50 protein-coding genes, 1 tRNA gene and 1 pseudogene (1 of these 52 cut by a window edge) are annotated in these 57,671 nt (G+C 46.8%); 43 read left to right on the plus strand and 9 right to left on the minus strand.

Annotation, left to right across the window (positions count from 1 at the left end):
- Together HMPREF9473_RS10670 and HMPREF9473_RS10675 are read right to left on the minus strand one after the other, a co-directional pair.
- Positions 1 to 2,847 (minus strand): hypothetical protein (locus HMPREF9473_RS10670; protein ID WP_006780117.1); only part of this gene is annotated, 2,847 nt, incomplete at its 3' end.
- 44 nt (positions 2,848 to 2,891) lie between these two features.
- Positions 2,892 to 3,128: a hypothetical protein gene (locus HMPREF9473_RS10675; protein WP_006780118.1), complete on the minus strand. Its 237-nt coding sequence runs from the start codon at positions 3,126 to 3,128 to the stop codon at positions 2,892 to 2,894.
- A gap of 248 nt (positions 3,129 to 3,376) precedes the next feature.
- Here HMPREF9473_RS10675 and HMPREF9473_RS10680 point away from each other — a divergent pair, with 248 nt between their 5' ends.
- From HMPREF9473_RS10680 to HMPREF9473_RS10695, 4 genes are all read left to right on the plus strand, one after another.
- On the plus strand, positions 3,377 to 5,083 hold the full coding sequence (locus HMPREF9473_RS10680) for a hypothetical protein (protein ID WP_006780119.1): 1,707 nt from the start codon (positions 3,377 to 3,379) through the stop codon (positions 5,081 to 5,083).
- Positions 5,084 to 5,148: 65 nt separating this feature from the next.
- Positions 5,149 to 6,231, plus strand: coding sequence for a bacteriophage abortive infection AbiH family protein (locus HMPREF9473_RS10685; protein ID WP_006780120.1), 1,083 nt, complete (start codon positions 5,149 to 5,151; stop codon positions 6,229 to 6,231).
- A 111-nt stretch (positions 6,232 to 6,342) separates the two neighbouring features.
- Positions 6,343 to 6,687 (plus strand): GIY-YIG nuclease family protein, encoded by a 345-nt coding sequence (locus HMPREF9473_RS10690; protein ID WP_006780121.1) that lies wholly within the window; start codon positions 6,343 to 6,345, stop codon positions 6,685 to 6,687.
- A 23-nt stretch (positions 6,688 to 6,710) separates the two neighbouring features.
- The gene (locus HMPREF9473_RS10695) at positions 6,711 to 7,310 is read left to right on the plus strand and encodes a helix-turn-helix domain-containing protein (protein WP_006780122.1); all 600 of its coding nucleotides are present in this window, start codon (positions 6,711 to 6,713) and stop codon (positions 7,308 to 7,310) included.
- Positions 7,311 to 7,423: 113 nt separating this feature from the next.
- On the opposite strand, the gene HMPREF9473_RS10700 is transcribed toward HMPREF9473_RS10695, so the two are convergent.
- Positions 7,424 to 8,170: a DUF305 domain-containing protein gene (locus HMPREF9473_RS10700; protein WP_006780123.1), complete on the minus strand. Its 747-nt coding sequence runs from the start codon at positions 8,168 to 8,170 to the stop codon at positions 7,424 to 7,426.
- A gap of 223 nt (positions 8,171 to 8,393) precedes the next feature.
- A tRNA-Pro gene (locus HMPREF9473_RS10705) sits at positions 8,394 to 8,467 on the minus strand.
- A gap of 100 nt (positions 8,468 to 8,567) precedes the next feature.
- Between HMPREF9473_RS10705 and HMPREF9473_RS10710 the strand changes: the two genes are divergently transcribed.
- The 5 genes from HMPREF9473_RS10710 (at position 8,568) to HMPREF9473_RS10730 (ending at position 15,462) form a co-directional block, all read left to right on the plus strand.
- Positions 8,568 to 9,362, plus strand: a complete 795-nt coding sequence (locus HMPREF9473_RS10710) for a Cof-type HAD-IIB family hydrolase (RefSeq protein WP_006780124.1) — start codon at positions 8,568 to 8,570, stop codon at positions 9,360 to 9,362.
- Between the two features lie 23 nt (positions 9,363 to 9,385).
- Entirely contained in the window at positions 9,386 to 10,795 is a 1,410-nt protein-coding gene (lpdA, locus tag HMPREF9473_RS10715) for a dihydrolipoyl dehydrogenase (protein WP_006780125.1), read from the plus strand.
- 58 nt (positions 10,796 to 10,853) lie between these two features.
- A complete protein-coding gene (locus tag HMPREF9473_RS10720) occupies positions 10,854 to 12,653 on the plus strand; it encodes an aminopeptidase P family protein (protein WP_006780126.1) in 1,800 nt (599 codons plus the stop codon).
- Between the two features lie 140 nt (positions 12,654 to 12,793).
- Positions 12,794 to 14,842 (plus strand): thioredoxin domain-containing protein, encoded by a 2,049-nt coding sequence (locus tag HMPREF9473_RS10725; RefSeq protein WP_006780127.1) that lies wholly within the window; start codon positions 12,794 to 12,796, stop codon positions 14,840 to 14,842.
- Positions 14,839 to 15,462, plus strand: coding sequence for an HDIG domain-containing metalloprotein (locus tag HMPREF9473_RS10730; protein ID WP_006780128.1), 624 nt, complete (start codon positions 14,839 to 14,841; stop codon positions 15,460 to 15,462). The genes HMPREF9473_RS10725 and HMPREF9473_RS10730 overlap by 4 nt, the downstream gene beginning before the upstream one ends.
- A 100-nt stretch (positions 15,463 to 15,562) precedes the next feature.
- On the opposite strand, the gene HMPREF9473_RS10735 is transcribed toward HMPREF9473_RS10730, so the two are convergent.
- Complete coding sequence (locus tag HMPREF9473_RS10735) at positions 15,563 to 16,132, minus strand: prolyl-tRNA synthetase associated domain-containing protein (RefSeq protein WP_006780129.1); 570 nt, start codon at positions 16,130 to 16,132, stop codon at positions 15,563 to 15,565.
- Between the two features lie 191 nt (positions 16,133 to 16,323).
- Here HMPREF9473_RS10735 and rlmD point away from each other — a divergent pair, with 191 nt between their 5' ends.
- The 19 genes and pseudogenes from rlmD to HMPREF9473_RS28525 all read left to right on the plus strand — a co-directional run bounded on the left by rlmD (position 16,324) and on the right by HMPREF9473_RS28525 (position 40,215).
- Positions 16,324 to 17,838, plus strand: a complete 1,515-nt coding sequence (gene rlmD, locus HMPREF9473_RS10740; RefSeq protein ID WP_006780130.1) for a 23S rRNA (uracil(1939)-C(5))-methyltransferase RlmD — start codon at positions 16,324 to 16,326, stop codon at positions 17,836 to 17,838.
- Positions 17,839 to 17,942: 104 nt separating this feature from the next.
- Complete coding sequence (locus tag HMPREF9473_RS10745) at positions 17,943 to 18,722, plus strand: hypothetical protein (protein ID WP_006780131.1); 780 nt, start codon at positions 17,943 to 17,945, stop codon at positions 18,720 to 18,722.
- A 322-nt stretch (positions 18,723 to 19,044) separates the two neighbouring features.
- Positions 19,045 to 19,833, plus strand: coding sequence for a hypothetical protein (locus HMPREF9473_RS10750; RefSeq protein WP_006780132.1), 789 nt, complete (start codon positions 19,045 to 19,047; stop codon positions 19,831 to 19,833).
- Between the two features lie 28 nt (positions 19,834 to 19,861).
- The gene (locus HMPREF9473_RS10755; protein ID WP_006780133.1) at positions 19,862 to 20,935 is read left to right on the plus strand and encodes a hypothetical protein; all 1,074 of its coding nucleotides are present in this window, start codon (positions 19,862 to 19,864) and stop codon (positions 20,933 to 20,935) included.
- 738 nt (positions 20,936 to 21,673) lie between these two features.
- Positions 21,674 to 21,973 carry a type II toxin-antitoxin system RelB/DinJ family antitoxin gene (locus tag HMPREF9473_RS10760; protein WP_006780134.1) on the plus strand — a complete coding sequence of 100 codons (300 nt, stop codon included), beginning with the start codon at positions 21,674 to 21,676 and terminating at the stop codon, positions 21,971 to 21,973.
- Positions 21,963 to 22,277: a type II toxin-antitoxin system RelE/ParE family toxin gene (locus HMPREF9473_RS10765; RefSeq protein ID WP_006780135.1), complete on the plus strand. Its 315-nt coding sequence runs from the start codon at positions 21,963 to 21,965 to the stop codon at positions 22,275 to 22,277. The genes HMPREF9473_RS10760 and HMPREF9473_RS10765 overlap by 11 nt, the downstream gene beginning before the upstream one ends.
- Positions 22,278 to 22,715: 438 nt before the next feature.
- A pseudogene (locus HMPREF9473_RS28735) lies at positions 22,716 to 22,815 on the plus strand (DUF3795 domain-containing protein); the annotation flags it as partial.
- Between the two features lie 160 nt (positions 22,816 to 22,975).
- Positions 22,976 to 23,635 carry a uridine kinase family protein gene (locus HMPREF9473_RS10770; RefSeq protein ID WP_006780136.1) on the plus strand — a complete coding sequence of 220 codons (660 nt, stop codon included), beginning with the start codon at positions 22,976 to 22,978 and terminating at the stop codon, positions 23,633 to 23,635.
- A 39-nt stretch (positions 23,636 to 23,674) separates the two neighbouring features.
- A complete protein-coding gene (locus tag HMPREF9473_RS10775) occupies positions 23,675 to 24,403 on the plus strand; it encodes a hypothetical protein (RefSeq protein ID WP_006780137.1) in 729 nt (242 codons plus the stop codon).
- 114 nt (positions 24,404 to 24,517) lie between these two features.
- Positions 24,518 to 25,783, plus strand: coding sequence for a carboxypeptidase-like regulatory domain-containing protein (locus HMPREF9473_RS10780; RefSeq protein ID WP_006780138.1), 1,266 nt, complete (start codon positions 24,518 to 24,520; stop codon positions 25,781 to 25,783).
- A 180-nt stretch (positions 25,784 to 25,963) separates the two neighbouring features.
- The gene (locus tag HMPREF9473_RS10785; RefSeq protein ID WP_006780139.1) at positions 25,964 to 27,229 is read left to right on the plus strand and encodes a DUF5677 domain-containing protein; all 1,266 of its coding nucleotides are present in this window, start codon (positions 25,964 to 25,966) and stop codon (positions 27,227 to 27,229) included.
- Between the two features lie 58 nt (positions 27,230 to 27,287).
- Positions 27,288 to 27,869 carry an HNH endonuclease gene (locus HMPREF9473_RS10790; RefSeq protein WP_006780140.1) on the plus strand — a complete coding sequence of 194 codons (582 nt, stop codon included), beginning with the start codon at positions 27,288 to 27,290 and terminating at the stop codon, positions 27,867 to 27,869.
- 22 nt (positions 27,870 to 27,891) lie between these two features.
- Positions 27,892 to 31,356, plus strand: a complete 3,465-nt coding sequence (locus tag HMPREF9473_RS10795) for an ATP-binding protein (protein WP_006780141.1) — start codon at positions 27,892 to 27,894, stop codon at positions 31,354 to 31,356.
- Positions 31,349 to 31,861: a hypothetical protein gene (locus HMPREF9473_RS10800; protein ID WP_006780142.1), complete on the plus strand. Its 513-nt coding sequence runs from the start codon at positions 31,349 to 31,351 to the stop codon at positions 31,859 to 31,861. The genes HMPREF9473_RS10795 and HMPREF9473_RS10800 overlap by 8 nt, the downstream gene beginning before the upstream one ends.
- Positions 31,862 to 31,990: 129 nt before the next feature.
- Positions 31,991 to 34,192 (plus strand): HelD family protein, encoded by a 2,202-nt coding sequence (locus HMPREF9473_RS10805; protein ID WP_006780143.1) that lies wholly within the window; start codon positions 31,991 to 31,993, stop codon positions 34,190 to 34,192.
- Positions 34,119 to 35,051, plus strand: coding sequence for a DUF4968 domain-containing protein (locus HMPREF9473_RS26175; RefSeq protein ID WP_050810025.1), 933 nt, complete (start codon positions 34,119 to 34,121; stop codon positions 35,049 to 35,051). The genes HMPREF9473_RS10805 and HMPREF9473_RS26175 overlap by 74 nt, the downstream gene beginning before the upstream one ends.
- A gap of 46 nt (positions 35,052 to 35,097) precedes the next feature.
- Complete coding sequence (locus HMPREF9473_RS10810) at positions 35,098 to 35,610, plus strand: DinB family protein (RefSeq protein ID WP_006780144.1); 513 nt, start codon at positions 35,098 to 35,100, stop codon at positions 35,608 to 35,610.
- 64 nt (positions 35,611 to 35,674) lie between these two features.
- A complete protein-coding gene (locus HMPREF9473_RS28145; RefSeq protein ID WP_006780145.1) occupies positions 35,675 to 36,067 on the plus strand; it encodes a hypothetical protein in 393 nt (130 codons plus the stop codon).
- 2,354 nt (positions 36,068 to 38,421) lie between these two features.
- Positions 38,422 to 40,215: a DEAD/DEAH box helicase gene (locus HMPREF9473_RS28525; RefSeq protein WP_347509122.1), complete on the plus strand. Its 1,794-nt coding sequence runs from the start codon at positions 38,422 to 38,424 to the stop codon at positions 40,213 to 40,215.
- Positions 40,216 to 40,232: 17 nt separating this feature from the next.
- Here HMPREF9473_RS28525 and HMPREF9473_RS10825 read toward each other — a convergent pair whose 3' ends face one another.
- Complete coding sequence (locus HMPREF9473_RS10825; protein WP_006780147.1) at positions 40,233 to 41,636, minus strand: condensation domain-containing protein; 1,404 nt, start codon at positions 41,634 to 41,636, stop codon at positions 40,233 to 40,235.
- A 146-nt stretch (positions 41,637 to 41,782) separates the two neighbouring features.
- Between HMPREF9473_RS10825 and HMPREF9473_RS10830 the strand changes: the two genes are divergently transcribed.
- Complete coding sequence (locus HMPREF9473_RS10830) at positions 41,783 to 43,042, plus strand: bacteriophage abortive infection AbiH family protein (protein WP_006780148.1); 1,260 nt, start codon at positions 41,783 to 41,785, stop codon at positions 43,040 to 43,042.
- On the opposite strand, the gene HMPREF9473_RS10835 is transcribed toward HMPREF9473_RS10830, so the two are convergent.
- Entirely contained in the window at positions 43,029 to 43,559 is a 531-nt protein-coding gene (locus tag HMPREF9473_RS10835; RefSeq protein ID WP_006780149.1) for a TetR/AcrR family transcriptional regulator, read from the minus strand. The two genes, HMPREF9473_RS10830 and HMPREF9473_RS10835, sit on opposite strands and share 14 nt — an antisense overlap.
- A 111-nt stretch (positions 43,560 to 43,670) precedes the next feature.
- Between HMPREF9473_RS10835 and HMPREF9473_RS10840 the strand changes: the two genes are divergently transcribed.
- The 10 genes from HMPREF9473_RS10840 to HMPREF9473_RS10885 all read left to right on the plus strand — a co-directional run bounded on the left by HMPREF9473_RS10840 (position 43,671) and on the right by HMPREF9473_RS10885 (position 53,029).
- On the plus strand, positions 43,671 to 44,423 hold the full coding sequence (locus HMPREF9473_RS10840) for an EFR1 family ferrodoxin (protein ID WP_006780150.1): 753 nt from the start codon (positions 43,671 to 43,673) through the stop codon (positions 44,421 to 44,423).
- A 230-nt stretch (positions 44,424 to 44,653) separates the two neighbouring features.
- A complete protein-coding gene (locus HMPREF9473_RS10845) occupies positions 44,654 to 45,628 on the plus strand; it encodes an ORF6N domain-containing protein (RefSeq protein ID WP_006780151.1) in 975 nt (324 codons plus the stop codon).
- 93 nt (positions 45,629 to 45,721) lie between these two features.
- Entirely contained in the window at positions 45,722 to 46,330 is a 609-nt protein-coding gene (locus HMPREF9473_RS10850) for a sce7726 family protein (protein ID WP_006780152.1), read from the plus strand.
- A gap of 69 nt (positions 46,331 to 46,399) precedes the next feature.
- Positions 46,400 to 47,854 (plus strand): DEAD/DEAH box helicase, encoded by a 1,455-nt coding sequence (locus HMPREF9473_RS10855; protein ID WP_006780153.1) that lies wholly within the window; start codon positions 46,400 to 46,402, stop codon positions 47,852 to 47,854.
- A gap of 173 nt (positions 47,855 to 48,027) precedes the next feature.
- The gene (locus HMPREF9473_RS10860) at positions 48,028 to 48,792 is read left to right on the plus strand and encodes an alpha/beta fold hydrolase (protein ID WP_006780154.1); all 765 of its coding nucleotides are present in this window, start codon (positions 48,028 to 48,030) and stop codon (positions 48,790 to 48,792) included.
- Between the two features lie 157 nt (positions 48,793 to 48,949).
- Entirely contained in the window at positions 48,950 to 49,372 is a 423-nt protein-coding gene (locus tag HMPREF9473_RS10865; RefSeq protein WP_006780155.1) for a DUF3788 domain-containing protein, read from the plus strand.
- A 47-nt stretch (positions 49,373 to 49,419) separates the two neighbouring features.
- Positions 49,420 to 49,899, plus strand: a complete 480-nt coding sequence (locus HMPREF9473_RS10870) for a GyrI-like domain-containing protein (RefSeq protein ID WP_006780156.1) — start codon at positions 49,420 to 49,422, stop codon at positions 49,897 to 49,899.
- Positions 49,900 to 50,182: 283 nt separating this feature from the next.
- Positions 50,183 to 51,016 carry a class I SAM-dependent methyltransferase gene (locus HMPREF9473_RS10875; RefSeq protein WP_006780157.1) on the plus strand — a complete coding sequence of 278 codons (834 nt, stop codon included), beginning with the start codon at positions 50,183 to 50,185 and terminating at the stop codon, positions 51,014 to 51,016.
- A 110-nt stretch (positions 51,017 to 51,126) separates the two neighbouring features.
- Complete coding sequence (locus HMPREF9473_RS10880; protein ID WP_006780158.1) at positions 51,127 to 52,239, plus strand: tetratricopeptide repeat-containing glycosyltransferase family 2 protein; 1,113 nt, start codon at positions 51,127 to 51,129, stop codon at positions 52,237 to 52,239.
- Positions 52,240 to 52,276: 37 nt separating this feature from the next.
- Positions 52,277 to 53,029 carry a collagen-like protein gene (locus HMPREF9473_RS10885; RefSeq protein ID WP_006780159.1) on the plus strand — a complete coding sequence of 251 codons (753 nt, stop codon included), beginning with the start codon at positions 52,277 to 52,279 and terminating at the stop codon, positions 53,027 to 53,029.
- A 72-nt stretch (positions 53,030 to 53,101) separates the two neighbouring features.
- Here HMPREF9473_RS10885 and HMPREF9473_RS10890 read toward each other — a convergent pair whose 3' ends face one another.
- Positions 53,102 to 53,656, minus strand: coding sequence for a TetR/AcrR family transcriptional regulator (locus HMPREF9473_RS10890; RefSeq protein ID WP_006780160.1), 555 nt, complete (start codon positions 53,654 to 53,656; stop codon positions 53,102 to 53,104).
- An 85-nt stretch (positions 53,657 to 53,741) separates the two neighbouring features.
- Between HMPREF9473_RS10890 and HMPREF9473_RS10895 the strand changes: the two genes are divergently transcribed.
- The 3 genes from HMPREF9473_RS10895 (at position 53,742) to HMPREF9473_RS10905 (ending at position 56,788) form a co-directional block, all read left to right on the plus strand.
- The gene (locus HMPREF9473_RS10895) at positions 53,742 to 54,617 is read left to right on the plus strand and encodes a pentapeptide repeat-containing protein (protein WP_080568817.1); all 876 of its coding nucleotides are present in this window, start codon (positions 53,742 to 53,744) and stop codon (positions 54,615 to 54,617) included.
- A 91-nt stretch (positions 54,618 to 54,708) separates the two neighbouring features.
- Positions 54,709 to 55,086: a BlaI/MecI/CopY family transcriptional regulator gene (locus tag HMPREF9473_RS10900; RefSeq protein ID WP_006780162.1), complete on the plus strand. Its 378-nt coding sequence runs from the start codon at positions 54,709 to 54,711 to the stop codon at positions 55,084 to 55,086.
- A gap of 1 nt (position 55,087) precedes the next feature.
- Positions 55,088 to 56,788, plus strand: coding sequence for a M56 family metallopeptidase (locus HMPREF9473_RS10905; RefSeq protein ID WP_006780163.1), 1,701 nt, complete (start codon positions 55,088 to 55,090; stop codon positions 56,786 to 56,788).
- A gap of 83 nt (positions 56,789 to 56,871) precedes the next feature.
- Here HMPREF9473_RS10905 and HMPREF9473_RS10910 read toward each other — a convergent pair whose 3' ends face one another.
- Positions 56,872 to 57,114: a helix-turn-helix domain-containing protein gene (locus HMPREF9473_RS10910; protein ID WP_006780164.1), complete on the minus strand. Its 243-nt coding sequence runs from the start codon at positions 57,112 to 57,114 to the stop codon at positions 56,872 to 56,874.
- A 150-nt stretch (positions 57,115 to 57,264) separates the two neighbouring features.
- On the opposite strand from HMPREF9473_RS10910, the gene HMPREF9473_RS10915 reads away from it, so the two are divergent.
- Positions 57,265 to 57,671 carry the beginning of an SPL family radical SAM protein gene (locus HMPREF9473_RS10915; protein ID WP_006780165.1) on the plus strand. 589 nt of this gene lie beyond the right edge of the window, so 407 of the gene's 996 nt are visible here — the first part of the coding sequence; it begins with the start codon at positions 57,265 to 57,267; its stop codon lies beyond the right edge, outside the window.

Below are 57,671 nucleotides of genomic sequence, written 5' to 3' on the forward strand. Positions count from 1 at the left end.
CGGGTAGTTTTTTAGATTTTCTTCTATATTTTTATAAATTTCACTGCCAAACAGCCGCCACAGCGTGTCCTTGTTGACATCGTCCTGAAGGGCCTTGACCAGAACGTCGGCGATATAGGAGATGGGGGCGTCCACCAGTTTGATGAACATTTCCCGCTGTCTGTCGGCGTCGAATTCTATCTGTAACATGATTTTCCGCTTGTCGTCGATGTCCAGGGTGGAGAAGTCAATGTGGGACAGCTTTCGCAGATTGGTGTTCTCGATCTGCCGGTACAGGGCGATAATCTGCCTTGCCTGGTGGGTGTGGATGTCCGTGTCAGGGAGGTGCATCAGGGTGGTATAGGAGTATTTTCCAAGCAAATCTTTGAATACAATCCGGCGGCTTTTCACCACATTGGATATCCGGTCAATGTTGCAGTTCCCCTGGGGCTCCACCTGGTCCGCCTTCTTATTTTTGGCGTAGAGGAAGAAGTGGGGGACCTTCCGGCCGCTGTACTGTTTGTAGCGGGCGGCGATGTGTTTGGGAACCGTCGGTTTGTACAGCGTTTTGGCAAAATCGATGGTGAAGTTCACATCGGCGCATCGCAGGGCAATGATTTCCATGGCGTTTTTCACCTCCTCCGGGGCGCTGTTTGGGCTTAAGGTGGACCAGATTTTGGTGATTTCGTTGCTGGGCGTGCCGATGTTGCCGTGGTGGTAGGCCATGACGATACCGCCAAACAGGGAGGAGTTTGACAGCTGTTCCGGGCTGGCTTTCGGCATGTCATAGAAGTTTGGTATCATGCCGTATTTGCTCTGGAAGGCCTTGGCGCATTTGATGATGGTTTTGTTGTTGTGGACCAGCAGTTTGTCGCCGTCGTTGTCGTACATGAGGAGTTTGCTCATGGTATCCTTCATGCCCACGTAAATGCCGTCGGATTTGGCCCATACCCGGGTCCTCTCATTTTTGCTGTTCTTCCGGATGCAGTGGGCGTGGTCTAAGTGGGGAGAGCGGAGACAGTCCACCTCCTCCTTATCCTCAAACAGATTGCAGGACACATGTCCCTCCTTCACAAATCCAAAATCCTCCAGCCTTGTTTTATCCATGTCCGTGAACCACCACTGCAGACAGGCCAGGGTGTCGGGGATGACGAAGGTGTAGGCGCCATTGATGTTGAATTTCCCGCTCCGGAATTTTTTGATAATGCTGTCCTTGGTATTTTTCAGCAAAGTCTTCACATAAAAATCCTTCAGCATTTCCGGGTAGAGAAGGAGGGACTTTTGCAGCCAGTTCATGTTATCGTTTTTCTGGGGATTGGCGCCTAAGACATTTAGCATGCACTGGACGTTGTGGCCGATGCCGTTTAAACAGTTGATGTCGTAACTGGCCATCTGTAAAATGTCCTCGTCCGTCATTTCCGTGGTCAGTGTCTGCAAGACCTGGTAGTTGGTCTTGGCGTTTAGCAGCACGTGTTTCTCCACGTTGCAGCGGCAGGCGTCGCAGTGGTAACGCTTGAAGTTCTCCTTGTAGACCTCCCAGCCGGTCTTCAGGACGACACCCTGCCCGTCGGTGACATTTCGGTAATAGTTCCACATTTTGAACTGGGAGCGGGTGAAAATGTAGTCGACTTCCGACAGGGAGTGGGACTTTCCGTAAATGTCGGTGATTTTGTGGATGGTTTTTCCGTGCCCGGCGCACCATTCCAGGAAGGCCCGTCTGGGGCAGTAGGCCATCAGCCCCTTGATGAAGGGGAGGCGGACCATGGACGACTGCATTTTCTTCAGGGAAATGCCGAAGCCGTCGGTGAACGGGATGGAAACGCCTCTGTTTTGGATGGACGTCTGGTGGTAACGGGACTGGATGCGGTCCATGTCGTCAATCAGGGTAATGCGCTCGTCCTTCAATTCCTTCTCCCTGGCCACTTCCTCCTTGGGACGGCGGAAGCCTTTGGGGTACTGGGCTTTGCGGGCGCGGAGTTCCTTCAGCTGGAAGGAATTGTCCTCCAGCCGGGCCTGAAGCTGAGAGAGGGCCCGTTTGTCCTCCGGTGTTTCGGTGTAAATGCAGCGAACATCCTGGCCGGGGATTTCAAATTCGATGTCATCCACCACGATGGCCCTGTCGATGCGGAAATCGGACCAGATTTCGGTGTTGGTCTGACATAAGCTGGTGTAGGCTAAGTATTTGTTGGTGTTCATGCCGCCGTAGCGGTTGATGTCATCCATGGAAAGGCCGCAAAAGAGGCGGTTGTGGCTGGCGTTTAACTGTTCCTCCGAGACGAAGGTGCTTTTCTTACACCGGGTCTGGCCGGCGCCGGCGGTGAAGAAGACGTAGTGTTTCTGGCGGTAGTCGAAGCCGTTGTGGATGATGGAGTCAAAGATTTCCGTATAATAGGTGACGACGCTGATAATGTCGTCGCTGTGCTCCATGTCCCGGCATCCAAAACAGCGGGTCAAATCGCTCTCGAAAATGGCGATGTCCCGGTACTGGTCCTCGTTCGTGAATTCCCGGTTGTCGTAGAGCTGGCGGGTGATGGCGGTGTTCTGTTTCAGGAGGGCGCGGAAATCGTCGGTGTGGCGGCGGATGGCGGCTTCCTGGCTGGCGTGGCGGCTCTGGCAGGCGGTTAAGTGGGCGCGGAGCCAGCGGGAGTAGGCGGTGGATTCGTCTAAGTAGGGGAGTTTGGATTGAATCAGGGACTCGGTGTAGAGGGACTCCCGGATGGCGGTTTTCAGGGCGCCGATTTCTTTATATAAGGTGTATTCCTCCTCGGTGAGAAGAGGCTCGAAACCGATGTTTAAGATTTCTATCATGGCTTTGCCGCTTCCGTAAGCGGCGTAGGTGAATTGGGTGCTGGGTTTTGATTTGTTCATGTGAATGACCTCCGTTTGGTGAAATGGGTGTGGGTAGGAGCGGATTATGGCTGCTGTGGGTGTTTTTTTGCGTTGTAGGTGGTGACGCGCTGGCGGGTTTCCGCATTTCGCAGGCATTGTTCGTCGAAACGGGCGTCGCAGACGATGCGGGATGCGATGAAGGAGCCCTGGCGCCGGAACGGTGTTCCACTGCTCTCCGTGTCGAAGTCGGAGGGGTAGATTTCTCCGCCGTAGGTGCAGGTGTTTTTGATGTTGGTTCTGGTTGTGTTAAGTTCTTTCATAGGTAAATATCCTCCTGTATTTATATTTTTGTGAAAAAAACAAACATATGTTCTAATTCTCTGTATACTGGTTATTTCTCCATTAAAAAAATTTCTTCTCTGTTTTTTGGGGCGAACATTATCGAACAAACGTTCGAAAATTCGTTGACAGGAACGTTTGTTCGTGCTATTCTTATGATGTAAGGAAGTGATGGAGCCGGAAGCGGATGATTTGGTATCTGTATCCGGTTCTGTGGAGGAGGTTTATTATGAGAGGAGAAGAAAAACTGGAGGAGTATTATGCGGATGATGCCAGGAAGCTTCACCGGATGGTGGATGGAATCTTATCGAAGTTCGGAGGGATTTATCAGAAGGATAGAGATGATTTTTATTCTCTTGCCAACGAGGTGCTGGCGGGAGTCTGCCAGACCTATGATACGACGAAGAGTTTTGACGGATATGTGTATTCCTGTCTGAGCAACCGGATTAAGACCGAGATGACCAGGTTGAACCGGGAGAAGCGGAAGGCGGACAGGATGTCTGTGTCCCTGGAGATGCCTGTTGGAGATGAGGAAAATGGGACTATCGGCGATATGCTGATGTCGGATTTCGATATGGAGAGGGAGCTGGCTGGCAGACTTTGGTTTTCCTGCGATGAGCGGATGGCAGAATATTTAAAAAAGCTGTCAGGCGTCCAGAGACAGATTGTGAAAATGAAGATGGAGGATAGAAGCGCCTCAGAAATCAGGAAAAAGCTGGGCCTATCGGAACGGCAGTATGACAGGCACTGCCGGGAGATGAAGTCCTTTGGCAGCGCCCGGATATTATACGGAAAACAGGAGAACCGGGATACCGGTTTTCAGAAGGAGGAGAAGATGACAGAAGTATTTTCCCAGACATCGGAAAAAAGCAAACAGAAGAGTTATTCCATATCATCAATCATTCGGAAGATGGACAGCTACACCTTCCGGTTTGACCACCCGGCCCAGAGGGAGGCGGAGCAGTGGAGTCCCAAGATGAAGGGAAACCTGATTTCCGACATTTTACAGGACAACCCGATCCCGGCGCTTGTATTTGCGGAGCAGATTGTGGACGGGATGGTGATTACCTGGAATCTGGATGGGAAGCAGAAGTGTACCAATGTATATGAGTACTACCATGACGGCTTCCGAATCAGCCGGAATGTGAGGCGGTGGCTGATACGTTACCAGACCGTGATGAAGGACAAAGCGGGGCATGTGAAGCTGGCAGGCAGCTGCCCACAGTACGAGTGGAGGGAGTGCGACATCCGTGGGAAGAAGTACTCGGAGCTGCCGGCGGAACTGCAGGAGCGTTTTCATGATTACACCTTTGAGGTGACCCAGTATCTAAATTGCAGCAGTGAGGATATCTCCTACCACATTGCCCGTTACAACGAGGGAAAGCCCATGACCCAGTCCCAGAAGGGGATGGCGTATCTGGGTGAGGAGTTCGCCTCCATGGTCAAGAGCATTTCCAGCATGGATTTCTTTAAGGACAAGGGCGGTTACAAAGTATCCGAATTTCGCAATGGGACGATAAACCGTGTGGTGGTGGAGAGCATCATGGCCAGCAATTTCCTGGAGGACTGGAAGAAACAGCAGGAAGAACTTTGCGATTACATCCGTGAAAATGCCACTGCTGAGGATTTTGAGCAGTTTGAGGAGATGGTGGAGCGGCTGTCGGCCGTGGTAAATGACGACGTGGCGGAGATGTTCGACTCGAAGGACAGCTTCCTGTGGTTCGGATTGTTCGCCAGATTCTGCAAGCTGGGTCTCCCGGATGAAATGTTCGTGGAATTCATGGACATGTTCTGGATCACGCTTCATGAGAAGGCGGTGGACGGCGTGACATTTGACGATTTAAATGGGAAATCCACGAAGGATAAGAACGTGGTGCTGGGGAAGATGCGTCACTTGGAGCGGTTGATGATGGATTTCCTGGAGGAGAAGCGCTGACGGATGGAAGGGCAGAGGGAGATATGATATAATAAGATGTTGGATAGAAGAGGGGAGAGGATAACATGTATCAGACAGATAAGGAATATTTGTTTCAGAAAGTGGAACGGCAGGACATTCCATTGGACAGTCCGGATACCACCCTGTATGTGATTGGCAATGGATTTGATATGGCCCATGGGGTTCCTTCCAGCTATGACAGATTCCGAGATTCCATTAGTAAACGGAATCCGCTTCGGTTTACCTTGGAGAACTTTATCAAGAAAGATGATATCTGGGGTAATTTTGAGGATAGTCTGGCCTATCTTGACAGGGAAAAGATGATGGACAGCCTGGATGAAGTTTTGGATGTCATGGGAGTTTTGGAGGAGGACGATGATGAGTTTTCGGCAGCTGATTTTTTTGGAGCGACGGAGAATGTTTCTACCCCTGTGTATCTCCTGACGCAGGAACTGCCAGATTATTTCAGAAAATGGATTAACAAGTTAAAGCCCTCTGGGGAGGGCAGGCCGCTACAAGGTTTTTTGAAGCCGGATGCGAGATATATTAATTTTAATTATACGGAATTTCTGGAAACCTTATATGGGATTCCCATGGAGCGGATTCTCTATATTCACGGTGACAGACGTGATAAAAAGTGCAAGCTTGTGCTGGGGCACGGACATGATACTGAAGAGGTATTCCGGGAGTGGCACCAGTCTAACAAAGACCGGGAGAAATTTCAGCCGAGAAGGAAGGGGCGAAGGGGCAGATATTACAACAATGATAATCCCACCTATCTGGCGTATTTTCTCAAAGATGATTCAAAAGGCAACTGGAAAAGCCAGATGAGATACGATGCCATCAATCATACAGTTGAACTGATAGAGGATTACTATGAGGAATCTGCCAAGAAGACCACGGAGGTGCTGGTCAGGAATCAGTCCTACTTTGCCTCTTTGAGCAGCATCAAGCAGGTGGTAGTGATCGGTCATTCCCTGTCAGAAGTGGATGACCCCTATTTTAGAGAGATAATAAAGAACCATGGCAACACGCCGGATATGGAATGGTATATTAGCTGGTACAGTCCCGATGATTTGAGGAGAATTGACAGGTTTATGAAACGGATGGGACTTGATAAAAAGCAGGTGAAACTGTTTCGGGTATAGGAGTTATTTTCCAGAGGTTTTCATTAGGGAAGGAATGATGCGGATTTCTCTACGGAGCGTAGATTGCCATCACCGTTTCTTTCAGGTAAACTGGATGAGAGGTGAAAAATCATGAATATTGCAAGAAGAAAAGAAATTTTAGAGGAATGGAAGCATCGCCACCCGGAGATGGGAGTCATCTCGTTTCGGTGTAAGGATACCGGGGATTTGTTTTTTGGGACTTCTACGGATACGAGAGCGGATTATAACAGCAACCGTTTTAAGCTGTCCATGGGGAATCATCCAAATAAGAAGATGCAGGCGCTTTGGAATCAATATGGGGAAGATAAATTTGATTATGAAGTGGTAAAAGTGTTGAAATATGAGGACGCGAACGAAGACCATACAGATGAATTAGAAGAACTAAGGGAAAGCTGTTTTGCGGCCAATCCACAAGCAGGGAAAATCTGGAGATAAGTGTGGCAGAAGGAGGAGAAGAGATGGATTGTGCAAAAGTTGGACAATTGATATTACAGTTACGCAGGGAAAAGGGATTGACGCAGAGAGAGGTGGCGGAGCAGCTGAACATCAGCGACAAGACCGTTTCCAAATGGGAATGCGGCGTGGGCTGCCCGGATGTCTCCCTGTGGGAGGAGCTTTCCGTCCTGCTGGGAGCCGATATTCGCAAGTTATTACAGGGCGAGTTAAACCCGAACCAGCCCGATGTGGGCAAGCTGGACCGGATACAGTTCTACGTCTGTCCCACCTGTGGAAATATTCTGACAAGCACAGGCGCGGCCACCGTTTCCTGCTGTGGCCGCCAGTTGAACCCGCTGGAGGCAGACAAAGACACCGAAGGACATGAGATAACCGTGCAGATAGTGGACAACGAGTACTATATCACCTTCGACCACGAGATGAGCAAGGAGCATTACATCCTGTTTGCCGCCTACGTCTGCGACGACCGCGTGCTGCTGAACCGCTTTTACCCGGAGCAGGAGCCAGCCTTCCGCCTGCCGATGATGCGGAGGGCCGGGAATCTCTATTTTTACTGCACGGAGCATGGGCTTAGGGCATGCCGGTTTAAGTATAAGATATAAAGATATAAGTAAAAATAGCCAGAGAAGACTGGTATGCCCTTATTAAGTAGAAATGGGGCACCAGTCCTTCTAAGGCTGTTTTTTCTTACCTGATAATTTTTTGACAAACTATCTTACTTAGCCTGCTTCAAAATCTCATCCATCTGTTTAATCTCTTTCTCCTGAGCCGCAATAATCGTCTCGGCCAGCTTTGTCACCTCTTCATTGTCCGTATAATCCAGAATCGCCTTGGACATATCGACGGCCATCTGGTGGTGCATCAGCATGCCTTCGGCGAAGGCTTCATCCACATTTTTTGCGGTGGAGGTGCCGTGGTGCATGTGGGCGTGGCTGGACATCATCTCGTCGTAGGCGGCCAGATAGCCTTCCTCCTTTGCCTCGTCCTTCACACCGGATTCCCCAATTTCTTTTATCAACTGATTCATCTGGTCAATCTCGCCGGTCTGGGCTTCGATGATATCTTTAGCCAGCTGTTTCAGCTCCTCATTTTCTCCGCCATATTTGAGATAGCTCAATGACATGTCGATGGCGGACTCGTGATGGGGAATCATGCCCTTCAGGAAATCAACGGAAGCGTTGCCCGTGGGCTCCACGGTCATGGCATCCATCATATCGGTCATAATCTGGTCCTGCTCCTTTAAATAGCTGGCCAGCGCATCGGAATCCTGCGCTCCGGCGGCGGAAGAGGACGGTGTAGTCCCTGTGGTCTGCCCAGCGCTAGTCTCCTCCATGCTGTGTCCCCCATGAGGGTCTTGTGAAGCCTTATTCCGGTTCGCCCCGCTGACCCAGAAGACAATGAGAACAATCAGGATAATCCCAAGAATGATACCGATAGTCCAATACTGTTTTTGCTTATTCATAATCAGTCCCTTTCTGAAAATATATTTTATCAGTGTTAGTATGGCTGTTTTATGGTTGGTAATACACATGTGATCAGGATGATTAGAAAACAAACAAAAAAGGCTGTTACCAGCCTTTGCTACAATTTAGGTTTTTTCATCATTTTTTGATAATACATAAGTATGGAATAATATAAAAAACGCCGAAAACCAAGTGAAATCAATGGTTTTCAGCGCCAGTCAGTCGGAGTAACAGGATTTGAACCTGCGACCTCTCGGCCCCCAGCCGAGCGCGCTACCAAGCTACGCCATACTCCGTACTCGACTATTATAGCAAAAGATTGTCATTTTGAAAAGTAGATTCTATTGAAAATTTAAAATGAATGGGATATGATAGTACGAGAGTGAGAAAAAGGGGATGAAAAATACGATGAGACAGCTGGTCAGCTTTGACTTGGATATGACACTTTTGGACCATGCGACCTATGCAATTCCGGACAGTGCGCTGGAGGCGCTTAAGCGGCTTCGGGAGCGGGGATTTGTGGTGGCGCTGGCTACCGGGCGGGATATGGACAATCATTACAGCAGGGAATTTCGCGACATGGTTGGGGCGGACGCTGTGATTCATATGAACGGAACCAAGATTACGGTGGGGGATAAACTGATTTACGAGCATCATATGGACAGAAAGCTGCTGGAGCGGATTCTGGATTTTGCCAAGACCCAGGGGTATTCGGTGGGAGTGACCATCGGGGACGAAGATTTTTACACCCACAGCGAGCAGGTGGCAGCCCACGATATCAGACGCTGGGGCGAGTGCGGGAGACAGTTTAAGGACCCGATGAAGCTGCTGGACATCGGCGTGCGGACTCTGGCTTATGTGGGTGCGCCGGAGGGAGCCCACCGGATGGAGGAAGCGTTTCCGGAGCTGAAATTCCTCTTGTTTGCGGGGCTTCAGGGAGCGGACGTGGTGGAGAAGACAGCCTCCAAGGCCCAGGGACTGCTCCGGCTCTGCGACTACTATGGAATTGATGTGAAGGATACCTACGCCTTCGGCGACAGCATGAATGATTACGAGATTGTACAGACAGCCGGAACCGGCATCGCCATGGGAAATGCCCTCGATGTGCTGAAAGAAGCGGCGGACTACGTGACGGCGGACATCCGGGAGGACGGGGTGTACAAGGCCTGCGTGCATTTCGGACTGATATAATATGGAGAAGAGAGGACTTTGATATGGCAATCAGATATGACTGCATCGTCATCGGCGCCGGACCGGGCGGATACACGGCGGCCTTAAAGGCGGCGGAGCTGGGACTCAAGGTGGCTGTGATTGAGAAAGAGAAGGCGGGAGGAACCTGCGTAAACCGCGGCTGCATTCCGACGAAGGCCCTGCTTCACGCGTCCGGTATCTTCCATGAATTACAAAACTGCGACAAGTTTGGTGTGTCCACCGATTTCATTTCCTTTGATTTCGGGAAAATGCAGAAGTATAAGAAAAAGGCGGTGGCGGAATACCGCAGTGAGATCGAGCAGTTGTTTGAGGAGGCCGGGGTGGATATGATTACCGGCACGGCCTCCATCCGCCGCGGGAAACATGTGGATGTGCGAAACGCTTCCGGGAAAGAGCATTATGTGGCGGACTCCATCATTATCGCCACGGGAGCCAGACCGGCGCTGCCGGATATTCCCGGCATAGATAAACGGGGCGTGTGGACCAGCGACCGGCTGCTGGCGTCGGATACCTGGAATTTTGAGCGGATGACGATTGTGGGCGGCGGTGTGATTGGAGTGGAATTTGCCACGATTTTTAATTCCCTGTGTTCCCAGGTGACCATCATAGAGCGGGAGGACCATCTGCTAGGTCCCATGGACAAAGAGGTGGCCCAGGCGCTGGAGAAGGAACTTCGGGCGAAAGGAATCCAGATTTACTGCCGCGCGGATTTGAGAGAGATTACGGATGAAAATGGACTCGTCTGCCATATAACCCAGGATGGGAAGGAACTGCATCTCCGCTCCGGACAGATTCTGGTGGCGACCGGACGGACGCCTTATATGGAGGATTTGTTCGGCGAAGATGTGGAGTTTCAGATGGACCAGGGACGGCTGGTGGTCGATTCCGAATTTAGGACCAGCGAGCCGGGAGTCTACGCCATCGGAGACGTGGCGGCGGATATCCAGCTTGCCCATGTGGCGGCGGCCCAGGGCACTTATGTGGTGGAAAAGATTGCGGGGAAGGAGCACACGATCCGGCTGAGCGTGGTGCCCAACGGCATGTACGCCAGACTTCCGGTGGTGCCAAACTGCATTTACACCAACCCGGAGATAGCGACGGTGGGACTGACGGAGGAGGCGGCGAAAGCCAGCGGCCTGAAGGTGCGCTGTGGGAAATATTCCATGGGGCGGAACGGAAAGTCGATTATCACGGGGGAGGAGAGCGGATTTATCCGGCTGGTATTTGAGAGTTATTCGGGGAATCTGGTGGGTGCCCAGATGGTGTGTCCGCGTGCAACGGACATGATTGGGGAGATGGCCACGGCCATTGCCTGCGGGCTGTCCGACCGGAAACTTCTGATGGCCATGAGGGCCCATCCCACATACAGCGAGGGAATCAAGGCGGCGATTGAGGACGCCATGAGAGCATAGACATTACATAAATCAGGCGCTGAAGCGCTGGCGCCAAGCATAAAAGGAGAGCAGAGACATGAATGAAAAACTGGAGCAATTGAGAAGCCTGATGGCCGAGCGGCACATGGACGCTTATCTGATTCCCACGGCGGATTTCCACGAGTCGGAGTATGTGGGGGAGCATTTTAAATGCAGGAAGTTTCTGACTGGCTTCACCGGTTCCGCCGGAATTGCGGTGGTGACGCCGGACGAGGCGGGTCTGTGGACTGACGGGCGGTATTTTGTCCAGGCGGCCAGCCAGCTGGAGGGAAGCGGTTTTACACTCCGGCGGATGGGCCAGGAGGGAGTTCCGACCATCGAAGAGTATTTGGAGCAGACCATGCCAGAACATGGTGTTCTGGGCTTTGACGGCCGTGTGGTGAACAGCCAGATGGGCCGGGAACTGGGCGAAGTCCTTGAGAGCAAGGCAGTGACATTTTCCTATGAGGAAGATTTGGTGGGCATGATATGGCCGGACAGACCGGCGCTGTCGGCGGAGCCGGTGTGGATTCTGGATGAGAAGTATGCGGGAGTCTCCGCGGCGCAGAAAATTGCGGATTTGCGAAAGGCTATGAAGGAAGCCAAGGCGGGGGTTCATGTGCTGACGACTCTGGACGATATTGTGTGGCTGCTCAATATCCGTGGAAATGATATCCCCTACAACCCGGTTGTGCTGTCCTATGTGGTAGTGACGGAGGAGAAATTCTATCTGTTTATCAACCCGGAGGTGCTGGGCGATGAGGTGAAAACCTATCTCAAAGGCCTGGGTGTGACGTTGAAGCCCTACGATGACATTTACGAGTTTGTCAAGGCGTTCCGCAGACAGAACGTGCTGCTGGAGACGGGGAAGACGAATTATGCGATTATCAACAACCTGGATGACAGCAATAAAATCATCGATAAGTTAAACCCGACTGCCGCGGCCAAAGCCATGAAGAATCCGGTGGAGATAGAAAATGAGCGGAAGGCCCACATCAAGGACGGTGTGGCGGTGACGAAGTTTATTTACTGGCTGAAGAAGGCGGTGAAGGAACATTCAGGAAATGAACCGCTGACGGAAATTAGCGTTTCCGATTATCTGGAGGAGCTGAGGCGGCAGCAGGAGGGCAATCTGGGGCTGAGCTTCGACACGATTTCCGCTTACAAGGAGCATGCGGCCATGTGCCACTACTCCGCGACGCCGGAGACGGATGTGGAGCTGAAGCCGGAGGGATTGTATCTGGTGGATTCCGGCGGACAGTACTATGAGGGAACCACGGATATCACCAGAACGGTGGCGCTGGGGCCGATTACGGATGAGGAGCGGGAGCATTTCACCCTGGTTGCCATGAGCATGCTGCGGCTGGGCCACGTGAAATTCCTCCACGGCTGCCGCGGGCTGACTCTTGACTATGTGGCGAGGGAGCCGTTCTGGACCAGAGGGCTGAACTACGACCACGGCACAGGCCACGGCGTGGGCTATCTGTTAAATGTCCACGAGCGCCCACACGGCATCCGCTGGAAAATGGTGCCGGAGCGGATGGACAACGCGGAGCTGGAAGCCGGCATGGTGACGTCGGATGAGCCGGGCATCTATATCGAGGGCAGCCATGGAATCCGGACGGAGAATCTGATGGTTTGCAAAAATGCGGAGAAAAATGAGTACGGCCAGTTTATGGAATTTGAATTCCTGACCTTTGTGCCCATTGATTTGGACGCGCTGGATCCGTCGATTATGGAGCCGAAGGATATCGCCTATCTGAACGCATATCACAGAGAAGTTTATGAAAAAATTTCGCCTTATCTGACAGCGGAAGAGGCGGAATGGCTGAAGGAATATACGAGAGAAATTTCATAGGAGCCCGGAGGAAATTTGTCGAAGCATAAGAGACAGACAGGCCGGGCATGATAGGAAGAAGGATGTATTTTGAAACTGAAATATATCCTTCTTTTGATTTATCTGGGTGGAGAGATGAGAGACCGGAGAGGAGACATTTTATGGAGTTTAAGAATGGCAAGGAGAGAAAGCCCAACCGGCTGATAGGTGAGAAATCGCCCTATCTGCTTCAGCACGCCTACAATCCTGTGGAATGGTATCCATGGGGGAAGGAGAGCTTTGAGAAGGCGGAGCGGGAGGACAAGCCGATCTTTCTGTCCATTGGATACAGCACCTGTCACTGGTGCCATGTGATGGAGGAGGAATCCTTTGAAAATGAAGGGATTGCGGGGATTATGAACCGGGAGTTCGTCTGCGTGAAGGTGGACCGGGAGGAGCGGCCGGATGTGGATTCCGTATACATGTCGGTCTGCCAGGCCATGACCGGGCAGGGCGGATGGCCCTTGACCATCATAATGACGCCGGAGTGCCGTCCATTTTTTGCAGGGACCTATCTGCCGCCGGTGAGACGGTATGGGCGGATGGGACTGGCGGAACTGTTGAATTCGGTGGCGAAGCAATGGAAGGAGAACCGGCAGCAGTTGTTTAGGAGTGCGGAGCAGATACAGGCATTTTTGAGGCAGCAGACGGAGATGGACGTGGAGGGGGAAGTGTCAAAGGCGCTGGTGTCCCAGGGGTATCAGCAGCTGGAGCGGAGTTTTGACGAAATTCACGGCGGATTTGGCGGGGCGCCGAAATTTCCCACGCCGCACCACCTGCTGTTTTTGATGGATTATGGGGTGAGGAGAGACGTGCCGGAGGCATTTTACATGGTGGACAGGACGCTGGTGCAGATGTACCGTGGCGGGATTTTTGACCATATTGGAGGGGGATTTTCCAGGTATTCCACGGATGAGCGGTGGCTGGTGCCCCATTTTGAGAAAATGCTCTATGACAATGCGCTGCTGACGCTGGCTTACGCGAAGGCCTACGGGATTACCGGGAAGAAGCTGTATGCGGAGGTGGCCGGGAGGATTCTGGGGTATGTGAAGGCGGAGCTGACGGACGAGGGCGGCGGTTTTTACTGCGGGCAGGACGCGGACAGCGACGGGGTGGAAGGAAAGTACTATGTGTTTACGCCGGAGGAGATTCGGGCGGTGCTGGGAAATGCGGACGGGGAGCGTTTTCTAGCCAGGTACGGGATGACCGGCAGTGGGAATTTTGAAGGAAAATGGATTCCGAACCTTCTGGACTATCAGGGGGATTTGGAGGAAATGCAGCCGGAGAAGGACAGAAGACTGTATGAGTACCGGCTGGCCAGAGCGCGGCTTCACAAGGATGACAAGATTCTGGTGTCCTGGAATGGGTGGATGATAACGGCCTGCGGGAGAGCGGGGGCCGTGCTTGAGGAAGATGCGTATGTGGAGATGGCGGTGCGGGCGGAAGCATTTCTCCGGGAGAAGCTGGTGAAGGACGGGCGGCTGATGGTGCGGTACCGGGACGGCGAGGCGGCCGGGGAAGGGAAGCTGGACGATTATGCCTGTTACTGCCAGGCGCTGGTGGAGCTTTATGAGGTGACGTATGAGACGGATTATCTTCGACGGGCGCGGGAACTGGCGGATGTGATGGTGGAGCAGTTTTTTGATGGGGAGCGGGGCGGCTTTTACCTGTATGCGAAGGATGGGGAAGAGTTGATTGTGAGGACGAAAGAGACCTACGACGGGGCAATGCCTTCGGGAAATTCGGTGGCGGCGCTGGTGCTGGAACAGCTGGGCAGAATCACCGGGGAAATGCGGTGGGCGGAGACGCTGGACAAACAGCTGCGTTTTCTGGCGGGAGCCATGGACGGGTATCCGGCGGGGCAGAGCTATGGGCTGCTGGCAATGATGAATGTGCTGTATCCCACGAAGGAGCTGGTGTGTGTGCTGGCGGATGAGGAGTGGGAGAGACGAAAGAGGGAGATTCGAAAGCTGGCGGCGACGGTGCCTGGATTGGCTGTGGTGGTGAAGACGAAGGGGAATGAGGAGGCGCTTGGGAGCGTGGCTCCATATACGAAGGATTATCCGGTGCCGGAGCGTGGCGGGGAGTATTATCTGTGCAGCGGCGGGCAGTGCATGCGGCCGGTGAAGGAGTTGGAGACGTTGATGAGGAAATGGGAGGTCAGGTTATGAGTCTTGAGGAATTTTTTGAGGAGATAGACAGGCATCTGATGGAGGATGAGAGACCGTCGGAGTATCTGCGGCAGGTGGAGGATTCGGAGCTGTTTCTTCATTTTCCATTTGAAATGCTGCACCGGATGAGGAAGACGAAGCAGTCGCCGAAATATCACCCGGAGGGAAATGTGTGGACCCACACGCTGATGGTGGTGGACGAGGCGGCGAAGCGGAGAGGAGAGAGTACAGAGCCACGGGTGCTGATGTGGGCGGCGATGCTTCATGATATTGGGAAGCCGGATACGACAAGGCTGAAGCACGGGAAAATCACTTCCTACAACCATGACAGGGAAGGAGAGCGGCTGGCGAAGGAATTTTTGGAAATATTTTCGGAGGACGAGACGTTTATCAAGGCGGTGTGCGGGCTGGTGCGTTATCATATGCAGATATTGTTTCTGTCGAAGAAGGCGGAACTGGCGGAGCTGGAGGAGATGAAGAGGCAGGTGGATATCAGGGAAGAGGCGCTTCTGGGGCTGTGCGACAGGCTGGGGAGAGACGGCGTGGATGAGAAGAAGGAGAAAGAGAGCGTGAGGGAGTTTCTGCTGGCTTGTGCGGTGGGGGAGGGGGAGTTGGGATAGGATGGGGTGAGATAGGATGGGGTGACGTGATGAGAAAGAGGCGGTGAGACTGTGGGAGGTTTCACCGCTTTTGGGGGTGGAGAGGTGTGATTGGATGGCGTTATGTTTCCTCGGAGGGAAGGTTGACTAACGTGTAGGGATGATTGACATATGGCAGGAATTTGGTCAGGATATCCTGGGTGTTGATTTTCAGGCTGGAGGTATTGATGCAGGGATGGCAGCCGATGTATTCCTGGTGGTTGATGACGTCCTCGTCGATTAAAAGGCGGACCTGGCGCCCGGTGTCGTTCATCAGACCGAGGACGCTGACGGAGCCGGGGGTGATATCCAGATACTTCTCCATGAATTCCGGGCCGGCGAAGGAGAGTCTGGCGCTGCCGATCTGCTTGGACAGAGCCGCAGTCTTGAATTTCTTGCCGCCGGGCATCATCAGGAGATAGAAACTGGTCTTTTGGGCATTACATAGGAATAGGTTCTTGCAGATTTCGATGCCAAGAAGGCGGTCGATATCGTGGCAGGCTTCGATGGTGTTGGTGACGTCGTGGTCGATGCGCTGGTAGGAGATGTTTAGCTGGTCAAGCAGGTCGTAAGTGCGAATCTCTTTTGCGAGCCGCCCGGTTACGTCCGCGGGGCGGCCGGTGTATACTGGGGAAATATAAAAGTTATCCATGGGGGTCCTCCTGATGGGGTATATTGATGAATGGTTTTTGTGTATTTTTGTCAGGGTGTTTCAGACTATTATACAAAAATGGCTCAAAAATGCAATGATTTTTTACTGCGCGTTGTAATGTGGCGTCGAATCAGATATAATATTGGGGAATGTATGCCTGAGAAGATAGAGGGCAGGATTGGGAGAGAATGATGGCAGAGAAAAAAGTGAGTGTTGAGAGAAAGAATAGAAAAATGGATCGTAAGGCAGGGGCGAATAATGCAGGAGTAAGCAAAGCCGGGGCGAATAAAGCAGGTGTAAATAAAGCAGGTGTAAATAAAGCAGGAGCAAATAAGACAGGAATGAACAAAGCAGGAGCGAATAAAACAGGGGCAAACAACGTGGCGACAAAGAGGTCAGCGGCAAATCAATCGACGGCAGCAGGCAAAAAGCCAGCTATTTCCTCAACTGGGCGGAAAATGGGTAACGGAAACATTTCCAACAAAAAGTCCGTTGAAGGGAAACATACCGAAGATAAGAGATTAAATACCACAACAACCAGCAGAAGCGCAGACAAAAAGAAAAAAGTACTCTGTACCGTATCCCGCCAGTGTGGCGGCTGTCAGATGCTGGATATGCCGTATGAGCAGCAGCTGGCTGTCAAACAGAAGCAGCTGGAGACGTTGTTAAAAGGGATTTGCAAGGTAAATCCAATCATCGGCATGGAAAATCCCTACCATTACCGCAACAAAGTGCATGCCGTATTTGGGCATCAGAAGGGCGAAGTTATCTCTGGCGTCTACAAAGCCGGAACTCACATCCTGGTCCCGGTAGAAACCTGCATGATTGAGGACGAGAAAGCTGATGAGATAATCGGCACCATCCGCGGCATGCTGAAATCCTTTAAAATCCGCACATACGACGAGGATACCGGCTACGGTCTTCTCCGTCACGTCCTGGTGAAACGCGGCTTTTCCACCGACGAGATTATGGTAGTCCTGGTCACAGCATCCCCAGTCTTCCCCTCCCGGAACAATTTTATAAAAGCCCTGAGGGAAAAGCACCCGGAGATTACCACCATCATCCAGAACATCAACGACCGTGAGACCAGCATGGTTCTCGGCGATAAAGAAAAAACATTATACGGAAAAGGCTACATCGAGGACATCCTATGCGGCTGTACCTTCCGCATCTCCTCAAAGTCCTTCTACCAGATCAACCCGGTACAGACCGAAATCCTCTACACCAAGGCCATCGAGGCCGCCGGCCTGACCGGAGAGGAGACCGTGATTGACGCCTACTGCGGAATCGGCACCATAGGAATCATCGCCAGCCAGCACGCCGGAAAGGTGATTGGTGTGGAGTTGAACAAAGATGCAGTGAGAGACGCCGTAGAAAATGCAAAGCGCAATCAGATAAAAAACATCCAGTTCTACAACAACGACGCCGGCAAGTTCATGGTAGGCATGGCATCCCAAGGAGAAAAAGCCGACGTCGTATTCATGGACCCCCCAAGGAGCGGCAGCACGGAAGAGTTCATGGATTCAGTAGCCCTGATGAAACCCGGCCGTGTAATATACGTATCCTGCAATCCCGAGACGCTGGTTAGGGATTTGGAGTATTTTAAGAAGAAGGGGTATGTGGCGAGAGAGGCTTGGGGGGTGGATTTGTTTCCTATGACGGAGCATACAGAATGCTGCGTGAAATTGGAACGGAAAGAAAAATAAAAGTAATAAAGAGGAAATGATGATAATTGCATAACACTTGGTGTTGTGTATAAGCTGGTATTTGTGTTGCCGGAAGGAGAGAAAATAGGTTTTGGGAGAAATATATGTTTGGAACAGTTATAATTGATGCATATAGAAAAGAAGAAATTATAGAAATAGCAGATGCAATAGAAGATTTATGTAGCCCAAACGATAACTATGGGTGGGCATCAGCAGGAATCTATTGCTTTTGGGATTATTACATAGAGGAAGTTCTTTATATTGGATTAGCGGGTGATTTAGCTGAAAGGTTTAAACAACATAATGGAATTTTGCCTCTTAAAGAAGGATCAAAACAGAAAAAGATAGAAGAGTATTTTTTAAGAAATGAACGCCTTGGCTATACGATATTTGTACAGTCACCATTATCTCAATCATTGGTGCATAGAAATCAGAATCTGTATAAGGACTTTGCAAGACAGAATAATCCGCCAATAGAGGATATGATGAGTGATGACGGAAGAGAAAATATTAAGATAGTGGAAGGAATACTGATAGAGGCTTATCGAAGAAAATATGGACATTTCCCGCCGTGGAATGATATAGGTGGTTCAATGGTAGGGCAAAATCGGGTTATGCCTAATAATATAAATATTGTTAAAAGTTTTTGTACTCCTGATAATTGCTTTGTTAATCCAATAGTATCACGTTCGACAATCAGGGAACTATCCCAAAATCCCGAATGGGCATGGTATGAAAATTATTTACATGCAGTTAGAATGAATATATTAATTCACGGAATGGAGTATCAGGAGGCGCTGGACTTTGTACGAAAAAATGACATTATCGACACTTATAATCAGATTTTAAAGAGTGATTACTTGAAGAAAAAATTAGTTGTTTAACAGATAGGGGTACATGGGCATTTCTTTGTACGGTAAGGATTAAAATACATTTTCGACTGATTATTGTTACAAAGAAAATGAGTGAACATTCTGGATGTCTTCTCATGCCATGTTGAAACCGCCGTGTTGCTGGAGAGAAAAGCCCAGTAAATCAAAGGGTTTCGGGGATTTGAGCTGGATATGTAGGTGTGCTTTTTGGCTTGTTGAAATGATATAAGTTTCCGGTTACTGGGGTGGGGTAAGGAAAATGGACGTTTTGGCAAAAGATTATAAGTTGATAATTAAAATGATTGTAATGTAAGCTAAAGATAAGGGGGAATATATGAACTATCTAGATGATGAGTGTGAAGTTATCCGACACTTTCAAGAAATAGAATGTTCATCTGTGTTTTTTCCTGTGGAAACTGTAGGTGCCATAGATTGTTTTGAAAAAATTCACTATATAGATAATTGGGATAAATGGGTAAACACTTCTGGAAAGGCAGATTCCCCTCCCGATTTTTATAGTAATGAGTTTAAATATATGATGGATGTTATGAGAGTGGATGATCATGCTTTTATTAATAAAAAAGGTAAACTTGTTAATCCAACAAATATGAAGGAAAGTGTTATCCAAAAAGAACTGGTAAATAGTGGATTGCTCCAATCTTTTCCAAATGCAAAAATCATTGTAAATCCAGATACAAAACTTGCAACACACGATGATCATAACTATGGTTTTTACAGAGATAATTTTCTTAGAACTATTGAGCACCATAAAACAAAGATAAAAATGTATAGAAAAAATCATTCACAGTTTAAATTAGTATTCTTTGTTATGGACGAATCATCTGCTTATTTCGAAAAGATTGAAAATCATAATGAAGGAATCATAATGAAGAATGAAGATTTGGTTGGCGGGAAACCACATCTGCATTTTTGGGATGAAGATTTTCTTGAATCTATTGAGGGAACAGACATTGATTATCTAGTGTGGTATTCACCATATAAATTACTCAGATCAGATATGGGTATTCTTGACTTGCCTAAGGTGTGTGTACTTGATATTAAATCTTTGGATTTTGATAAAGTAAAGTATAGCTGTGTGCGAATGGCCAGTTCAGAAGTTTAATTTACAACAGATAAAGGAGAAACAGTTTATGCTATTTTATGAACAAAAGGAAAAAGAGATTTTAGATATGTTAAAGAAATTTCAAGAGAATAAGATTACTATTGTTGAGTTGCAAGAATTTCGAGATAGATTAGATGAGGAGATTATAGAATCTGATAAAAAGGTACATCACGATGATACTTATAATTTTCTTAGGGTTGAAAAATATTGGATGTTATTAGTTAATGTCATAAATAATAAAATAGACAAAAATATTATAAATTCATTTATATGTGCTGTAAAAGCAGATGATTTTATAGCAAAAGTTCAGTTTAAGCATCCAGATACAACTAAGAAAGCAGAGAAAATTGACAAACCATTATTATACTTTGATTTTAATACTTATATAGTTTTAAAAAAGAAAGTTCCTATAAACAGTGTTACTGATAAGTATCAATTTGTATATAGTCCGGCCCACTTAGAGGAATTAGCAAATTCAATACGGAAGAATGATTTTGTATATAATGAAAGTATCGAGAATGATTTGAAATATTTAAGTTGTCTAACAAATAATATGGAGTTTTTGCCAGATATAGATGAAGGAATTAAAATCTGTTTTGAATCGCCTTATTTTCCTTTGAAAAGAGTTATTGAAGAATATGGTGGGACAATAATAAGTGAGGAATTAGAAAAAAATTTCTTGGAAAATAGACAACCGATTAGGGCGGAACAGCGTGTGAAGGTTAGGGGAAGCGATATTTCAGGAGTTTTATCAACTCCTGAAGCAGAGAAACTGATGGATAAATATACATGGTATCATAAATATAAGGATATTGGAGACAAAGAAAAATTCTGGAATGAATATAAAAGTAACTATAATTTTTTATTTAATTCAATAGTAGAGCTTGTCAATGTGATAGAAATTTTGGATAACAATCCAGAGCCATCAAAGAAATATAGAAGTCATCTACATGATACAACACATTTAATATACGCAACTAAAAGCGATATATTTGTAACACATGATAATAGATTATTTAATAAAGCAAACGAAATATATTCTTTTTTAGGTGTTAATACAGAGATTGTTCGCCAAGAGGTATTAATGGATTTAATGGGGTAAATGATTATGCTTTGAAAAGTGATTTTGCCATGTGGTATAAATCCACATCTACAGGAATGATGAAATTATAAGAATGCAGTGGGAGTACATCTGTATTTAAGAAAACAAAAAAAGCTCGTAGAAGGCACAAGAACGGCTTACCAACTATGGTATAACGGATTGGGAGGAATGAGTATGGCATATGGTATTAAAGGCACATTACCGACTATTGAGGAGATTGAAACTGAGCTAAATGAACAGAAAAGCGAGTAAGGCTAATCTTAGTAATTGATGTTGGAACGGAAAAATATTAAGTTGCGTTTGGAAAACCAATTCTAAATCTTCCGCCAAGGTTCAACCACGCCTTTCGAGAATCTTTTTCACACACTCAACACATGTTGAGAGTGCTGTTTTGATGTCCCGGAAAGAATAATAGAGTGTGAAAAAGGCTTGGAATCAAGGGATTTCTGCTATCGGAGAATTTTGCCCGGGGAGCAGGAATCCTTTGAAATTTTATCTGTGGTAACATATCAACGGGGAAAATGCGGCAAGGTCGAGTTGACGGTGTGATTGTAAATTTTGCAGTTATTATGGAAATGATGAAATACCTGTGAGAATTGAATAAAATGGATAATTTATTGTTATGATGGGTGATGAAGTGTATAAAATAGTAGGATATATTATTATAATAATATTGACTTAGCAATGATATTGCAGTATGCTTAATTATAAGAAAATGAAGATATGGAGGTGAAAATTATGGCAAGTACCATACAGGTTCGAGTGGATGATGACTTAAAAACAAAATCAGATGCTCTTTTTAAAGACTTGGGAACAGACACAACATCTGCAATCAGGATGTTTTTAACGCAGGCGGTTGCAAATAACGGATTTCCATTTGAGATAAAAAGGACAGTGGCAGAGTACAATCCTTATGCACCAATGACAGAAGAAGGATTGTTGAAGAAATTAGAAATATCGAGAAAACATGCAGGGCAGGGTAAATACAGAGATGCAGATGATGTTGCTTCTGATATGAGGGCTAAATATGGATTATAAAGTTGTATTGACAGAGGATGCAGAAGCAGATCTTGATCAGTTTGTGCGTTATCTATTGTTTGTAAAAAAGAGTGAACAGGCAGCAGGTAATCTGTTGGATGACTTTGAAGCAACAAAAAGAAGTCTTGCACAGGTGGCAGGTAGTCTGCGTGACTGTGAGAATCCGAGATTAAAGGAACATAGATATAAGAGAATCAATTTTATGAGCCACAGATATTTTATGTTGTACCGAATCGAGGGAGATAAAGCTGTAGTCGATAACATATTTCATGAACTGCAGGATTATGAGAACCAAATGAGTTAATCATAATTTTGTTAATGCAATGTTTGAATAACTTGACTGTTTTGGACTTGTGAGTGGTTTCCACAGATAGGGGGATGGGGATAACGCCGGAGAGTTTGAAAATGAGGGTTTTGTTGGAAATAAGATACAATCTGGCAAAACCCTTACTATTTGGCAAAACCTATACTTCATGGCGAAACTAATTTGGACAGTATGAACTGTTACCGATACATACCGGAATCGAAAATTAATAGCAAAGACAAGTTGTATTATGTATTTTAATGGTTAGATAAAGAATCATTTTGCTATATTGTGATTACTTTTTATGTAATTAAATTTGTGGCTTGTATATTAGAGGTTGGACAGAGGGAGAGTTCTATGCAGACATTATTTCCGAGGCAATATGACATGATAATTGAACTAGGAAATTTAGAAAACCTCTAGTTCGCCCTTTGCGGCTTGAACTGCGGACTTTGCTCTATGAAATTGGACAGTTATTGTCTGGGCTGCGGAAGGCGGAGAGGGGAATCTGTCCTGTAAAATAGCTAAGTGCAGTATTCACTGAGACTGAACTTAGTAAGATTGAATAATCATATAATATTTGCTGATGAAATGCCGCTGGAGAATTCCGGTGGCATTTTTTGCAAGATATGGTCGTCAGTTCAGAGAAATCATGATATAATTTGAAAAACGACACAATATGGCTGAAAGGGGCATTCATGAATCCATCATTAACCAAATTACCATCACTAAAAATAAAATCATGGACAGAGGAATCTCTATCCAACATATCAGAAAAAATAGTAACAAACGGGCCCAAGCCCCTCATACTCATCGACGGAGCCGCCGGTTCAGGCAAGACCACCTTAGCGGTAAAGATTGCCAATATTCTAAACGCAAATTTAGTACATACGGATGATGTCAGTTGGTGTGCCGACCCCGTTCACTGGGATGGCGAAATGCTTGAGGGCATTATAAATCCCTGGCTCAATGGAATCGATGCCACTTTCCGGCCAGCTGGCTGGGTAAAGGAGAACCGCCCCGGCTGCATAGAAGTTGATTCGAAGCGGGCACTCGTCATTGAGGGAATGGGGGCGTGCAGAAAGACATTGCGGGATATTGCCACCTATTCCATCTGGGTAGATACGGAGCCGGAGACAGCCCGGGCCCGTGTGGTGCAGCGGGATATTGCAAATGGGGAAAATGGCGGCACAGTTGAGTCAGTTACCAAATTTGCCGACTGGTGGGATTCCCTTCTTTTGCCATCTCTATTGGAGGAAGAATCATGGAATTACGTGGATGTGATTGTAAATGGTTCGCAGAATGGCATAAGCCCTGACAAGGTTGAGATATACATTCCCTGCCAGGAAGCATTTTAAAGTTCAAAAAAATCAGTAAAAATAAGAGGAGAAAATGACATGGAGTTAGGATATTTGGAGCGGGAGTCAGAGCGGACGAATCTAGCTGTGAGAAAGAGACTTACCAGAGGAGGATTGGCAGCTGTCTGCATTTTGGCAGTTCTTTATTTCCTTTTAAAGGATTCCCTGGATTTCAATGACCCGTCCAGCAGGGAAATCCTTATTTACCTGGGGATTTTCGTGGTGGTTATGGCGGCTGCTATAGTTGTAGGTTTGTTTAGAGCAAGAGGAGCGTCCGGAAATGGTCAAAATTTAATTCTTCCTTTTGAGGAAAACACAAAAGAGGCAGTGGCAAAAATTATTAACCAGGAGGTGGCTGATGGAAAACTTCAGGTAGAGGAGTATATCGATTCCTTTGCAGAAGGAAAGATGCCACATGGTGAAAAGATCGCATTGACACCTTCCTACCTACTGCTTTGTGGCGAAAAAAATAAGATAACGGCTATCCCCCGCAGTAAAATATATTGGATATGCGCACAGGTAGGGCATAAAGGCGGGTCATACAGAGTGCGAATGCTGGTATTCACGGAAAAAAAGATTTTCAACATGGTTGGTGTCGACATCGAACATGTTGAGAAGATAGCGGATAAGATTTATCAGTACATACCGAACGTTTTCAGCGATTACGATACATTTACACTCTCGTATGAACTGGAAGAGCTTTTTGCTGATAACCGTGAGGAGTTTCTGCGTTTTTATGAACAGGAATGCGAGAAGAAGAGAGTATAAAATCATAGCTGACATCCCCGTAACTATTTTTTATGAAGAATTCACACTATTGTATCGGATGTGTAACATTGCAAATGATACAATAAACAAATCATAAAAAAGGGGGAATACGCAATGGAAATGAAACTTAGAAAACTGAGTCTGTTTATTGTCACACTTGTGATGATGAGTCTCATGTTTTCAATCACTGCATTCGCTGCATTTATCAATGGCGAAGTGGTTGACTCACAGGGAAATCCGATGAAAAAAGGAACCGTGACGCTGGAAAGCAAGGAAAATGATAATCAGAGTAAAAGCCTTCCAAACTGTATGAATGGGCATTTTAGCTTCTTCTACGAGGAAGGAGTTGTCCGGGTAAAGATTAATGGCTACACGGTGGTTCCGGAATCGGTTGCGATTGATGGTTCCTATACGCCTGACAGTCTTATCCGGTTTGTCGCTTATTCCAATTCAGAACAGATTCCTGAATCGAGGCCGGAAGAAACGCTGCCGGAGCCGGAGACCAATCCGGTGGAACAGGCTGGTTCTTCCTTGACAGAAGGAACGATTATGGATGAGAATCAGAATCCGCTAGCTGGGGTAACCGTTTATTTTACATCGGATAAGTCTACCGGAGCAATGACCATATCGGATGATAGCGGCTATTTCGTACTCTATAATTTCGATAGAAACTGCGGAACGTTGACCTTCAGCAAGGCGGGATATACATTTGAACCGTCCTCCTATCGGATTGATTCCTCCTACCAGTCGGAAATCCGGATAAACGCCCGCTCGGAAGCAGCTGGAAATGTTCAGGATGTTCCGGAAACAGAAGCCACCGGAAATACCGTTCATTTATACTTCATGACCGGTTCCTCCCCAGATGCTCCCGGAGAGGTATTTGAGCAGTTTGAAGTGGCAAAGAATTCCAGAGGAAATACCACCACCCTGGCCAAGACAATAGGCTCCAAAAAGCCATTAAAAGATGGATACACGTTTGACCATTGGCAGGAAGGCAAGCTGAGTGACCCGTCTGTCCTTGGAAATCGAATCAATACCGTTATCTGGACCAACGAAATTGACCAGTATATTTATGCGCAGTATCGGAAATCCGAATCCACGGAAACGAATAATGATTCCGCCGAGGTGATTTTGTATAAAGACAAAAATTTTGGCGGAAAGAGCCTTGCATTGAAGGCAGGAGAATATAAAATGGGCCAGCTTTCCAAGGTGGGCAATGATGCGATATCGTCCCTCAAGGTACCGGAAGGGTACACAGTGACACTTTATGCGGATAACAATTTCAAAGGAAGAACACTGACCTGCACCAGCGATATCTCATGGCTTGGTGACAATAATTTCAATGATATTACATCTTCTATCATTATTACTAAAAATTAACTAAAATAAAAGATTGTCAAAGATAAACGATGGTGGCTGCCAGACGAAATAGAAAGTCAGGCAGCCACCATATTTGCGTCTATTAACTTTTTGAATGGACGCCCTGCCGGAAATATAGTAAACTGGATATATCAGGAAATTACGGATGAAATAGTAATAAAATTAGAGGAGGGATTTTAAGTGCCTATAAATAATAAAGAACTTGCATCTACGGAATTATGTCCATGCGGTAGTGGAAAAACATATGGAGACTGTTGTAAAAAGAAGAAAATTCGTTATGAAGAATCCGGTAATTATTTAGTAAAAAGTGTGCATGTAGATGAGATGACAAAAGAAATCATTGAAAAACAACAAGAAATATTTCAGGAATATTATGGTCGGAAACCTAACGGGGATGATTTCATTTTTTCTTTTTTACCTGTTTATAAAGATGAGATGATAAGAAGCGTGATGCGGGCTATGCGTCAGGCAGAGGTTCCGGAAGAGAGAATATATGCATATTATAAGAGCAATGGTCTATTGCCATCAGAATTTAATAAGGAGCAAATGCCAGAGGGAGATTTGCGGGAGTATCAGGCATATTGCGATGAATATCTTGATTTTATGAGTGAGAAGGTTGAGAAAAATATAAATGCGGTTCAATATGTAATGCATTGCAATAAGTTTCTGGAAGAAGTGGTGCAATATGGAATAGAGGCATTGGAAGCATGTTTTAATGATTTTATTCACAGACACAGTGGAACAGAAAATATACAAGATTATGAGGTAAGAACCGAAAATGATTATAATATGTTTTCTGCCCTTAAAACAATTAAAGTGTTACAGAGTACGAAGCAATTATGTGAAGAGCAGTTGCCTGAATGCATTTATGCGTTAGGAAGAGGGATTTTTGAAAACTATATGTATATATGTGCGATTAATTCGGAGCCGGATATATTTTATGAGCGTTTACTTCCAAAGGTAGATGAGGAAAATTATTCATTTGGTAAATATCCGGATGGCAAAATAAATTACAAAAAGATATACAATAAACATACGGGAGAACAGATAAAAGAGGTACCAAATAATAGGGACTTAGGGAAATATTTTCCGTCTAAAACAGATAAGGAGCTGTATCATATTTTCTATCGTACGGCTTGTCAATACGTGCATGTGGATATTTTAAGTGCTAAGAGCTATTTTGCTGTTGTTGAGCCTTACGATGAGGTTGACCCGGCATTAATCGCTACATTGATTATATTGGTTATAACAATCTTATTACTTCGCCAGATGGTTGAAAATAAAAATGTGCAAGTACAATTCAAAAAGGATGCAATTTATCTGTGTGAAAAATTAAGTGAGAAGTTTAGAGATTGTTTTTTGCTGCTGCAGTGTGATAAAGAGCATTCAAATGATATATATGAGCTGTTGGTAACCAGATTAAATGAGATGAACATGAAGTGTTAACTTGGTATAATAATGAACAACACAGATGATTATTCAATAACAAAAGAGGAGGCCCCACATGGCAGAACGGGAGCGGATTAAGACGACGAAAAAGGAGATTGTAGATTATTGGGCAGGGCACGTGGATGAGAGTGATTTGAGTATTGATTTTGCGGAGGCCCACGAGCGGTGCTGGCGCTGCGGGTGTAAGAGAAGACTGGACCGGTGCCATATCATACCGGATTCTCTCGGTGGGGAGGATGAGCCTTCCAATTTCGTGCTGCTGTGCAGCCGCTGTCATCTGGACAATCCCAACGTGATGGACAAGGAGATTATGTGGGACTGGCTCCGGGCGTACAGTACCCCTTTTTATGACACGTTCTGGTATTTTCTTGGAATGAGGGAGTATGAGAAAATATATGCGGTTCCCGTTAAGGAAGAGTACAGGAAGCGGAACATCACAGGCGAGGCGCTGCTAGAATTTCAGGAGATTTTAAAACGGCAGTATGCGAAGGCCTCCTATCATTTTGGCGATCCGCATTTGAATGTGGCGACGCTGGCAGGGATTTATCGCATGAGTTTTAAAGAATATGATTCACTTCACGGCCTGAAGACGGAGAAGCAGATAGGAAGATACGTCAACCTGGGTGAATTTTTGTAGTGGAACGATACGGAGATAAGACATGGCAGATTATGATTTTTATAACATTTTCGAACCAATGGAATTTCAGGATTTTGCCCGTGATATGATACAGTGCCGGGAGGGGATTGTCTTTGAATCCTTTGCGCGGGGGACTGATTTGGGAATTGACGGGAGATGTGTCCTTGGGGATGGCAGTACGGTTATTTTCCAGGCAAAGCGGATTAAAAATACCAGCCAGACGATCTTGAGTATTGCCAAAACGGAAAAGGAAAAACTTGACCGGCTGGCAGAAGGCGGTGTCGTAATCAGCCGCTATCTTCTTGCTCTTTCCGGCGATATCGGGGTGGAGAGGAAGAGACAGGTTATGGAATTATTTTTCCCATACATTGTCGCTTCGGAAGATATCATCACAGGCCAGGATTTTAATAATTATTTGAGCAGCGGGGACAGTCGGTACCGCTGCGTGGAGGAAAAATATTTTAAACTCTGGATTCAAAATACAAAAACCTTAAAACGCACCCTTCATGAGGTGGTAAACGGCCCATTGATGGAGCGCTCCCGGATGAATCTGGAGGAGGCGATGGAGAAGGCCAGATTTTTTGTGGAGACGGACATTTACGAGGAGGCGTTGAAGAAACTTCAGCACAGCCGGACTCTGATTATATCCGGGGAGCCGGGAGTGGGGAAGACAACTCTGGCTAACCAGACCGCCCTTTATTATTACACAAAATTTGGATTTCAGTCCTTCCTCTATGCGTCGTCTGTGGAGGATTTATATGCTGCGGAAGCCATGGAGGGGAAGAAGGTTATTGTCTTTGACGACTTTTGGGGGGATACCGGGTTTGATGGTTTTGGAACCGGGAGGAAGGTGAAGGATTTAACGTCCTTTATCGAGCATATCCAGAAGCGGAAGGACTGCATTTTGATTATCACCACGCGGGAGTATATTCTGGAGCAGGGGCTGAAGAAAAATGAGGAATTCCGAAAGCTGGTGGAGACTTATAAACTGGACTGCCGCATCGGTCAGTATTCCAGAGAGGACAAATTGAGAATTTATTATGGGCACTTAAAATCAGCGTCTCTGACCTGGGAGCAGATGCAGAGTCTCAGGGAAGCAGATTTTGAGATTATCGAATCGTCTAACTATAATCCCCGTGTCATTGAAAAGTTCCTCCAGTCCATCACTCCGGAAATGCCGCCCGGCGAGTGCGCCGCCAATTTCTTTCGGTACCTGGATTGTCCGGTGGATTTCTGGAAGAAAATCTTTGAGGAGCTGTCCATGGAGGCGAAAGTGGTGTATCTGCTAATGGCGATTATGCCGCTTCCCATCGAGTCGTCTGTGCTGGAAACATGTTACTATGAGGTTCTGAAAACCAATCAGAAATCTCTGGAGTGGAAGGGATTTTTTGAAGTAATCATCGAACTGGAAAAGACGGTTATCAGGACGGATTTGTATAATCAGGAGGTCCAGGAACTGCGGGCGATTACATTTCAGAATCCATCCGTGAAAGATTTTATTCAGTCTGCCATCCGGAACTGTCTGGAAAAATACCACGATATTCTGTTCCAAAGCTGCCTGTACTTTTCGCAGTGTGTGGAGTATCTGAAACTTTTGAAGGAGATAAAGGGAGCGGAGAGAAAGTACCAGAAGGTGATGGCAAAAGCGGTTCTTCTTCTGGAGAGCGATTCCATCATTTTCTATGACAAATATAAGCAGATTTTGCTATATGGTGAGGAGGGGATTCGCTTTTTCCAAACATACAGGACGTGGGAAACAGGAGAGGATGCGGGATTTGGCCGTCTGGAACAGTTGTTTCTTCTTTACGATAGAGAGAAGTGTCCGGATTTAAGTGCATGGTTTGAAAAGACATTTATTACCTTTGTCCAGACTGTGGAGCGATACCCGGAGTCAGTTCTGAGTGAAGATATGGAGAGCTTTTCCGACGCAGCGATACAGATGGCGCGGGAGGGAATCTGTGAGGATGTAAATTGGCTGATTTCCGTTTATATGGACTGTCTGATGTGGAATCGAATGGAGCTGGACGGGAAAGCGTGGAAGCAGAGTTTTGTAAAAGAGTGGACTCGGTATATTACAGAGAATAAAGATAAAATATCGACCTATTTGGAGAAATACTATGGAGCTGAACTTTGTTTGACCGCGGCGGGTGGAGTAAAAAGTGAGTTTGATTATATAAAGTTGAGATGTGAGCATGAGTACACGAAATTTGACTGGGAAATTTCGGAGTCCCTGCGGGCCAAAATTCAGTTATATGAACAATGGGCATTGGGAGAAACGATAGAGAACTGGGAAGATGAGATGTATGAGAATGACGAAGAGGATGACGATGACTGGGAAAATTACGCTCATCAACTGGAACATCAAACATGGACATTAGATGAAATTGAAGCCGACTTTGATGATGGATACTTAAACGAAATTCAACCAACGCCAGTGGACAATTTAGAGGAATGGTTTTGGATGCGTGGAATTTCCGGGCAGGTAAAAAATGCGATTATGGCGAAGGAACTTGACGATCATGTGTTCTGGAATTCATTTCTGCTTGAGGAAGAGTCCCTGGAATTTGTGCTTGCATTTCTTTCGTGGGCAGAGGAACTGCCAGCCGGTTATTGGACGGCAATGGCAGCAGTGGTGCGGTATATGACGGAAAACTGCAAGGCGCCAGGCGAGATGCTGGAGCATTTCCTGACCCAGATGGCGTTATCTGGTAATGAGAAGGGGATTTTCTCAAAGGCAGAACTGGAGCGTTTTTGTCCGGAACTCTTCCTTTGGGATGAGACGTGGTTGGAGGATTTAGAAAAGATTCATGTTCTGGTGAGGCGCCAGGGCTGGTATTATCTTTCCAATCCGCTGCTGGCGTTCAGTTTTCATTTTATTTCCCTGCATGAGCTGCGCCCGGAGGAGATGGCGGCGTATGTTTCCAATGTTTTCCTGGGAGATGAGAAGGATGTGACAACGATTTTGGTGGACTCAGAGTCATTGTCAAAACTGATTGAAACTGGAAAGCGGTGGCTGGATAAGACCATATGGGAGCGGGAGTTTGTTACAATGATCTGCCAACTGGCGCCGGATGCATTTTTAAATCATGTGATAGCGCCGCTGGCAGAAGTTCTGTATGACAAGCTGTATGCGGATTCGGAGGAGGAGATTGTCTATAACCTGATCGGTTTGCTGCAGATAGAAGCTGAGTTTGATGAGGATGGGGTCTGTGTCGGCGGTTCCGGAGATTATGAGCGGTATTTCGGGCTGTCAGAGATCGCTTACAGTACTGGGTTTATCGATGTCTTTCCGGATGAATTGACAGAAGAGCAGGTGCAGCTGCTTACCGCCAATGCGGAAAAGAAGGGGGAAAACTGGCGCGTCTATGTGACTGAGTGGATAGATAAGGGACTGCTGGAGTATTTTGGAATTTACGATAAAATGCTGACGGTGTGGAATGAGATCTGTCATTTGAGGGAGAAAAAGAAGGGGAGAAACGATGGCTGAGAAGATGGAAGAGAGGGCGGAACACATGACAGCGGAAATGACGGGACAGCCCTCTGAAATTGAGGTGTTGAGAGAGCGCCTGCTGTACGCGGCCGGAAAATATTCGGATTACTGCCGATATGAGGAAACCATAAATAACCTTGTGTCTGAGTACGATGAAACGCTGGAAGTCTATCACTATGAGATATGGTCTAACAAATCGTTCGGGACCATCCGGGATAAGGCGGCGGAAATGCTTCAGGTAACCGGCGAGATTTTTCAGGATATGAGTGACAATGCACTGCGGGAACTCTACTATGTGATGTGCGAAATTGTGAAACTGGATGAGGCAGCCCAAAGAGAAATCTGTGGCGTGACAATCCCGGAGGACCATTTTACGGAAGAGGAATTCAGGGAAATGATATCATACTGGAAAGAATACGCGTATTCACAGTCAGAAGCTCTGGAAAAATATTTGCAGGTATTGAGGGAATGGAACTGGAGTGAAGAGAACGATAGTAATTAGAGATAGATAGGCACACTTCATTATCCATTATATATAATTTTGAATTACAAGTCTAGTCTTTTTTCTTATTTTTGTTAAGATATGGATAGGCCGAAGGATGCATCACACAAATATAGAGGGGAGACAGACATGAAGCAGAACAGTGAGGCAAAGACGATACCGGGAGTCACCCTGGAAGAAGAGAGGGAAATGCTCTCGTATATTATTTCCATCGCGGACGGGAACTTAAACCGCGCAAGGGAATCCGTGGATAACCTGGCGGATGAGCTGCATGAGCTGAAGGAAATATATGATGCCAAGGATAAAGAGGGCCTGGCCCTGTGGTTCAATACGGATGCCAGATTTCAACAGGTCCGGCAGGAGCTCCTTCGCATGGAACGCAGCAGGAAGAAGCCCTATTTTGGAAGAATTGATTTCACGGATTTGAATCTGTTGAAGAAAGAATGTTACTATATCGGAAAATCCGCCATCACGAAGGAGGCAGCGGAGCTGGTGGTCATCGACTGGCGGGCGCCGATTGCGTCGGTCTACTATGAGAGCGCCCTCGGGGCCTGCACCTATTCCGTGAAGGGGGAGGGCGCCTTTGAGATAGACTTATCCAGAAAACGCACCTATGAAATCGAGCAGGATAAGCTGAAGGACTTCTATGACTCCGATGTGGTGGCAAATGATGAGCTGCTGACCAAATATCTCGCCAGAAATAAGCGGGCTGTTCTGAGCGATATCATTGCGACCATTCAGCAGGAGCAAAACGAAATTATCCGAAGGAGACCGCAGTACAATGTGATTGTGCAGGGCGGCGCCGGTTCCGGCAAGACAACGGTGGCCATGCACCGCATTTCCTATATTCTGTATAACTATGATGTGGAATTTCAGCCAAAGGACTTCTATATTATCGGAAGCAACCGGATGCTGCTGAACTACATCACGGGGGTGCTGCCGGATTTGGATGTCTACGGCATTTCCCAGATGACCATGGAACAGCTGTTTGTCCGGCTGTTGTATGAGGACTGGGACAGTCAGAAGTTTACGGTGAAAAAGCTGGACAAGGAGGATAAAAACGCCTGTGTCAAGGGCAGTTTTTCCTGGTTTCATGATTTGGAGGACTTTTGCCGGTGTTATGAGTGGAATTATATTCCGCGGGAGGATGTCTACGCGGAGAAAACGCACCAGCTGTTGATGAGCCGGAGCGCCATCGAGAACCTGCTTCGAAAATTTGATTACCTGTCCCTGCCGGAAAAGCTGGACAAACTGACAGAGCATTTGATGGCGAAGCTGGAAAATGAGATTTATGGCAGATACTATACTTACCCGCCGGAGGAGCAGAGGGCGCTTCTGAAAAAATATCAGACGTATTTTGGAAAGCGGGAGTGGAAGGGGTCTATTTTTGAATTGTATGACACTTTTTTGCTGGAACAAAATGGGAGAGGGCATCACATTTCCCTGCCTGGGACGGCATTTGACGTCTATGATTTGGCGGCGCTGGCCTATCTGTACAAGAGAATCAAGGAGACGGAGGTTATCCGGGAAGCCAGCCATGTGGTCATTGATGAGGCCCAGGATTTTGGAATGATGGCTTATGGGGCGCTGAAGTACTGTATGAGTAAATGCACCTTCACCATCATGGGCGATGTGTCGCAGAATATTTATTTTGATTATGGGTTGACGGACTGGGAGGAACTGAAAAGTCTGATGCTGACGAGGGAGCTGGACTATTTCGGTCTGTTGCGGAAAAGCTATCGAAACACAGTGGAAATCTCAAATTTTGCGACCAACATTTTGCAGCATGGGAATTTCCCCATCTATCCGGTGGAACCGATTATCCGTCATGGAAATGAAGTCCACACGGCGAAATGCGGGGATGAGGAGCAGATGATTTCGGAGGCCGCCAAGGTGATTCGGGAGTGGCAGAAGAAGGAGTATGAGACCATCGCGGTTATCTGCCGGGATGAGGCGGAAGTGTATCGACTTTCAGGAAAATTGAAAAAGAAGGTGAAACTCCGCGAATTCAACGCCGAGACGGAGGAGTTTGGAAATGGAGTCATGGTTCTGCCAATCGAGTACGCCAAGGGATTGGAGTTCGATGCGGTTCTCCTGCTGGGGGTGGACAACCGGAATTATCCGGCGGAGGATGGTTTTGCAAGGCTTTTGTATGTGGCGGCCACCAGAGCTCTTCATGAGTTGGCGGCCCTTTATACCGGAACGCTGACCGATTTGATTGCGGCTCCGGTGCCGGAGGAGAAGAAGCAGAGATATCTTGTGGCGCCGGCGGTGGCGAAAGTTAGAACGGTACCTGAGAAAAAAGCAAAAGACCAATCAGGAAATTGCTGAGGAGCGCTCCGCGCAAGGGCGGTTTGAGCTGGAGTTCCGGGACAAAATCGGACCGAAGAAAATCATTGTGCCGGGCGGGCAGAAGGAAGCAGGACCAGGGAAGGCGAGGAGCGCCGGGAATCAATTGGGCGCTGGCAATCGGCCAAGCACCGGCAACCGGCTTGGAAATGCTGAATTTGGCACAATGCCATCGACAGGCAGCCTAAGACCACCTGGCCATTCCAATATCAATTCCGCTATCCGCTGGGTGACCAGACAGAAGGATTATCTGGAGTTGACAAGCGCCTGCGGTGTCCTGCGCATCACGCCGATATCCGGGAATACGGCCCGAATCAGCTTCGCCAAAGAGTCCATCAATCATCTTCCAGCCATACCAGGGGAGCTTTCCGTGACGCCTGGGCTTGCATGGAAATATAGAGAAGACAAAACTATAGTAGAAGTCCAGTTCGGGAACATGCTTTTGCTGGTAGACAAGAAAACCGGCGGGGTATCATTCTACACAGCAAAGGGAACGCTTCTCCTCTCAGAGGCATCGCCCATGCCAAGACTGATATCCACTTCCCCCAAAAACCAAACCTGGTCATACTTCAACTGGACGAAAAAAGAAACGTTAAAGGCAAGGGGACTGTACGATAAACAGCTGATCGATTTAAAATCCACAGCAAAATACATTTCCTGCGGCGAAACCTCCCAAAGACCCGCCTGCCTGATATCGAGCAACGGCTATCAAATACTGGTCTCCGCTGGCCAGCGGGTGATGTGCTGTACTATACCGGTATATGGCACCTATCTGAGTGCGGAAGAGGAAACACAGATTGATTATTTTTTCACAATGAAATCAGGCGAGTCTGGCACATAAGTTTTGTAACAACAGCCGCCAAGACTCATTGAATGAAGGAGCGAACATGGAAAAGGAAGATATCCTATTTCAGCTTGATATAAGCTGGCAGTTATTTCAATATCACGTAAGTAATCTGACGGACGAAGAAGCCCTGTGGTGTAAAACTGAACAAGGACTGCAGATACGCCAGATGGATGGAACATGGGCAGCAGACTGGCCGGAAACAGAAGCATACACTATAGGCCCGGCCAGCATTGCATGGACCATGTGGCACATCCTCTACTGGTGGAAAACCACGATGGACTATTCCTTCGGGAATGGAACCTTAAAAAAAGAAGCTGTCCTCTGGCCGGGGAGTGTAGAACTGGCAGTAAAAGAAATCAGCCGCCTGCACGAGGAATGGATCAAAATTCTGTCAGAAATGCCCAAAGCAGATTTTGAATCCCCCAAATACGCGAAATGGCCATTTGCAGATACAAGCTTTTGCAGAATTGCACTCTGGCTGAATGCGGAGTTTATGAAAAATGTTGCCGAAATCGGCCATGGACGATATCTATACGCCATAGCTTTCACTTGAAAACGTAGAGGAAATTAAGATACTAATAAGAAATTATTGAAACATTTATGAGGAGGTAGACGCAATGACCCAAAGTACTCTGAAAAAGACCAGTGATGTATTGGATTACTGGTTTGCAATTGAATTTTTAGGTCAGGATTCTTTTGATTTAGGGACAGGTGCATCTGCCTGCCGACGAGAAATAAAAAAACACAAGAGGGATTTGGAGAACAATAAAAAAAGTAACAGAAAACAAATCTTCGATTTTTTTGAACTTGATACGGCAAATGCTTTGTATGAGGAACTGAAAGCCGAAGCAGATGCATGTGGCATGCGTACATGGGGAAATATAACGGTTTATCTTGGAAAAGTGAAGCGGGAAAACTGCATCCTCAGTCTTGCCAAATATTTAAAAATAGAGGACTTAGAGAGACCGGAAAAAATTATGATGATATTGCTGTCCTCAGTTTTCAGTTGACGCCAACGGGGACTTATGTGGAACACACGTTGTCATTATCAACCATCTTATGGTCATTATCAAAATTGGAACTGGGCACTTCCGGCAGGCTTTCCGATGATCTATCGATAGAGGATTACAGGAATGACGTGGAAGGTTTGGAAAAGTTGTTTTTTAATGTTGGTGAAGGGACAAATCTGATGGCAGTGTCAGACTCTTTGGAGACAGATGTATCTGCCATGCCGGTCTTTACGGAACATGCGGTCAATACAACGAAATTGATAAGTATTTTACAAAAAATAAAGGAAGTCTACATAAATAAATATCTAACCATAGATACTGATATCCGGCAAAATGCTTCCTGTATGGACTACTATGGAATAAAGGTTCAGCTCTTCAAAGATCATTTGTCAAAGGAACGATATGAAGATGATAACTATCTGGGATTAAGCCATGATTATTATTCCAATGATTTAAAAATGATGAAGGATGCAGTAGATGGTGGAATGATTTCATCAAATGGCAATCTATGGAAGGAATTGGCGGCGTATATTGATGCTCCTGCCAGGGAACAGGAAGGCGGGGGGAATAGAAGAGATATCCTTCACCCCAAATCAAACAAAGAATTAGAACTTTTTTTACAGGAGGTTTTGAATCTGAAACATGCTCCCATGGGAAAATGGCCTTCTAAATATATGCCGGCCTTCATGCAGCAAATGGCAGTGAATTTTGCAACGTCTGGGAAATCGTCCGGCGTATTCGGGGAATATGGAAGTATCTTTTCTGTGAATGGTCCTCCAGGTACAGGCAAAACCACATTGCTAAAAGAAATTGTTGCGGGAAATATTGTTGAGAAAGCAAAACTGCTTGCAAAATATGAGGAGCCTGATGAAGCATTTAAAAAACATAAATTCAAGCATGGGGATAAGGCAAATGGCGGATATTCGAAATTCCATCCATCCTGGTATTCGTTTAAAAATGATAAAATCAATGATTATAGTGTGCTGGTAACTTCCTGCAATAATGGTGCGGTTGAAAATATTACGAAAGAATTGCCAATTGAAGCGAAAATCACGGATAATCTAAAAGCGTCTCTTTCTGACAGCGAGGAAGTGAAAGAACAGTTAAAAGAAATTGAGAATCTGTTTACGGTGAGCCAGGCTGTTTCAACGGAGATGTTGTATAAACAGCAAAGTGACAAGGCCGGTGAATATGGTGAAATCTATTTTAGCGGATATGCGAAACAGTTATTTGGAGAGGGTGCCTGGGGTCTGGCTGCCGTTCCTCTCGGCAAAAAATCAAATGTCAAACCATTTTACTATCAGGTTTTGAATCCTCTACATTGGGATTTCTATCCGAATAATTCTGCGATAGAATCCAGAAAAGAGAAATACAAAATAGCAAGAAGACAATTCAAGGAGCAGTTGGAAAAGGTAGAGAAATTACAGGAAAAACTAGCCGCGTATGGAGAGATTGCAGAAAAGAAAACGCGGACGGAACTTTTATCAGAAGAAGAAACGGCAAGAAATTGCCAGGAAATAGAGCGGTATCGCTCTCAAATAGTTGAGTGGAGTACCAGACTACAGGAGGAAGAAGGGCAGCTTGCGGCTTTGGCGCCCGAACTTAAAATGGCAGAAGCTGGTTATCAAAATCTGCGAGTGGAGTATGAGCAATGCAAAAAGGAGCAGGAAAATATCATTCAGCAGATAATTGATACGAAAAAAAATATACTGGAGACAGAAAAATCCATTGGCCGTATTTCACACTTTCTGAAAAATTCAAAATATCAGGCAGCAATGAGTCTGGTGGAGGAATATCGACTGCAGGAGAGACGTTATCAACAGGAGAAACAACGCCTAAGTGAGCAGTTTCAGGCAGCAGAAAAGGCGTATATGCATGCGCGGTCGGAGCTTCAAGACACAGAAAAAAGATACAGGGAAAAAGAAGCCAATCTCAAACAGATGATTGCTATGAAATCGAAACTGGCTGCGAAAGTAGATAAGAGCCAGGAAAATTTGAAACACATACGACAAGAACTGGAAGCAGTAATGGAGCAGTATGAAAAAAAGATTGTTGAATTTCAGAAGAATGGGGACACCTATGGCGGACTTGTTTTGGATGATAAGTTTGTGGAGGATTTTCTTGCGGAAGATGAGGAAAAATCAACAAAAGCACAGCTTGGAAATCCGTGGACGACAGATGCTTATAATCGGGAGAGAGAAAAACTGTTATTTTACTCGTTGCAATTGACAAGGGAGTTTATTTTAAGCAGTAAATGCTGCCGTGAAAATTTTGTTCTGCTGGGCCAGTATTGGGGATTGGAATTGGGAGATGAGAAAGAGCGGATTTTATTCCATAAACAGGACAGAGAAGAGATGTGCGGAGCCCTCTATCAGACTTTATTTTTGCTGGTACCTGTCATATCGTCTACATTTGCCTCGGTGGGAACCCTGTTGAAAGATGTCAGGGAGCCGGGAATGATTGGCACATTAATTGTCGATGAGGCAGGACAGGCACAGCCGCAGATGGCGGTGGGATCATTATACCGTTCCCGGCGGGCCATCATCGTGGGAGACCCCAAGCAGGTGGAACCTGTGGTGACGGATGATTTGGAGCTTTTGAAAACAACCTATAAGGATGACTTATACCGCTGTTATAGAGATAAAACATTATCAGTACAAAAATGTGCCGATATCATGAATCCTTTTGGCACCTATCTTGACAATGGAACGGATTATCCTGACTGGGTCGGCTGCCCGCTTTTGGTACATAGAAGATGTATCAGTCCAATGTATGATATTTCAAATAAAATATCATATGGCGGAATTATGAAACAGCAGACAAAATTGCCGTCAGAAAAGGAGCAGCGGGACTTTGTATTTTCAAAGTCTCAATGGCTCAATGTGGTTGGCGATGAGAATGGGAACAGGGACCATTATGTGGTGCGTCAGGGGGAAGAAGTCTGCCAAATTTTGGAGCAGGCTTTTCAGAAATCAGAAAATCCCAACCTGTATATCATCAGTCCATTTACATCCGTCGTGCGTGGAATCAAGAAAGCCATTGGGAGTTATTGCAGCAGTCACAGGGAATCTTCCATGGCAAAGAATCATGATTTGGGTGATTGGATGGATACCAATATCGGTACGGTCCATACATTTCAGGGAAAAGAGGCAAATGAGGTCATTTTCTTACTGGGATGTGATAATAAAAAAGCCTCGGAAGGCGCCATCAAGTGGGTAAACAGCAATATTGTAAATGTTGCAGTCACCAGGGCGAAATACAGACTTTGTGTCATTGGAGACGGACAGGCCTGGCGTAAAAATCCTATAGTAGGTGAGATGAAGGCGTTAATCGACACATTTGCACTCCGCTATATTGATGAAATACAAAAAGGGGACCTGAATGACAACGAAAAAGCAGCAAAGTATCAGGAGGCGGCAAAGCAGATTCCTTCCGCGACTTCTTTTTTAGCGGAGAGCGGTGTCGACGAGAATCAGGAACCTCAATACACGATAGAGACAGATGATTTTGTCAGTGATTTGCGAGAAGTGGATTTTTTTGACGAAGATTTGAGCGATGAGCAGTTGAACATGCTGGGATTTCACTCATCACAGGAGTTTGGAAAACTGGAGCCGGATGTCAAGAAAAATCTCACGATGGGGATAAAACTCTATGAACTTTTGGAACCGGTCTATCAAGTGGTAGAAGATTTGGATGCCTCCTGTTGCGGAATCCTATTTTGCAAAGCGCTGGAAATTCAGATGAGAAGAAATTTGGTAAATGGGTTGAAGGAAACATGTTCTAACTATGTTGTAAAATACAAGAATAAAGATGTAAAATTGAGTAATGTCAATGATGACTATTTTATGTTGGGAAATATTCAGTATGTGATTAAAGGAAACATAATTCCAATTGGAAAAATATTTCAAAATCTAGGAGACCCATTGCATGGCAGCAAGTGGTGGAGCGTGTTTAGTAAAAAACTGCATGAATGTGCTGAAAAACGAAATAAATGCTGCCATGTGGAATTATTTGAATGGGAAGATATGGTGAAACTGCTTCAACTGGTATTTGAGCGAAATGACAACCGGGATACCAAGAAAATAAATCTCGATGGTATTTTTTTTGAAAGTGAGGTTGGAAAGCAATTAGGCTCAGGTTCGTGTTGAAAAGATTGTTTACTCTTTCACAATAAGAGACGCGGCAGCTGACCCATGACATCCGCTACGGTAATCGACTCCTTTTGCGTGGCAATGGAGAGAATTTCAACAAGCAGTTCATAAAATTTAACAATATCCTCCCGCCCCAGCTCAGCCGTCTGGTATTTGAAATAGAAGTCAAGCCCACGGCCTTGCGGGGCCAGCATGACTGTCAAATAGAGTTTCTGGATATCGGCCCGGTTGGAAAACCACTGGGTGTTCAGCGGGATGTGCTTTAAAAATGGATTGGAGGAAGTAAGCGGGAGGGGCTGGCACGTGAGTGCCACCCCTTCATACGTGGTGAGCGGCGGCATGTGGAACGCATCGGCGAATTGCTGGTTGACGCATTCCATGTCATAATCAATGTGCCGGTAGATATTATGCTGATAATTCTGAATCTGCCTGACTCCGTCCAGAAACGTGGTATCCGGCGAAATCACGGTTCGGCAGGGATAGCAGTGGATGCGGCAGCCACCGCAGGTCCGGCTCTGCCTTGAAGTCCGCCGGGAGACATAGTTTCGGATGCTGACATCCGTCTCCCCGTCATTCAGAAAAGACAGCGCGGTCCGCATGGACATGAGGAGCAGATTGGTCAATGAGACAGAATGCTTCTTACAGTAAGCCTGCAGCCGGGCCGTATCCTTTGGCGGCAGAGTAAACCGCTCCATATCCCCATCCATAGGCTGTATCCTCCGCCCAGCCGCCCGCAGTCCGGGCTGTCCGAGACGAATACGGCTCTGTTCCAGCACCCCGCGTCCCTGAATATCCGTATAAACCGGTTGGCCGACACCTATCAGCCGCTCCCAAAAGGCCCGGTCCTTCTCCAGTCTCCTGGAATCCTGTTCCCGTTTTAAATCCAATTGCAGTACCTTCTCATAACTTGCCGGCATTTCCGGGACCGGCGTCCCGTATAGATAATGGCAGTACAGTTCAAAGGTATCATTCATCAGAAACAGCAGCCCCAGAGAATCCATGATGCGGTGGTCAATACACAGATAGACCCCATTCCACCCGCCCGGAAGGGACACCATCACAAAACGCAGCAGCGGCGCGTCCGCCTGTTCAAATCCAAGAGTACTCCAGTAAGTCATCAGCGCTTTGATTTCCGCGTCGCTTTGATCCCTCAAATTCTCATAGGTAATCTCCGGAACACTTTCCGCCACAAGATACTGCCGCACCATTCCGTCCTCATCCATGGTCGTGAACTGAACCCGCAGACATTCCAGACGGCAGACCTCCTCTGCCAGACATTTTTTCAACAGAGAAAAATCCACAGGAGCATGGATGGAAACGCACACGCCAATCGTCAGCACCTGTGCGGTGCCAAATTCCACAAGGGCCTGCTGGAGCATACGCTGGGAAGCGGTGAGAGGGTAGAGCGTGTTGGACATAGTGGGATATCACCTTTCTTAGACAGTATCAGGTTACATTATATGTGTGGAAATGATGAGCGATGACAGGGAATCTTTCCCTTGCATTCCAAACGCATTTATGAGAATATGGAGACAGAACCGTCAGACCGTATTGGGAGGTAACAATGCTGCATAGGAAGAAACAACTGCCCATTCCAAAAGATACCCTGATAATCATTGGAAATGGCTTCGATATCTGGCAGGGACTGGATACCGGTTATGATAAATTTCAGAAATTTTATCTCGCCCATCGCGACGAAATCATGAGAAAGCTGCACATCAGAAAGCATGTCTTTCGAGATGAGGATGGGCGGGAAACAGCCATCAGCGATGTGGAGCTGATCTATGGTAATCCATTTGAACCCCAGCTGCTTGACAATGAGTTTTGGAGCACCTTCGAGGCGTCCCTGGACAAACTGGATTCCGAGCAGTTAAACATGTTTTTTGGCAAGGACAATAAGGGGCTTCGCGAAATGAATAAGAGTATTCGCAATGCCAGCCAGATTTTGAGGGAAGCGTTCTGCAGCTGGATTGCGACTATCGTGATCGATGAGAAGGACGCGGGCTACCGGTTTGGCGATAACTGTCTGTTCATCAATTTCAATTATACGGATACCCTGCAAAAGCGTTTCCAGGTGAAGGATAGGAATGTATACCATATCCATGGGGAGGCGTCAGACAAAGACTCCATCATCTATGGACATTCCTCACATCCCCAAATGCCGGAGGACATATTATATCGATTGGGGGGACGGTTCCGCGGTCTGTATTTCATAGATAGAATCCTGTATGAGACAGACAAACATGTGGCAGAAAATATTCAGAGTCTCTGCATGTTTTTAGCTCTGCACGCCGCCATGTCGGAGGAAATCAAAGAAGTTTATGTCCTGGGGCATTCGTTTGGACTGCCGGATCTTGAATACTTTACTTTTTTAGCCGAGGCGACGAAAGTCCATGACGAGGATGAGTCAGAGCGCAGGGATGAGTTTGAAAATGAGGGGGCAGCGGAGGATTTGGACTCCATGGATGAATTACATAACCGTTTGCAGTACACCATCAACCGTGTGGGATACCACATCGGTGAAGATGCGATTGATGACGAGCAGCGAAGAGCCATGGATAGAAGATACGCTCAGGAGCGGATGGCAGAAAGCCAGGAGTTTCAACGATTATTTTATAAAATGATAAGCAAAGACGGCAAGAAACGGGCGGAGGAAGCGCCGCCGCAGATTCCACCCCGTACGGAAGACGCCGCCTGGCATATATCCTACCACAGTGACAGGGATAAACAGTGGATGGAAGCGCTTATGAAGGAGCTTGGGTGCCAAAATGTAACAATATATCCGACAATCGATGAATGTCTGAAGCCATTTAAGACATCCTGATCGAAGCAATGTGCAGAAATTCCTCCGCCATCGCCTCCGGCGTCTCCTTCATGCCGCTCTCCAGCCAGCAGACCATCATGTTATAGAACGCCCCGGCATAATAATACAGTTCGTACCTGGATATCGAATCCGCCGGCATATCGCCATAGCATTCGATTTCACAGTCCGTGATAATGTCCAGCAGGGCGGTGTTGACATTGGCATGGTGAAAGGCCAGAACAAGACTGGCGTGCTCTTGATAAAAACGGAATTTATACTCCATCATTTCCCTGCCGTGGTAATCCTCGATGCCCTTTGGCATCCCCTGGTGATACCGCTGCGCCATCCAGTCAATGCCATACTGGATAATATCCTCCACCGAATGAAAATTCCGGTAGAAGGAAGCACGGGCCACCCCGGATTTTTCCACCAGCTCGGTGACGGTCACTTTGGACCAGTCCTTTTGCCCGGAAAATGAGATCAGCGCGTAAAATAATTTTTCTTTCACCTGTTGATTGGCCAGTTTTCTCTTGTCCATGATACAGTTCTCCTCGATTTGTCTCAGGTGTCGGGTTGACATTGAGGCATAATGTGATACAATTCGTATCATATTATACAATCTCAAATAAGTCAATAGGAGTGTGATACCATGATCTTTTATTTTAGCGGTACTGGCAACAGCCAGCTGGCGGCCGGACAGATAGCAGAACTTCTTCAGGAGGAACCGGTCTCCATTCACCCATACGGTAAGACGGGGAAACGTCTCTCTTACCACTCGGAGACGCCATGGGTCTTTGTGGCCCCCACCTATGCATGGCGGATGCCGAGAGTGGTGGAGCAGTGGATTCGGGAGACGGAATTTACCGGCAGCCAGGATGCTTATTTCGTGCTGACCTGCGGTGGAAGCTGTGGCAACGCCGCGGCCTACGCACAGAAGCTCTGTGAGAAAAAGAACCTGCATTTTTGCGGCCTTTCATCCGTCGTGATGCCTGAAAATTATACGGCCATGTTTCCGGTGCCGGACCAAGCGGAGTGCAAAGCAATCCTGGACCAGGCGGCCCCGCTTATCACAGCGTTTGCAAAAACAATTCAGGACAGAAAACCATTCCCCAGGCAGCCCATTTCCCTTCGGGATAACATCCAGAGCGGCCCGGTCAACCGGCTGTTCTACCCCTTGATGGTACATGACAAAAAATTCACAATTACGGACAAATGCATTTCCTGTGGCAAATGTGCCAGAGTATGCCCTCTGGAAAACATTTCCATGCTAGACGGAAAGCCCCGATGGAACGGAAACTGCACCCACTGTATGGCCTGCATCTGCGGCTGTCCCACCGAAGCGATCGAGTATGGCACAAAATCAATAGGAAATAACAGATACTATATTATAATTGATAAATAAAATACATATACTTATTAAGCGACAACAGCAACACAGAAAGTTGTGATTTGAACCGGGGCAGTCCAAACGATTGCCCTTTTTCTTTTGGAGATTTATAATGCTAACAGAGTTGCAGCATGGTATAATGAGCTTGTCGAGGAAATGCGTTTGAGGTCGCAATTTGCGATTTCAAGTCACCCCATTTTTGAGATGCCAATTTGGCACCTCAAAAACATAAAGGAGCGATATAGATGGCAAAAATAGAAGAAGTTAATTTAATAAAATCGGAAGATGGCTTATCCGTAGTGAGTGTTGAGGGCGTACAAGGTGACATAAAAAGTATGATTTATGTTGTGCGTAATCAGCAGGTTATGATAGATAGTGATTTAGCTTTGTTATATCAGGTTGAAACAAGTGCATTAAATAGAGCGGTAAAAAGAAATATAAAGCGTTTCCCAGAAGATTTTCGCTTTCAGTTGACAGAAGAAGAATATGAATTTTTGAGATGCCAATTTGGCATCTCAAAAACAGACATGAAAAATAGTACAGATGGGCGTGGTGGTAGGCGATATTTACCTTATGTTTTTACTGAACAGGGTATATCCATGCTTGCGAGTGTTCTTCGTAGTGAGGTTGCAGTAAATGTAAGTATTGGTATTATGAGAGCTTTTGTAGAGATGCGGCATTTTATTGCCAATAACACCTTGCTCTTTGAACGTATCAGCTCTGTCGAATTGCAGCAGCTTCAGTACCAGAAACAGACCGATGAGAAGTTAGAGCAGATATTTGAGTACATATCCGAGCATGAAGAATCCAGTCAAAAGATATTTTTTGACGGACAGATTTATGATGCGTTTAGTCTGATTATCAGTCTGATACAAAAAGCAGAAAAGGAAATCACGTTAATCGACGGATATGTGGATGTGGGAACATTAAATCTACTCTCAAAAAAGAAAGCGGATGTGTCGGTAACAATCTACACGCAAAAACGCACCAAGCTGACGAAAACAGATGCAGAGAATTTTAATGCACAATATCCCACATTGAATGTGAAAGATACAAAGGCGTTCCATGACCGTTTCTTAATCATTGACCGAGCAACAGCCTATCATGTAGGAGCATCGCTAAAAGATGCAGGCAAAAAATGTTTTGGAATTAACCTCATTCAGGATGCAGGCATTATCAAAGACATATTGCAGCGGGTGGAACTGGAAACGGAGGAATGATTTTAAGGTCCCAATTTGCGACCTTAAACATTAGGAAATAACAGATACTATATCATGGAAGAGGAGAACCATTCTTCCGGAAAGCAGTAACAAATGGAACAGGAAGACAGAATTATTTTATATGACAGTGATATCCGGGAGCCGCTGTTTGATTATCTGGAGGAGAGGTTCGGGAAAACCAGGATATTTGAGGAAAAAATCATAGGAAAATCCCGGGCGGATTTGCTGATGCTCACTGCCAGCCAGATCATCGGCCTGGAGATTAAGAGCGACGCGGACACCTACGAGCGGCTGAAACGCCAGGTGCGGGATTACAACCGGTACTGTGACGCCAACTACATTGTGATCGGGAAATCCCATGAAAAGCACGTGGAGGAGCATATCCCAAAAGAGTGGGGGATACTGACGGTCCGTGTGATGGGCCGTGACTTTGTGATTGAGGAAATGCGTCCGGCAATGCCTAACCCCAAGATGAAGCGGGAACTCCAGATTACCCTTGTCTGGCGCCCGGAACTCCAGCATTTGCTGGAAATCAACCATCTGCCTAAATATAAGCAGAAAAGCAAGCGGTTCGTCCAGCAAAAACTCCTGGAGAAAATGGAGTGGGAGCAGTTAAAGCCACAGATATGTGAGGAACTGTTCGAGCGGGATTATACGCTGTGGGAGGAGGACGAGGAGCTTTTGAGTTCCGGCACGTCATAAATCATTTTCCATCTGGGGATTTCCATGCTATAATAGCGGCAGACAGAAATTCTATCAGGAAAGGGTATTATGACAAATCAACCGGAGCATCGATTCAATCATTATCAGTTATCAGAGGAAATAAAAGAGGCCTTGCAGCTGCTGGGATATGAAACACCAACCCCCATCCAGCAGGAAGTGATTCCGGCCATTCTTGGGGGAAATAATATCGTTGCCAAAGCGCCAACCGGAAGTGGAAAGACGGCGGCATTTGCCATCCCAATCTGTGAAACGGTCATCTGGGAGGAAAATGCGCCCCAGGCCCTGATTATGGAGCCCACCAGAGAACTGGCGGAGCAGGTGAAGGACGAGGTCTTTCGCATTGGACGGAAAAAACGGCTGAAGGTCCCGGCATTGTTTGGCGGTTTCCCCATCGAGAAGCAGATACAGACCCTGCGGCAGAAGTCCCACATCGTGGTGGGAACGCCGGGACGGGTGATGGACCATATCAGGCGGGAGAGTCTCAAGCTGGATAAGATTACCCATCTCGTCATAGACGAGGCGGATTTAATGCTGGATATGGGGTTTATCGATGAAGTGAAGGAGATCATATCCTGCCTGCCAAAAGGCTGCGGGATATCCCTGTTTTCCGCCACGCTGAAACCGGAGATTCAGAATCTGGTGGACGAGTATATCGAAGATGTGGTTCTCATCCGGCAGGAAGAGAGCGGGGAGATGGAGCCTGCCATCACACAGGTTTTGTACCGGGCGGATAAAGAGACTAAATATGACACGTTTTTAATGATGCTTATGACAGAAAACCCGGAGAGCTGCATGATCTTCTGCGGCACCAAAGAGATGGTCAATGTCCTGTTCCAGAAACTGCGGAAGGCCAGAATCTTCTGCGGTATGCTCCATGGAGATTTGGAGCAGAAGGAGCGGTTGAAAACCGTGGATGCATTCCGGCGGGGGGCCTTTCGTTACCTGATCGCCACGGATGTGGCGGCGAGAGGCGTTGATTTCGAGAACATTTCCCATGTGGTGAATTATGACTTTCCAACCGGAAGAGAGACTTATGTCCACCGCATCGGCCGCACGGGGCGGAATGGAAAAGAGGGCCGGGCCATCAGTCTGGTGTGCGAGGAGGACCGGCGGATGCTTCAGATGGTGGAGACCTACATGGACCGGGAGCTGCCCGTCACGGAATGTCCCGCCGCCAGCCCGGAGGAGGTAAAAGCCTTCTGGAAGTCCCAGCGGCAGAAAGCGGAGATCAAACCGGAAAAGGGAAAGGCTCTGAACGAAGGCATTATGCGCCTCTCCATCGGAGGCGGAAGAAAGTCAAAACTGCGCGCCGGCGATATTGTGGGAACCATCTGCGGCATTGAGGGAGTGGAGGTGTCGGATATCGGCATCATCGATATCCGCGACAGTCTGAGCTATGTGGAAATCCTGAACAACAAAGGCAGTCAGGTCCTGGAAGAACTCCAGACCAGGCCCATCAAGGGAAAAGTGAGAAAGGTCCGAAAAACCAGGACCCGGATATAAGGAGTTAAAGATATACGGAATATCTGATAATAGACGGAAAGGAGCGGGGTATATGGGGATTTGGATGACAATGCACTGATAGCGGGGCTTTCGTGCATGTAAGGCTGGAGCCTTGCTAATCAGCAGGTAGAAACGAGACACTCAAATACTATCCAATGATTAGGAGGCAGATTATGTCATATTTTAAGTATCAGTCCAAGAATATTTATTACACCGTCACAGGCGAAGGGAAGCCGCTGGCGCTTCTACACGGAGATAGCGCGTCTTCCGCCATGTTTGAATTGTTGAAACCTTTGTATGAGAATCGTTTTCAACTGATTCTCATTGATTTCCTTGGCAACGGGAAGTCGGACCGTGTGGAAATGTTCCCGGTGGATTTGTGGCTGGAGGAGGCGCGTCAGGTGATTGCGCTGCTGGAGCATTTACATTGTGGAAAAGTGAGTCTGGCAGGTACCAGCGGCGGAGCCTGGGCGGCCGTCAATGCAGCGATGCTGCGGCCGGACCTGGTGGAGCGTGTCGTGGCCGACAGCTTCGACGGGCGGAGTCTGGCGGAGGATTTTGCAGATTCTCTACTGGAAGAAAGGGCCTCGTCGAAACAGGAGGAACATGCCATCGAATTTTATCAGTGGTGCCAGGGAGATGACTGGGAGAGCGTTGTGGATAAGAACACGGAGGCGCTGGTGCGGTGTGCCAGAGAAAAGCGCCCACTGTTTGCCAGACCGTTACGGGAACTTCAGGTTCCTCTGCTTCTCATGGGCAGCAGGGAGGATGAGATGGTGAGAAAAGATTTCCTCAGCGAATACGAAGTCATAGCCGGAGAAACCGGAGCGCAGGTCTGCGTGTTCCCAACAGGCTTTCATCCGGCCATGGCGTCCAATGCGGAGCAGGCCGCAGATGTCATCTATGAATTTATCTATCAAAAGAAGATTGGAAGATGACATACAGTTGTCATCATTCGCCTGGTAAGATAACCATATCATAGGGCGAATATGCAGGGTAATGTAAGGCATGGGCCGTGGTTGTGAAAATGCGGTCCATGCTTTTTCTATGAGAGTTTGGCAGCGAAGTTTGGTCAGTAAGCGGCAGGAGGAAGCTATGATTGATTTACAGGACAGAAATCATATCCCATCCATGGAGGAACTGGAGGATTTGATACGCAATCCACTGTTTGGGAAGTTTTGCTTGGAAATGGAGCAGAGATACGGGGTATGCGGGAAGCCGGAGTTCAGCAGGTGTGACTGGGAGCGGGGATGGAATCTGAAGTTTAAAAAGTCCGGAAAATCGCTCTGCGTGATCTATCCGCGGGAGAATTATATCACCGTGATGGTGGTGGTTGGAGCGAAGGAGAAAGGGACGGTGGAGGAGCAGCTTTTGGAGCTGTCACCGCTGTTACAGGATGTCTATCACCACACGAAAGAGGGAAATGGCCAGCGGTGGCTGATGATTGACCTGGAGGATGAGGGAAATGTTTACCGGGATGTTTTGAAGCTGATTGACATCCGGTATCAGTGCCGGTAAGATGTGAAATATGGACATTAGTGGGAAGGAACACAGAAGGAGAAGGTATGGAGATTAAGAGATGCAGGAAAGAATCATTTTCGGTGATTGGGAAAGAGGGGTCTACGAGGGATGGCGCTGGTTTTGTGAAAAAGCTGTGGGAGGAGGCCAACGGTCATTTTAAAGAGATTTCACATCTGGCCCAAAAGGATGAGAACGGCGTGGCGGCCGGAATCTGGGGTGCGATGACTGATTTTTCCCGCACGTTTCAGCCGTGGGAAGAGAATTTCTCCCAGGGGCTTTATCTTGCCGGAGTGGAAGTTGTGGAAGGAGCCGTGCCCCCGGAAGGCTGGACAATATGGACGATTCCCGGGTATGAGTATCTGTATGTGAAATGCACGGGGGAAGAGACATTTTCCATGGTGCTGGATTATATGAAGGAGAATCATCTGGAACTGGCCGGCGCGGTTTTGGAATTCTTTTGTCCGGAGGAGGAGGGGCAGCAGTATTTGTTCTTCCCGATTGGAAGATTGACGGATTGTCCGTAATGTTGACATCACGGAAGAAATGCCGTAAAATAAAAATGTAAATTTAATAGGAAAAGGTGAGGTGAATTCGGCGTATCAGATGTTACACAATCAGTAACATGGGTATGACTGGAGAAGAGTAGATAAAATCAATTCCATAGGGAAAGAAAAGGCTGCATGGACAGCCTGTTTTTGGTACCTGATGTTTGATTTTATTTTACTCTTTAACTAATTCTTCATCTTTTGAAAGATTAGCCGTAGAGTAAAATCTACGGTTTTTTTTTTTGCACAGGAAAGGAGAAACATGAACAATAACTTATTTACAGCGTTAAGAAAACCCTCTATCTACACAAAATCAGCAGCTGAGTTTTGGAATGATGAATATATTTCAAAACAAATGCTAAAAGCGCACTTAGACCCGGACTTTGACGGAGCAAGTAGAACATTGGACTTTATTGAAAAATCTGCTGCATGGATAACAGAACAGATTCCGCCCGTCGATTATCCCTTGCTTCTTGATATTGGGTGCGGTCCGGGGATATATGCTGAGAAGTTTACACAAAAGGGGTATCAAGTCACCGGGGTGGATTTTTCAAAGAGGTCTATTGACTATGCACAACAATCCGCTTTCAGCAAGAAGTTAAATATTTCATATGTGTATCAAAACTATTTAGAAATGGATTTGAACAAGAGTTTTGATGTTTGTACCATGATATATTGTGATTACGGTGCGTTATCGACGAGAGACAGACAAGTAATTATGAAAAAAATTTATCATCATCTGAAACCTGGCGGAAAATTGTTATTAGATGTATTTTCCATGGCAAAATTTTGCAATTTTCAAGAGCAGCAAGTTTGGGAACTATGTCCCAATGGAGGCTTTTGGCGCCCTGGTGAATATATGGCGTTAAGTGGATTTTATAAATATTTAGATTATGTAACACTGGACTTAATATCAATTATTTCAAAAGAAGAGATAACCCCCTATTATTTATGGAATACCTATTTTACAAAAGAAACTTTAATGCAAGAAGCTGAAAGTATTGGTTTTAAAATGTGTGGACTCTTTAGTGATGTTGCAGGACGTAGTTATCAATCTGAAAGTGATACCATTGCAATCATTTTGGAAAAGCAATAAGTTCAATATGTAGAGGTGGTTTCCTGGTGGGGAATCACGTTATCTTTTATTTTGTCATAGGATGTAAAAAAGCGGACAAATTCTGTTGATGATGGGTGAGGTGCTTGCGTATGGCTTCGATAAGCCTGTGTATGATTGTGAAAAATGAGGAGGAGGTGCTTGGGCGGTGCCTGGATAGTGTCAGTGACCTGGTGGATGAGATTATTATTGTGGATACCGGCTCGGTGGATGAGACGAAACGGATTGCGTCGGTTTATACGGATAAGGTTGAGACATTTCCGTGGATAGATGATTTTGCGGCGGCGAGGAACTATGCATTTTCCAGGGCGTCCATGGATTTCTGCATGTGGCTGGATGCGGACGATGTGATGGAAGAGAAGGACCGGGCGGGATTTCTGGAACTGAAACAGTCGTTGATGCCGGATAGGGACATGGTGATGATGCGTTATGAGGTGGCATTTGATGAGCAGGGGGCGCCCTCCTTCTGGTATTACCGGGAGCGGCTGATCCGCAATCACCGGGGATATCTCTGGAAAGGGGCAGTCCATGAGGCGATTGCCCCGGTGGGAAATGTTGTGTATTCTGACGTGGCGGTTACCCACCGGAAGATTCATGCGGGTGATGGAGACAGAAACCTGAATATTTACCGGAAGATGCTGGCGGACGGAAAGACGCTGGAGGGACGGGAGCGCTATTATTATGGACGGGAGCTGTATTATCACCAAATGTATGAGGAGGCTGTCCGGACATTTGACATGTTCCTGAAATCTCCGGACGGCTGGGTGGAAAATAAAATAGAAGCCTGCCTTCTGATGGGGAAATGTCATAGGGCCCTGGGAGACCGGCAGGCCGCTCTGGGGGCGTTGTTGGAAAGTCTGGAATATGATGCGCCCAGGGCAGAACTTTGCTGTGAGATTGGGGCATGGTTTATGGAGAGCGGGCAGTATGAGACGGCGGTATTCTGGTATGAGACGGCGCTGGGGCGGGAGATGGATTTTAAGAAGGGAGGATTTGTTTCCCCAGACTTTTATGGATTTATTCCGGCGATGCAGCTGTGCGTCTGCTATGATAAGCTGGGGCAGTATGAGAAAGCGGAGTCTTGCAATGAAATGGCGGGAAAAATGAAACCGGAGTCGCCGGCGGTTTTGTTTAACCGGGAGTATTTTGAGCGAAGGAGGGGGAAAAAGGACGAGGATGAACGGTTATTGGACAACGTCATATAATATAGGGTAACTATTAGTTTGGAAAGGACACATAACTATGAATTATGACGAATTTGGATATGAGAGAAGCTGCTCCTCGGGCGTTTACGGGAATACCTGTGGGACTGGCTACTGCCAATACTGTGGAAACTACTGCTGCACGGGATGCCCCGGTCCACGGGGACCACAGGGGCTTCAGGGGCCGATAGGACCAATGGGACCAATGGGACCGATGGGGCCGAGAGGGTTTCAGGGAGCCACCGGTGTGGCCGGAATGACCGGAGCAACCGGAGCCACAGGAATCACTGGTGCGGCAGGCGCGTCACCAGTTATCTCCGTAGCCGGAACTAGAACGGGAGCACCTGGGACAGAGGCGAGTGTAGATGAAACATTCACGTCAACCGGAGCACAACTCCTGTTCACCATCCCCGCCGGAATTACCGGTGCAGCCGGAGCCGATGGCGCAAAAGGTCCAACCGGGGCGGACGGAGCCATGGGGCCAGCAGGTCCAACCGGAGCGGACGGAGCCATGGGGCCAGCAGGTCCGACAGGAGCCGACGGAGCCATGGGGCCAGTAGGTCCAACAGGAGCGGACGGAGCCATGGGGCCAACAGGTCCGACAGGAGCGGACGGAGCCATGGGGCCAACAGGTCCAACAGGAGCCGATGGTGTCACTGGTCCCACTGGCGCCAGGGGCACCAGTATCACTGCAATTACGCTCACCCTGGATACGGGAACCGGTGCAATTACAGGCGGAACCGCAACCCTGGATGACGGAACGACAACTCCGATTGCCGTGACGACAGCATAGTCAAAACTCAAAACTTTAAGGGGCTGCGCGCGAAACAATTCGTACGCAGCCCCTGTTCCACCAATAGTTCATTTAGATACTTTTCATAAAATAATGTAGCGATTTATGAATCATGCGTTCCATTTCAAGGGGGGTCTCTCGATTTTCGTCATACAGCCATTTCATTAAAAGATTCCAAAGTCCCCCCATATTAAAAAGCAGACAATATTCTAATTCTTTATCGGAGCAATCGGCTTTCCAATATTCTCTAAAACGCCCATATATCTGCGGCCAGTATTCATTGGAAACATCAATTAAATGACATATCAGGTGATGATCGGTCAATACTGTCAGGTAGTCGATATGTTCCTGCCAAAAGGTAAAATAAACCTGGATGATATGTCGTATCGAATATTCCATATCCTCATCTAAATATCTCATATAGCTCTCACATAGCTGTGTGCAGGAATAGATGACCACATCCTCTTTAGAACGGAAATTTCGGTAAAATGTCCGTCGGGCAAGCTGGGCATTTTCCGAAATTTCTGTGATTGTAATTTCCGAATAATTTTGCTTTTCCATTAAATCAAAGAGTGATTGGGCCAGCCATTGTTTCGATTGTTCCGCTATTGGATTTGACTTTTTCATGTGGTCTCCTTTTGTGTCACATTATTTACTTGGATGTAGCACTTGGTTTCGAGCGATTGACGGTATATTTTTTACCCATTATACTATGATAAAAGAAGTGGCACAAGTGAGACACACATTTGTAAGGAGGTACAAGTTGAAACTTCATCAATACGATTCTGATATATTCCATGAATTTCGGATTTCATGTAAGGAATGCAGCGGCCTTTGCTGCGTGGCGTTATACTTTTCTAAATATGATGGCTTTCCTGCTGATAAAGCCGCCGGAACACCATGCCGCTATTTGGACAGCAATTTTTGCTGCTCCATTCACGGGGAATTGCAGTCTAGACAGATGAAAGGATGTCTGGCCTACGATTGCTGCGGTGCGGGGCAGATGGTAACCCGCCTGTATGGAGAGGAAAATTGGAAATCCAACCCAGGCGCGGCCCAGGAGGAATTTGATGTATTTGTGAAAATATTCTATCTGCAGCAAACATTATGGTACATTTCAGAAGTGAAAACACTTCTGCCTGCACAGGCGCTGTGGGAGGAAGCGGATCATTATTTAGAGGAATTACATCTTCTTTTGAAATCTTCTCCACAAAAAATTCTGGATGACGATATGGGGCTGCTTAGAACAAACATAAACACATTACTGAATCAGGCATGGCAGATGGTAAGAGAGCAGATTGCCAGTCCCGCTAAAATAACAAAGAAAAAAGATTATATGGGGCATCATTTTCGAAAATCCAAACTGAACGGCTGTGACTTCAGTTCCACACTTTTAATTGCGGCTAATTTCGAGGCATGCGATTTGACTGGTTGTAATTTTCTTGGAGCCGATATGCGGGATGCCAATATAAAAAATGCTGATTTAAGTGAATGTAATTTTTTGACACAGGGACAGATAAATGCAGCAATCGGAAACCGGAATACCCGCATACCGGAACATCTGATCATGCCAGTTGTATGGCTCTAGGAAGAAAACTATTTTTAAAATACCCTTGACATTCGTTTAAGACAGATGTAGTATATAAGAAAAGACAATTGTCTTAAAAGGAGGCGATCAAATGGATAACATAAAGAAACTGCCGGACGCGGAGTTTGACATCATGAAAGTGGTGTGGGCCATGGAACCGCCTGTGACGACGACGGTTATCAGAGAGCAGCTGGAGAAAGAGAAGGAGTGGAAGATACAGACCATCGTTTCCCTGATGCTGCGCCTGGTAGAGCGCGGTTTCCTTCGCTCGGAAAAACACGGGAAGGAGCGGTATTATTACCCACTCATAAACCGGGAGGATTACTTAAAATTTGAGACTGGCAGCTTTTTGAAGCAGTATCATGACAGCTCCCTGTTTAACCTGATCAATACACTGTACGAGGATGAAGCTTTGAGTGACAGTGATATTGATGAGTTGCTGACATGGGCGAAAGAACGGAGGAATTAGGATGAAGAACTTAATGACGACATTGCTTCTGTGTTCCGTCAATATGTCAGCGCTTGCGCTGTTTTATATGTTCCTGACGCCATTTTTGACAAAGCATTATTCCGCTGCCGGCCGTTATTACACGTGGCTTGTCATTGTAGTGGGACTGATTATCCCGTTCCGCCCTCATTTTGGTAATCCTGTTGTCAAGGTTCCCATGCCGGGGCGTACAGCCGCACCTGTTATCCGGCCTGGGAACGGGATGCAGGTAACGGGCCCTGTTTCAAATGTTGTACCGTCCGCCATAAGCACAATCTCCTGGTGGCAGGCCGCGGCCGTGATATGGCTGGCGGGGGTGATTGTATTTCTTGTCTACCACGGAATCAAACATTACCGCTTCTTAAAGCTGACGGCGCGATGGAGCAGGAATGTCACGGACGAAGGGACGCTGGCGCTTGTCCGGGAGCTGAAAACGCAGATGGGTATCACGCATGATATTGGCCTGGAGTTGTGCGGCAGCATAGGAAGCCCCATGCTGATCGGCATTGCAAGGCCCCGGATTCTGTTGCCGGAAATGGACTTGGGAGAAGAGGAACTTCGGTTTATATTGAAGCATGAGTTGATTCATTATAAAAGAAAAGATATCTGGTATAAATTCCTGGTATTGGTGGCGAGCGCCATCCATTGGTTTAACCCTATCGTGTACCTGATGGCAAAAGTAATTGATATCCAGTGTGAACTGTCCTGCGACGGGGAAGTGGTCCGTGCGGAAGATGCGGATACCCGCCTGTTTTACAGCGAGACCATTATCGGGGTCATCAGATACCAGTCAAAACTGAAAACCGTGTTATCAACTAATTTTTATGGAGGTAAAAAAGGCATGAAAGAGCGGATTTTTTCAATTATGGATATGGGAAAAAAGAAGGCAGGTATAGCCGTTATCTGTGGCGTTGTGGTGCTCACAATGGGAACGGGGGCAGTCGTAGTGGCAAATGCGGAGACAAAGCCTCCGGTGGAAATGACGAAGGATGACACCATGATTAATGCTCATCTGGGAGTTTCATTTGTTCCGAATCCCGATATTTATGGCGCATATGCCGGTTTTGGAATTACCATTTCGGAGGACGGCACAAAGCTGCTCTATGAGGGCCAGCCCGTGCGGCTGTTTGTAGATGAGGCGGCGGAATCGTGGGCGTTCTATCTGGATGGAGCCGGGACTTTGAATCTGTCGGCTGTCAGAAATGCTGACGGTGAGATTGCGGGAATTGAGCCCATTTCAGAGCAGAAGGCACAGGAATACCAGGACACGTATTTTGCAGAAGGCATCAGCGGAAACTTTGCAGTCAACGAGCCGGTGCAGGAGCAGGAATATGCGAAGGCGCAGGAAAATGTTCAGGAAGGCGAGAGTAAATTCGAGCAGTATGAGCCATTTGGTATCACCTATTCAGCGGCAGATGGAGCATTGTATTCCAACGGCCAGCGTGTGAAAATGCTCGTCGATCAGGATGCGGCAGGCGGGTTTACCACGTTCTGGACCGATGAGAACGGAACGGTAAATCTGTCCGTGATTCGTGATACCTCCGGCCAGATAACCGGTGTGGAGAGCATATCAGATGGGAAGGCGCAGGAATATAAAGCCGTCTTGGCGGACATGGAAGAGAAGGCGCCGGATGGATTGGAAGAACGAGTAGAAAAAAGAATAAACGAACGGTATTCCAATTAAATCCAACCAAGTAAGACCTCGGGCCAAATTGGCCCGGGGCCTTTTGCGCAAAATTTAACAGCCAGATTCGAAAAATCCGGCTGTCAATCTTCGTCCTTAATAATAATTTCTGAAATATCACATTCTAAAGCCTTACAAATTCTTGATATTACATCTAAATCCACTCTTTTTATTTCTGATTTGCAATATCTCTGTAAAGCATTATATGCAATCCCAGTCATTCGGCAGAGCGAATTCTTAGAGATGCCTTTGGCTTCCATAACAGGCATGATGTCTACATAGTAGATTGGATAATCTGTTATTTCAATAATCTCTTTTTTCTGCATAGTCGTCCCTCTTGCTACTGATTATACCACAATTGACATACTTATTACATGCAATATGCCAAATATTCCAGATTTGTGGATGGGATAGTTTCCTCCCCGCCGGAGATACTGGAAGTAAACTCATTTATCCAGGAAAGAGAGGAATCAGTTATGAAATTCAACGCCGTCTACTACGAGCCGGACAGTCTGGCTTATCCACTGGGGGAGCAGCTTCGGGAGACATTCAAAGACCTCCCCTGGATTCCCATCGACAGTCACAATTCCATCAAGGAAATGCAGGAGAAACCAAACTCTGAGTTCGGTAAAATGAAGCGCAATCTGATCGTAGGCATCCGGAAAACCCACAAATATGTGGAAAATCAGAAGGTGTCGGACTACCTGGTGCCCTACACCTCCTCCGGCTGCACCGCCATGTGTCTCTACTGTTATCTGGTCTGCAACTACAACAAATGCGCCTACCTCCGTCTCTTCGTCAACCGGGAGCAGATGCTGGACCGCATCATCAAGCGGGGCCAGAAAAGCGAAATCCCCCTCACCTTCGAGATTGGCAGTAACAG

This window comes from Hungatella hathewayi WAL-18680 (genome assembly GCF_000235505.1).
Classification (GTDB): domain Bacteria; phylum Bacillota; class Clostridia; order Lachnospirales; family Lachnospiraceae; genus Hungatella_A; species Hungatella_A hathewayi_A.

What these genes read in the sequence shown, in the direction of transcription:
- HMPREF9473_RS10690 (WP_006780121.1), top strand. Translation starts at nt 6,343, where the DNA reads ATGAATATTGCAAGAAGAAAAGAAATTTTAGAGGAATGGAAGCATCGC.
- HMPREF9473_RS10840 (WP_006780150.1), top strand. Translation starts at nt 43,671, where the DNA reads ATGATCTTTTATTTTAGCGGTACTGGCAACAGCCAGCTGGCGGCCGGA.
- HMPREF9473_RS10900 (WP_006780162.1), top strand. Translation starts at nt 54,709, where the DNA reads ATGGATAACATAAAGAAACTGCCGGACGCGGAGTTTGACATCATGAAA.
- HMPREF9473_RS10755 (WP_006780133.1), top strand. Translation starts at nt 19,862, where the DNA reads ATGCTATTTTATGAACAAAAGGAAAAAGAGATTTTAGATATGTTAAAG.
- HMPREF9473_RS10810 (WP_006780144.1), top strand. Translation starts at nt 35,098, where the DNA reads ATGGAAAAGGAAGATATCCTATTTCAGCTTGATATAAGCTGGCAGTTA.
- HMPREF9473_RS10825 (WP_006780147.1), bottom strand. Translation starts at nt 41,636, where the DNA reads ATGTCCAACACGCTCTACCCTCTCACCGCTTCCCAGCGTATGCTCCAG.
- HMPREF9473_RS10750 (WP_006780132.1), top strand. Translation starts at nt 19,045, where the DNA reads ATGAACTATCTAGATGATGAGTGTGAAGTTATCCGACACTTTCAAGAA.
- HMPREF9473_RS10835 (WP_006780149.1), bottom strand. Translation starts at nt 43,559, where the DNA reads ATGGACAAGAGAAAACTGGCCAATCAACAGGTGAAAGAAAAATTATTT.
- HMPREF9473_RS10680 (WP_006780119.1), top strand. Translation starts at nt 3,377, where the DNA reads ATGAGAGGAGAAGAAAAACTGGAGGAGTATTATGCGGATGATGCCAGG.
- HMPREF9473_RS10720 (WP_006780126.1), top strand. Translation starts at nt 10,854, where the DNA reads ATGAATGAAAAACTGGAGCAATTGAGAAGCCTGATGGCCGAGCGGCAC.
- HMPREF9473_RS10760 (WP_006780134.1), top strand. Translation starts at nt 21,674, where the DNA reads ATGGCAAGTACCATACAGGTTCGAGTGGATGATGACTTAAAAACAAAA.
- HMPREF9473_RS10725 (WP_006780127.1), top strand. Translation starts at nt 12,794, where the DNA reads ATGGAGTTTAAGAATGGCAAGGAGAGAAAGCCCAACCGGCTGATAGGT.
- HMPREF9473_RS10805 (WP_006780143.1), top strand. Translation starts at nt 31,991, where the DNA reads ATGAAGCAGAACAGTGAGGCAAAGACGATACCGGGAGTCACCCTGGAA.
- HMPREF9473_RS10735 (WP_006780129.1), bottom strand. Translation starts at nt 16,132, where the DNA reads ATGGATAACTTTTATATTTCCCCAGTATACACCGGCCGCCCCGCGGAC.
- HMPREF9473_RS10685 (WP_006780120.1), top strand. Translation starts at nt 5,149, where the DNA reads ATGTATCAGACAGATAAGGAATATTTGTTTCAGAAAGTGGAACGGCAG.
- HMPREF9473_RS10850 (WP_006780152.1), top strand. Translation starts at nt 45,722, where the DNA reads ATGGAACAGGAAGACAGAATTATTTTATATGACAGTGATATCCGGGAG.
- HMPREF9473_RS10795 (WP_006780141.1), top strand. Translation starts at nt 27,892, where the DNA reads ATGGCAGATTATGATTTTTATAACATTTTCGAACCAATGGAATTTCAG.
- HMPREF9473_RS10895 (WP_080568817.1), top strand. Translation starts at nt 53,742, where the DNA reads ATGATAAAAGAAGTGGCACAAGTGAGACACACATTTGTAAGGAGGTAC.
- HMPREF9473_RS10790 (WP_006780140.1), top strand. Translation starts at nt 27,288, where the DNA reads ATGGCAGAACGGGAGCGGATTAAGACGACGAAAAAGGAGATTGTAGAT.
- HMPREF9473_RS28525 (WP_347509122.1), top strand. Translation starts at nt 38,422, where the DNA reads ATGTGCGGAGCCCTCTATCAGACTTTATTTTTGCTGGTACCTGTCATA.
- HMPREF9473_RS10730 (WP_006780128.1), top strand. Translation starts at nt 14,839, where the DNA reads ATGAGTCTTGAGGAATTTTTTGAGGAGATAGACAGGCATCTGATGGAG.
- HMPREF9473_RS10800 (WP_006780142.1), top strand. Translation starts at nt 31,349, where the DNA reads ATGGCTGAGAAGATGGAAGAGAGGGCGGAACACATGACAGCGGAAATG.
- HMPREF9473_RS10700 (WP_006780123.1), bottom strand. Translation starts at nt 8,170, where the DNA reads ATGAATAAGCAAAAACAGTATTGGACTATCGGTATCATTCTTGGGATT.
- HMPREF9473_RS10710 (WP_006780124.1), top strand. Translation starts at nt 8,568, where the DNA reads ATGAAAAATACGATGAGACAGCTGGTCAGCTTTGACTTGGATATGACA.
- HMPREF9473_RS10870 (WP_006780156.1), top strand. Translation starts at nt 49,420, where the DNA reads ATGGAGATTAAGAGATGCAGGAAAGAATCATTTTCGGTGATTGGGAAA.
- lpdA (WP_006780125.1), top strand. Translation starts at nt 9,386, where the DNA reads ATGGCAATCAGATATGACTGCATCGTCATCGGCGCCGGACCGGGCGGA.
- HMPREF9473_RS10765 (WP_006780135.1), top strand. Translation starts at nt 21,963, where the DNA reads ATGGATTATAAAGTTGTATTGACAGAGGATGCAGAAGCAGATCTTGAT.
- HMPREF9473_RS10770 (WP_006780136.1), top strand. Translation starts at nt 22,976, where the DNA reads ATGAATCCATCATTAACCAAATTACCATCACTAAAAATAAAATCATGG.
- HMPREF9473_RS10775 (WP_006780137.1), top strand. Translation starts at nt 23,675, where the DNA reads ATGGAGTTAGGATATTTGGAGCGGGAGTCAGAGCGGACGAATCTAGCT.
- HMPREF9473_RS10875 (WP_006780157.1), top strand. Translation starts at nt 50,183, where the DNA reads ATGAACAATAACTTATTTACAGCGTTAAGAAAACCCTCTATCTACACA.
- HMPREF9473_RS10745 (WP_006780131.1), top strand. Translation starts at nt 17,943, where the DNA reads ATGTTTGGAACAGTTATAATTGATGCATATAGAAAAGAAGAAATTATA.
- HMPREF9473_RS10910 (WP_006780164.1), bottom strand. Translation starts at nt 57,114, where the DNA reads ATGCAGAAAAAAGAGATTATTGAAATAACAGATTATCCAATCTACTAT.
- HMPREF9473_RS10885 (WP_006780159.1), top strand. Translation starts at nt 52,277, where the DNA reads ATGAATTATGACGAATTTGGATATGAGAGAAGCTGCTCCTCGGGCGTT.
- HMPREF9473_RS28145 (WP_006780145.1), top strand. Translation starts at nt 35,675, where the DNA reads ATGACCCAAAGTACTCTGAAAAAGACCAGTGATGTATTGGATTACTGG.
- HMPREF9473_RS10780 (WP_006780138.1), top strand. Translation starts at nt 24,518, where the DNA reads ATGGAAATGAAACTTAGAAAACTGAGTCTGTTTATTGTCACACTTGTG.
- HMPREF9473_RS10860 (WP_006780154.1), top strand. Translation starts at nt 48,028, where the DNA reads ATGTCATATTTTAAGTATCAGTCCAAGAATATTTATTACACCGTCACA.
- HMPREF9473_RS10865 (WP_006780155.1), top strand. Translation starts at nt 48,950, where the DNA reads ATGATTGATTTACAGGACAGAAATCATATCCCATCCATGGAGGAACTG.
- HMPREF9473_RS10855 (WP_006780153.1), top strand. Translation starts at nt 46,400, where the DNA reads ATGACAAATCAACCGGAGCATCGATTCAATCATTATCAGTTATCAGAG.
- rlmD (WP_006780130.1), top strand. Translation starts at nt 16,324, where the DNA reads ATGGCAGAGAAAAAAGTGAGTGTTGAGAGAAAGAATAGAAAAATGGAT.
- HMPREF9473_RS10675 (WP_006780118.1), bottom strand. Translation starts at nt 3,128, where the DNA reads ATGAAAGAACTTAACACAACCAGAACCAACATCAAAAACACCTGCACC.
- HMPREF9473_RS10695 (WP_006780122.1), top strand. Translation starts at nt 6,711, where the DNA reads ATGGATTGTGCAAAAGTTGGACAATTGATATTACAGTTACGCAGGGAA.
- HMPREF9473_RS10905 (WP_006780163.1), top strand. Translation starts at nt 55,088, where the DNA reads ATGAAGAACTTAATGACGACATTGCTTCTGTGTTCCGTCAATATGTCA.
- HMPREF9473_RS10845 (WP_006780151.1), top strand. Translation starts at nt 44,654, where the DNA reads ATGGCAAAAATAGAAGAAGTTAATTTAATAAAATCGGAAGATGGCTTA.
- HMPREF9473_RS10880 (WP_006780158.1), top strand. Translation starts at nt 51,127, where the DNA reads ATGGCTTCGATAAGCCTGTGTATGATTGTGAAAAATGAGGAGGAGGTG.
- HMPREF9473_RS10830 (WP_006780148.1), top strand. Translation starts at nt 41,783, where the DNA reads ATGCTGCATAGGAAGAAACAACTGCCCATTCCAAAAGATACCCTGATA.
- HMPREF9473_RS10890 (WP_006780160.1), bottom strand. Translation starts at nt 53,656, where the DNA reads ATGAAAAAGTCAAATCCAATAGCGGAACAATCGAAACAATGGCTGGCC.